We start from the raw sequence: 46,756 nt of genomic DNA on the forward strand, positions 1-46,756 counted from the left end.
AGGCATGAGGCAGAGAGCAGAAGACACTATTCATTCTGCCCTCTGCCTTTTTCGATAACTGTCAAACTTGATGAGATTATAAACAAAACAAATCCGATTTTTTCGGAAAATATTGATTAGCTTATTTTAAAATATATAACTCTTTAGTAAAAATAAAAACTCACGATTCGGGTAATAGATAGCTTTACCAAAGAGAGAGGTTAGGAGTGAGGTTAAGGCTCGCTAGATTAGGAAAGGCTATATGAAATTTAAAACATTATTTTTTAGTAAGCAAACTAGTAAATTAAACATATATCTAAAGAAAGAGATTAATTAATAATTAACTAAACAAATACTGTCTAGAACATCACAAATTAATTTAATACCAGACCATACTTTAGGCAGAAGGTTAAGAAAATAAATTCAGCTAACTTAGTTAATTAAATAACAACTTATCGGCTCAATACTTTTGATTTAGATCCTTGCTTGGAGTTGAGAAATAGAAAAACTTATTCTATATTTCAACAAATTACTTAGTAACAGTAGCATAAGAACCATTTAACTTCAAACTCAGGCTCAGGAGATACCAATGAACTTAAACCACAGTAAAAATTTGCTCAAAATGCTTGCTAGCCTCGTGGGAGTTGCTAGTACTGGTGCTTTAATAAGTCTTCCAGTATACGCTCTGCCCCAACCCATTTCTAGAAATTTGGAGACTAGTCAAGCCCCCATAGGTAATAGATTGTACTCTCAAGCAGGGCAATCTACAGGAGGTGATTCTACCACTGGAACGCAGCAGTATCCAAATAATGGCACTAGTGGTAGTGGAACTGGTACTAGTGGGACACAGCAGTATCCAAATAATGGCACTAGTGGAATAAATAATGGTACTGGAACACAGCAGTATCCAAATAATGGCACTAGTGGAATAAATAATGGTACTGGAACACAGCAGTACCCAAATAATGGCACTGGAACGCAGCAGTATCCAAATAATGGCACCAGTGGAACAAATAATGGTACTACCGGAACGCAGCAGTATCCAAATAATGGCACTAGTGGAACAAATAATGGTACTACCGGAACCCAGCAGTATCCGAATAATGGCACTAGTGGAACAAATAATGGTACTACCGGAACGCAGCAGTATCCGAATAATGGCACTAGTGGAACGCAGAACAATACAGGAGGTAACAACACTACAGGTGGACAAAACACTGGTGGAGGTGTCAGAGCGCTCTGGTAATTTCTTAGCCTTATACAATACAGGCTAGAGAGCTTGTTAAGCTTGCTTCCTCTACTTAGATGATTTCAAATCATGACTGTTATCAACAGTAAATGCAGTAGAAAAGATGAAATGCCCTGTCAATTGATTCGATTTCTACTGCAACTACTTTTGACAATTTTGTTTTCCCTTCCTCACAAAATTACATATCTAATGCTAGACTATTCTGTTCATCAGAATGATTTCTCAAATAACTACAGAGTATAACAATCTCAAAAATTAAACAATTGATAATTAATTTGGTACTAAAATTTTGATAGACAGAATTTAAAATTTGAAAATGCTCAAGCAATTAGATAAATTAGTTATTTTTATTTGTGCATCTGGATTAAATTTTAATCCGGCTATGTCGTTAGCTTCTGAACTAAGAGTTCCTTCTCATACTTCAACCAACAATTTAGTCTCTCAAACGGCTAATATTAATAATAATTTAATTATTCAACCTCTTCACCTAGAGATCAGCCTTCGCAACCGTCGAGTAACCCTTTATCGAGGAAAAAACCGAATTAAAAGTTATCCCATAGCAGTAGGTCGCCAAGACTGGGAAACCCCAATTGGTAATTTCCGAGTGCGTACAATGTTAGAAAACCCTACTTGGATAAACCCTTTTACAGGTAAAGCCATCCCAGGAGGAGATCCTGAAAACCCACTTGGCAAATACTGGATTGGATTTTGGACAAACGGTAAAAACTGGGTTGGCTTTCACGGTACCCCTAATCCTGATTCGGTAGGTAAGGCTGCCTCACACGGTTGTATTCGGATGTACAACAACGATGTTAGAGAATTATTCTATCAGGTTAATATGGGAACACCAGTTACTGTGGTGCGATAGCTGATATAGAGTTATGACGAAAGTCTTAGTCGAGGGTAGGTAGTTATTAACCCAAGTTGCGGCTTTTCATTTTAATCCAAAATCTAAAATCTAAAATTGTTCGGTCATTACAAATTACGGATTAGTATTACTTCTGGCAAGACAAACTTGTTCATAACTTTTACCAGCAATATCCCAAGTGAATTCTGTTTCTACCATTTGTCTGCCGTTACGAGACAATTCTGAACGCAGATGTGGACGATCGAATAGTTGACTAATAGCGGTGATGTACTCTGCTGGTTTATTAGCTCGTAATGCCCGTAATGGATGACTAGCAGCATCTACAGCTAATCCCTCTAAGCCGCGATCGCTGGCTACTACAGGTATACCAGCTGCCATTGCTTCTAAAGTTTTATTTTTAATACCAAACCCAGTCCGCATCGGTACAACGCAGATGGTGGCTTGATGTAAATATTCTGCCATCGAAGGTACACGCCCCAGCACATTAATTCCTGGTTTTTTATCAAGTGCCAAAACTTCTGCCACTGGGTGAGAACCGACAATATCGAAAGTAGTATCGGGATACAATTTTTGGATTTCTGGCAAAACTTCATTGCTGAAAAAGCAGACAGCATCAATATTTGCTAAATTATCCATTGCACCAATAAAAATTAGGCGATGTCCTCCGGGATCGGTGGTACGCTTGGGGAAAGAAACTAAATCTACGCCATTGGGAATAACTGTAATTTCACTATTGGGGTTAAATTCTTGTAGTTGAATTTTATCTTCTTGTGTTGTCGCCACAATTGCCGAAAATTTAGCGCAGTAGTTTTGCTCATAACGCCGCAAAAGTGGCAGATTGATTTTGTCTCTGAGTGAATTTTCCGAAATACCTGTTGCTAATTGGTTCTGACAGGTAGCGTAAACGGAACTATGAACATTAACAATGGTTTTTAGCTGTTTTTGAAAATGTGGCTGCACATAAATTTCATTAACGCTATGTTCGCAAGTAATTACATCACATTTTCCCGCTTCCACCCAGTTATTAATCCATGTTTGCATCTCAAGTGAGTAGCGGTTAAGTACGCTTGGCGGTGTTCCCTGCTGCAAAAATCTGCCAAATCGCTGTATTTTCTGTAATATTCCGGTGGTTTGAGAATCTGGCGGGCGTTCAAAAATAGCTAGACGATCCACACAATCGCGTAATCCTGCTACTTCTGCGTCTGTAACATCACTTTCGCGTTGAGTCACGAGGGTGACAGTATGACGTTGACTCAAGTACTTGAGTAAATTAAATGTCCTAACTTGGGTTCCTCCACGCGTTGCTGGGTAAGGAAAGGTGGAAGATAGCATTAAAATGTTCATATAAGCGTCTTCAAAAGTTTTTGGTTTAGCCAAAATAGGAAGGTGCAGCCAAAGTCAATTCTAAAGGGTGCGATCGCATCGGAATTTTAATCATAAACTCTGTTCCCTGACCAGGTGCTGAAATACAGGTTATCTGACCACCATGCTTAGAGACAATAATTTCCTGGCTAATCGACAAGCCTAAACCCGTGCCTCTACCTACGGGTTTTGTCGTAAAGAAGGGGTCAAATAAGCGATCGCGTACTTCCTCTGTCATACCGGGGCCAGTATCGCCAATCCTAATAGTCACAAAATTATCGTCAGTTACTTCGGTGCGAATCCGAATTGTGCTGCGGCAAAAGTAAATTTCCTGGGGCGATCGCTCTTTATCATACTCCTCCAAAGCATCAATTGCATTCGCCAATAGATTCATAAACACTTGGTTGAGTTGTCCTGCATAACACTCCACAAGGGGTAGGTCGCCATACTCTTTAACAAGTTGAATCCCTAGTTGGTTAGAGCTGCCTTTAAAGCGATTGTGCAAAATCAGCAGTGTGCTATCTAGCCCAGCATGAATATCCACTGACTTCATTTGGGCTTCATCGACGCGAGAAAAAATCCGTAAGGACTGAATAATTTCGCGGATGCGGTCAGCCCCAACCTTCATCGAACTCAGCAATTTAGGCAGGTCTTCACTCAGAAATTCTAAATCTATCGCTTCAGCCAGTTGTTGAATTTCAGGTAGCGGTGAGGGAGTGTACTTAGCATAGAGGTTCAAGAGGTCGAGCAAGCCTTGGGTATATTCATAGGCGTGAGTCAGATTTCCATAGATGAAGTTGACGGGATTGTTAATTTCATGGGCGACACCCGCCACCAATTGTCCCAGACTGGACATTTTTTCACTATGAACCAGTTGGCTTTGAGTTTCTTGAAGTTGGCGAAAGGCAAGTTCTAGTCGATTGGCTTGTTCTCGATAGCGTGCTTCTGATTCTTGCAATGCTTGTTCTGTACAAATTCGCTCTTGGATTTCCTGTTGCAGCAGCTGATTAGATTCAAAAAGTGCAGCCGTCCTTTCTTTCACGCGTTCTTCTAACTCAGATGTCAGTTTTAAGAGGGCGTTCTCTGCCTTAGTTCGTTCTTGAATCTCTTGTGCCAGATGCACATTTTGTTCTTGCAATTTCTTAGTCAGGTTTCGGATGCTTAAATGGATTTTGACACGGGCTAAAACCTCTTCATGCTGAAGTGGCTTAGTGATATAATCAACCGCACCAAGGTTCAACCCTCTGACCTTATCCACCGTCTCAGAAAGCGCCGTCATAAAAATTACGGGGATGTCTTTAGTTGATTCTTGAGCTTTCAAATGCTGGCAAGTTTCAAACCCATCCATACCAGGCATGAGTACGTCTAACAAAATTAGATCGGGGAGAGCATATTCGACCTGTTGAATTGCATCCTCGCCATCCTGCGCTACTAAAACTTGGAAGCCAGAATCGGCCAAAAAATCAAATAACACTCCTAAATTTGTCGGGTTGTCATCAACGATTAAGATAATGCCATTTTCGATGTTGGAAAGACTCATTAATTTACTCCTATATTTTTTAAAACTTCACGGATTTTTTTAACTTGAAAACCTTTAGCTAATTGACGCAATTCTAAAGAAAAAGGTGCATATTTAACATCCAATTCTTCCAATCGATCGACTTGTTGTACAATACCTTTGAGATCGCCTTTCATTGCTAAATTCAACAGAATTGCAATTTCGTCTGCGGAGGGAGCTACCAATGATTGCTGAAAATTTTCTTGTTTATTCTCTGTAGATACTTTTTCACCATCTTCATAAATCCATTCCAGTTTTAAGTGATACTGTAACTTTTCTAAAAGCTCTGTTATGCGGATGGGCTTAGGTAGAAAATCATTGCAACCCGCCTCCTTACTTTTGTTGAGATCGAAATCAAAAACGCTGGCAGAAGTGCCAATCACGATCGCATTTTTTAGTTCAGGCGATCGCCGAATGCGACGGGTAGTTTCAAAGCCATTCATTTGAGGCATCAGCAAATCCATTAAGATACAATCTGGATTCAATTCAAATGCCTTATTGAGACAATCATGACCATCTGCCGCTTCCACAATTTCAAATCCTAAAGGCGATAGCATCTTAACCAAGATTGCACGATTTTCTGCTCTGTCATCTGCTACAATAACTTTCCGCTTATAGCCTTTAAAACTTTGGATATTTCGTTGCTCTTTCTTGACAACATCAGCGTATTGAGAAACTTCAAGCAAATCTAAATCAAAGAAGAAAACGCTCCCTTTTCCTAAAGTACTCTTCACTTGGATTTCGCCACCCATCATCTGAACTAATTGGCGGGTAATTGCCAGTCCCAATCCCGTTCCTTCTGCTTTGCGATCGCCATCTCCTACCTGCTGGAATGGCAAAAATATCTCTTCTAATTGCTCTGGTGCCATACCAATTCCTGTATCTTCGACCTGAAACCGAATTTTACCTTCCTGATAGCCGACTTTGAAAGCCACGCCTCCAGTTTCAGTAAACTTAACGGCATTACCCAGTAAGTTAATCAAAGCTTGCCGCAACCGTTTTTCATCAGCCTTAACACCTATAGGAAGTTGAGTAATCTGTTCAAAAATTAAGCAAATACCTTTTTGTTCGGCACGGATACGGCAGATTTCGGCAATGCCTTCGAGAAATTCTGGAAAATGAAAATCCGTTAGATGGAGTTCCATTTTTCTAGCTTCAATTTTAGAGAGGTCTAAAATGTCATTGATCAGGTTCAAGAGGTGGTCGCCACACTGATGAATAATATTTACACCATCTTTTTGTGAGTTAGTTAAACTTTTTTCACGCTTAAGAATTTGGGCATAACCCAAAATGCCATTAAGCGGTGTTCTCAGTTCATGGCTCATGTTGGCAAGAAAATCACTTTTAGCACGGTTGGCTGATTGGGCGATTTCTTCTGCTTTTTGCAGATGCACATTTTTTTCCTGTAATTCTAAAGTTCGCTCTTGTACTTTGGCTTCTAAGTTAGTGTTGGCTAATTTTAAGTCTTTATAAAGACGAGCATTTTCAATGGAAATCGCCGCTTGAGAAGATAACAGTTGTAATACTTCTAAGCGATCTGATGTAAATGCGCCAATGGTGAGATTATTTTCTAAATAAAGAATGCCACTGAGTTTGCCTTGATGGATGAGCGGTGTACATAAAACGGATTTAGGTTTATGGTTGACGATGTACGTATCTGTGGTAAATGTTCCTTCACGAGTTGCATTATTGAGGACAATATTTTCTTTAGTTCGGGCTACATAGTTAATCAGTGAAATTGGTAGTTGCTGACTGGTTGATATTGGGATTCCTTGTAGCACAGTTACATCGTTTTTGTCTACTGCTCCTGATGCTTCTATTAGCAAGTCTCCTGATTTTTCTAAAATTAAGTAGCCTGTTTGAGCGCCAGCATTCTCTAGCACAATTGTCATTAATTTTGTTAGTAAATTGCCTAAAACTATTTCTCCAGAAAGAGCTTGAGATGCTTTCATAACTGTGGCTAAATCCAGGGAGTCTGAAGCATTTTCACCCGTAGAGTTAATTATCTGAGTCACATTCGTACTGACGCTTTCTCGCTTTGATATGCGAAATAGTTGAGGATATCTTTTCTCCAAGTCTTTGACTTTTGCCTTCGCTCCCCAGCAACCATATCCATAGTAGGCATCGTTGAGATAGGTATTAGCAACTTTCTCTCTACCACACGCAAAATAGAATTCTGCTGCTAGTTCCGAGGCTAGGGCTTCTTCTTGAATATATCCATGTTCTCTAGCTCCAGTTATGGCTCGGTCGTAAAACGCGATCGCTTTGGCATCTTGCTTCAATACTCGCGCTTTTTCTGCTTCTACTAAATCGTACTTATGCTGATAGTTCGCAGGAGAATGCAACGCCCATTGCTTCATTTTTTTCTGCTGCGCTATCACTTGGCTGAAATATTGTTGGCGAGCGCTTTGTGATGCACTGGGATACAAAGCTAGGAGAGTCAGAGAAGAGTAAAACTTGTGTTCGGCTTTGTACATCAATCCTTGTCCACCTTGTTCGTATTTTTCTGCCAGCAAGGCATTCTCAGCAGCGCGATCGTAATTTTTAAATAAATAACCCAGAAGCAGTTTAGAAACATAGATAGGATAAATAGCCATATAATTATTGCTATTTATCAGAATTGGCAACATTTTATTTTCATCAAAACTTTCGCCAATTAATCGATATGGTTCCGATGTTTTTTTAATTAAATTAAAACCAGTTTGTCGGACTATCTGAGCATAAATAATTTGAAACTCTTGTTTGGTTCTTTGCATTAAAGCAATATAATGCGCTTGTTTTTGGAGAGCAACTTCTAGATTTTCACCGATAAAAAACAAGTGCGTACAATAAAAACAAGCCGAATAAGAAGCATATTCTAAATCTCCTGTTTCTAGCCCTCTTTGGACACCCTCAATTAACGGTTCTATAGTATTAATACCTGGTTCTTTCCAATGCCTGATAAAATAATTAAATGTTTCATAGATTTTCGCCGTCATTTCCTTAGCATTGAATTGATTTAACAGCTTTAAGCCTAGCTGACCGAATTGATAACCAGAATCCATGTCTTCAAAAGCGCCACATAAGAACATTCCATAAAGTACATACGCATAAGCTGACAGAGGAGAGTTTCCATCTTTGAGGCAGAGATTGGTCATTTTAAAAACGACCTGTGGATAAAGTTCGGGAGCTACAATATAAACCGGAGGAATCAAATTTATCAAAATTCGCAATGCAGCTAATTTATAAACATCAGTCATTTCTGGTAATTCTATTAAATCTTCAATGCGTTTCCCTCCTAAATTCAATCTAGTCAGTCTTGTTGGGGATTTAGCTGCTAAAGGTAAACCTAGCATTTTCAGCACTTGCAGTCCGGTATTTAATGCGGCTTGCATTTGGTTTTTAGCAATATAAAACTGCATTTTTGTCTCATACACCTGGACTCGATCGAGCAGGGTTTTTGCCTGTGCCAAAACTACATTGGAAAGTATTTCTGCTCGCTCGAAATTAGTGTTGAGGAATTCTACTGCTGCTGTTTCTACATAGAGGTTGAGTGTCATGTCATACTGACACTGCCAACTATCTGCTGCAAGTAATTCCAAACCTACATTTAAATATTTAACAGATGATTCATACGCTGTTGCTGCTTTTGCTTTCTGTCCAGCTATAAGATTGAGTTGAGCCAGTCTATCTTTTTGAGGCTGTTGGGCGATGAATTCAGCACCAACATTCAGTTGGTTGACAATTTCAAAAATGTTTTCTTCAATGTCCCTTTCCGAGGTATGTATTAGTAGCAATTCACCAATTTTTAGGTGAGTCTGTTTTTTCTGATCATCTGGAATAAGAGAATAAGACGCTTGCTGTACCCGGTCGTGTAAGAACTTATAGGTAATGGGTGATGAGGGCTGGTTAATGTGCGATCGCCTATTCTCAGTCTCCATTTGTTCTGAGTCAAAAACAAGCGGTGTTTTGTAGGAATTATTGAGGGGTAGAACCAAACCTGATTGCAGAGCTTCCCACAAATCTGCTGCTGTTTTTGACTGAGATGTTTTATTAATAATCGCCAATATATCTAAAGTAAACTTGTCTCCAATGCAGGCGGCAAACTTTAACACATTCTGTGTTTTTTCAGATAGCTTTTGAATTTGGCTAACCATCAATTCAACGACATTATCAGTTATATTAACTCCCTGAATAAACTCAATATTCCATTGCCAAAAACCGCGTTCAAAGTCAAAGTATAATAAGTTGTCCTGATAAAGAGATTTGAGTAACTGAGTTAAGAAAAAGGGGTTGCCTTGGGTTTTTGTAAAAACTAACTCAGCTAACGGCTTTACTTTTAAAAGTTCGCTACGAAGAGTATCGGCTACTAACTGATTGACGTGAGCGATATCCAAAAGCTGGAGGATAATGTTATTTACGATCGCACCAGTCTGTTGAATCTCCCCCAAGGTCTGAATTAAGGGATGAGTGGCATTTACTTCGTTATCTCGATATGCACCAATTAGCAATAGATATTGGCTATCTGGGTCGGTCATAATTAACTGGATAAGCTTAAGGGAAGCTGAATCCGCCCACTGTAAGTCATCCAGAAACAAAACTAGTGGGTGTTCGGGTTGACTAAATACATGAATGAATTGTTGAAACACCCGATTAAATCGATTTTGTGATTCTGACGATCCTAATTGAGGAACTGCTAGCTGCGGCCCAATAATCCGTTCTAATTCGGGAATAACGTCTATAATTACTTGAGCGTTGGAGCCGAGTGCATTTATTAATTTTGATTTCCAAACAGCGATTTGCTCATCGGTTTCTGTTAGCAATTGCCGCATCAAATCTTGGAATGCTTGAATTAGAGAAGCAAAAGGAATATTCCGCTTGAACTGGTCAAATTTACCGGAGATAAAATAACCGCGCTGGCGCACAATCGGTTTGTGAACTTCGGCAACTAAGCACGATTTACCGATGCCTGAGTAACCAGAAACTAGCATCATTTCCGTAGTACCTGAACTGACGCGATCGAATGCTTCTAACAAAGTAGCAACTTCTATTTCCCGTCCGTAGAGTTTTTGCGGGATGGAAAATTGGCTGTATGAATCTAGTTGACCGACAATAAAGTGGGAAATCTTGCCATCCGTCTGCAACTGAGTCAGACAGGTTTCTAAATCGGCTTTTAGTCCGAGAGAGCTTTGATATCTATCTTCAGCAGTTTTAGCTAACAATTTCATGACAATGTCAGAAACCGCTGAGGGAATTTTGGGATTGAACTCTTGAGGTGCTATTGGTGTTTTGGCAATATGGCAATGAACAAATTCCAAAGAGTCAGCTGCATTAAAAGGCAGCGAACCTGTCAGCATTTCATAAAAAGTAACGCCTAAAGAATAGAAGTCGGTACGGTAATCAATTGACCGATTCATTCGTCCGGTTTGCTCCGGTGACATATAGGCGAGAGTGCCTTCTAATAAATTGGGATTGCTGATGCTTTGATTTTCTTTTTCTAAGCGCGATGCAATACTGAAGTCGATAATTTTAACTTGTCCGGTTTTTGGGTTAATAACGATATTGTCAGGTTTAATATCTTTATGAATAATCTTGGCTTGATGCAGTTGAGTGAGAGTGGATGCTAACTGAATGGCTATTTTTAGAAATTCGGTTAATGATAACTGGCGATCGCTAATATACTTTTTCAGAGATTCTGCACCAAAGTCTCCCAAAATTAGGGCTAAACCGTTATGATGATTTTCTAAAGCTAGGGACTTGACAATTCCTTCTATATCTACTAATACCTGCGATATTTTATATTCATGTCTGAGTCGGGTTAGTTCTTCGAGGCTGGGATACTCGGCTTTCAGGGCTTTAACGATCGCAAGACTTCGATCTGACTGCTTGGAAGCGCGATAAATAACGGTATTCACACCTTCATGCAGAGCTTCAATAAAGTTGTAACCGGGAAGGACAGGTATCATTTTTCTAAGCCTAAGTAGTACGATGAACTGGGCATGATGCTAATGAACTTTATCCACAACTGTCAAATAAAAGGACAATCAAGTGCTTTCTTTAGCATTCCCAGCCAGCCCAAAATTTCTCTAAGGCTAAATAAAGCTCAACATTTGGAAATATAAGCTTGGGTTAAAGGTTATTGGTGTAGATAATTGGTTTTAAAAGACGCGATGCTGCGCGTCTCTACATCTGGGTTTTGTTGCTCATTCTGAAGTGTATAGACGCTGCGCTATCTGCTTTTGGGTCAGAATACCTAACTGAATTCTGACTTCTGAATTCTGTATTAGACCTCTTGCACAAATGCAAAATTTGCCCACCCTACGGGATCTTGCTACATCCCCCAACCCCTTCTCCCAATATTGGGAGAAGGGGAGCCAATTTCAAAGTCCCTCTCCCAAGTTTGGGAGAGGGATTTAGGGTGAGGGCTTTTTATTCATACAAGAAGTCTATCGATCGCGATCTCATATTAATGACTAAAGATCAAAGCATAATCAAACCCAGTCGTACACCCACAGCAACAGCCTCAGTGCGGCTGGAGACACTGAGCTTTTGAAAAATGGATGAGAGATGAAATTTGACGGTATGCTCAGAAATATGCAAACGTTTTGCGATCGCTTTATTTCCCAACCCCGATCCAAGCATTCCTAAAACCTCTATCTCCCGTGGTGTCAAGGTTTGTACGGGATTTGTTACTACTTTTTCGCGGATAGACAGTAATTCTACAGCATTTGGGTGCAGCACCAGCAAACCAAAAGCGATCGCTTCTACAGCCGCGACAATTTCTGATTCTGTACTAGTATTAGGCAATATTCCCCGGATACCAGAACGTAACGCCGTCTCTAAGTCGATGCTGTCGAGTTCTTCAACAATGACGATCGTTGCAAATGGATATTGCTGTTCTTGAATAACTAGCAATTTTTCCCACACCGCTTGTTGAAAATTCCCGCTCAAATCTACCAGCACTACATCCGGCTGTAATTGCCCAACTTCAATCGCCAAGACATCCAAATCGGATGCACTCCCCACAACCGTCAACCGAGGATTGGTAGTTACCACAGCTGATAACCCTGCCCGCACCACAGGGGAAGTAGCAACCACCATCACTCGGATCATGTCGCCTCCACAGCAGTTTTATCGGACTGCACGGCAACATAAATCACGAATTGCTGTCTACCGCGTAGGAGTTGTAGCGGCACAGATCCTTTACTTTCATGGAGATATTTGGTTAAGTCATTTATGCTAGTGAATAATCGCCCCGAAACTCCAATTAAAACATCGCCGATTTGTATACCAGCATTTTCTGCCGCACTGTCAGGTAGAATTGACAGCACCAATAAACCCAAGCTACGCCTACCTAAAAGCACAGGTTGCAGTGTAACTCCCAGTTGCGGACGACTATTTCCCTGTAAAAAACGCTCAACGGTGTTGCTGGGAACTGCCACAGCCAAACCATTAACAATCATCGTATTAATTCCCACAACTCGACCGAGACAATCGGCAAGTGGCCCCCCAGAATTACCAGGATACAGCCGCAAATCGGCCATAACTGCTCGTGGATTATTTGCATGGATAATTCCAGTTGTCACAGCGCCACTGTCAGCAAAGGGATTACCCACTGCCAAAACTAATTCACCCACTCGTAGCGCTTCAGAATTGCCGATAGTTGCAGCAGTTAAATCAGTGGCAACAATTTTCAGGGCGGCTAAATCCTGCTGTGGATCGAATTGGGTACGCACTGCATCAAATACCCTTCCATCTGCCAATTCCACAGTTGCGCGGTTGCTGGTTGCCACATGGGCATTAGTAATAATTAGTCCGTCAGGTTGCCAAATTACACCAGAACCGACTCCTAGAGAGCCACTTTTTACTTTAACAGTGCAATCGCGTAATTTAGCAGCTACCTCTGTCAGTTCAGCAGCGATGTTAATTAATGTTGTGTTTGCCATGTTATACAGTTTTTGAGCGTGTCAAAGTAAAATCAGTCAAACGTTCGAGCAAAAAGGTCGGAGTTTCCAGTTCAGAAGCTCAACGTTCGAGCAAAAAGGTCAAAGTTCCGAGTTCAAAGCTTGAACGTTTGAGCAAAAAAGTCAAAATTCCGTGTTCAAAGCTTGAATGTTCGAGCAAAAAGGCCAAAGTTTCGTGTTCAAAAGCTCAACATTTGAGCAAAAAGGTCAAAGTTCCGCGTTCAGAGGTCAAAGTTTCGAGTTCAGAAGCTCAAATGAATAGAAAATTTAGATAAATCTTCACAAAGCTAGTTAAACCCATCCCAAATTGGGATTATTCCTCCTTAGTAGGTCGTTCGCCAACTGCGATCGCTAACTCAATTAACACTCCACCCCGGACAACTTGGACGTTGACAGCTTTACCAATGCGATCGCTACTATTGAGTAGCGCCAACACATCACCTGTATCGCCCACAGTTACGCCATCGAATGTTACCAAAACATCGCCAAGCAGCACACCTGCATTGTCAGCAGGCCCCGCAGCCTCAACATTGACAACAATTACCCCAGTTGCCGAACTTAAATTGAGAGCAGTTTTCAGGTTCTTAGGTAAACGTACAGGTTGCATTCCTACACCCAAGTATCCTTTAGAAATGCGTCCTTTTGCTACTAATTGGTCAACCACGCGATCGACTGTAGCAGTAGGAATAGTCAGAGCAGTACCACGTCGCCCCGATGTATTCATGCCTACCACAAAACCCGCCGCATCTACGAGCGGCCCACCCGCAAAGCCAGAGTAAAGGGTGATATCTGGGCGGATGAATTGGTCAATATTCCCGCCATTCATACTCCGCCAAGCACCGCTAACCACACTCACTGCACCCATCGCCGCCCTTAAATCACCTTCGCCACCTCTTGCCAGTCCTAACACGAGATGACCAACTTTGAGCGTTTTAGCATCGCCAACTTTGGCCACAGGTATTTCTGCATTTTCTAGTTTAAAAACAGCTATATCGGTGCTAGAGTCATGACCGACGAGTGTTACTGGTGCAGTACTACCATTTGATAAGGTAATAGTGATATCGTCATAGCGCTGGAGGCACTCATCAGAGGTAACAATGATGCCATTACGCCAATGAATGCCGCTTGGGGAAACACGTGTACCCCCATTCACCGCAACCACAGCACTCCCAGCTTGTTCTACGGTATCAGCTAAACTGTTGGACAAAGCCAGTAATGAAGACATAAGATTTTTGTGCAAACGTTTTTAGATGTTCATATCGTGCCGTTTTATCAACACAGATGACATCGGAAAAATGGGGAGAATTTATCCTAGAAAAATGGCTAGGATTTATATAAGCTTTTGGCGTTGCTGAATCAAAATATAAATAATTGACTTTATCGGCTCTTTTATTGAACGTAATACTAAAAACTTGTTGCTTGACAGCTTTAGAAGCTTACAGTCAAAGCCTTTAATGACATGATTATCAAATAATGCCAGTGGCTCTATCAACCATAAAATAGGCAGGAGAACCCAACTCATTCCTAGAAATGAATTATGGAGATTACTACTGAACAGTTGCTCAGAAGATATGTTGCTGGAGAAAGAAACTTTGCTGGTATTGACTTGAAGCCTGCTACTGATACGGCAGGGATAGAGTTGCTTAAAGATGCTAATTTGAGAGGAATCAACCTGAGAGGGGCTAATCTGCACTCTGCTGATCTTAAGGGGGTGGATTTGAGTAGAGCTAATCTTACTGGCACTAATTTGTGTAGTGCCAACTTGCGAGGTGCTAATTTGAGCGAGGCTATTCTGGTTGGTACTAACTTGAGAGGTGCTAGTCTTGGGAGTGCTAATCTTACTTGTGCTTGCTTGGAGAGCGCTAATCTCACTAGGGCAAGTTTGAGAGGTGCTAATTTGCTCAATGCTGATTTTAGTTGGGCAATTCTAATTGAGACAAACTTTGGTAGTGCCAGTAACTTGAAAATTAACTCCACTATGTTCTACGTCTTTTTCTGGAAAACCATTTTGCCTGATGGAACTATAGAAGTCGGCCCCAGATACAGTGAGCAGTGAGCAAGGTATTCAATTCTGGTTCAGCTATCACAAAATATCTTAGTATATCGAACTTTCCTCACAGTTATTGTTCACAAAAAAGTTCTTACTTCTCAACGCTAGTAAGGGAGGGGTTGGGGATTAGGTTTCTATTGGACTCAACTGAAAACCGCTATAAATTGAGAAACGCCTATTCTAAAGTGGAATAGGAATGAAATGGCAAATAAACAAATGCACGCTCAATCAAGAGAAATCAACTTGCTCACTCCATCTAGAGAATTACCTCTATATGGCAAGAGAATTTTAGTAACAGCACCGAGAAATTATGCTTATAGGTTATCCGAACAAATCATTAAAAAAGGTGGTTTACCTGTTTTCATGCCTACTATCGAAACCTGCTATTTATCAAACTACAATCAGTTAGATGCCGTTTTAGCCGATATAAACGAATTTGATTGGATTGTCTTTACAAGTCGAAACGGAATCACAGCATTTTTTCAGCGGATAAATGATTTGAATATTCCTATATCTGTAGTACAAAAATGTCACTTATGTGCATTAGGAAAAGATGTAGAAAGCTTATTGTCTTTTTGTGGCAAGGTAGATTTAGTCCCAACAGAATCTAGCCCAGCCGGAATTGTGGCTGAATTAGCGAAACTTCCACAAATTCACGAGAAAAAAGTGCTGATCCCGGCTCCAGAAGTTGTGGGTTTGCCTGAACCTGATGTTGTACCCAATTTGATTACGGATTTGCAACAATTGGGCATAGAAGTAACTCGCGTACCCACATATATTACGCAGGGTTTAGATAAAACTATCTACGGTATGGAATTAAACCTGATACGTCAAGGAATGATTGATGTAATTGCCTTTAGTAGCACGGCGGAAGTAGAAAGCTTTTTGACAATGGTCAAGTTACAAAGCGATTATGAACATTGTGTTATTGCATGTTTCGGCCCTTACACCACTGCTAACGCCCAAAAGTTGGGTATGAATGTCTCTATTGTGTCTAGAGATTATAGTTCATTTGAGGGATTTGCTGAAGCGATCGCAGCATTTTTCCTTGTGTGATTTTCCTGTCAAGTTTCTGGTACATGTAAACTCGCTCCACTAAGCGTTTGAGAATCTAGAACAGTCAACTACAATCAACTCTAGACTAGCAGCACATAAACTCGTAGTATCGAATATGGAGTTTATTAGAACTAGGGATTGTTACATGGCAACTTATAAAGTCACATTAAAGACCCCAGAAGGCGATAAAACAATTAATGTTGAAGATGATGTGTACATCTTAGATGCCGCTGTCGATGACGAAGGCATAGACATACCCTACTCTTGTAGGGCTGGTTCTTGCTCTAGCTGCACCGGCAAATTGATTTCAGGTACGATTAACCAAGACGATCAGAACTTTTTAGATGACGACCAAGTTAACGATGGATTTGTCCTCACCTGTGTTGCCTATGCTACTTCTGACTGTACAATCTTAACCCATCAAGAAGATGAGCTTTAGAGATCGCTAACGAGGAATACGATCTGGACTTGCCTTCTTCCTGTAGCGCTGGTTCTTGCTCTACCTGCACCGGGAAGCTGTCAGGTACAGTGAACCAAGACGATCGGAACTTCTTAGATGACGAGCAAATTGACGCAGGATTCGTCCTCACCTGCGTGGCCTATGCTACTTCTGACTGTGTAATTGAAACCTATCAAGAGGAAGTGCTTAACGGTTAAGAGTGGGTGAGGATTGAGGGCATTGGTGTCAACTTAAGCCCAAACCCTTTTCAAATCTCGTTTCTCTGAGTGAAAATGCTGCTTATTGGGCTGCTGCCTCCGTTACTGGTGGTAGCAGCCCCCATTGTATTCGTCACCCTAAAAAATGTATGGCAATTAAGCTGCGATCGCAAGTGGTTATAAAATGTGCAGCAACATTTTGATAATTTGCATTCTCTCAAAGATGAGCTAAAACTTACAACCGCTTCCCCTCTCCCTCTGGGAGAGGGGTTAGGGGTGAGGGCGGAAATTTAGACTTCTAGGGGAGAGGTTTTCCAATCTTTTGATTTAGCGCAGAGACTTTAAGCTTTCAGTCTTTTGCACTAAGAAATCAGTGAAGATACTCATAATGGTGCGCTGACGTAATTTCACATTAGCATTAATGGACATCCCTGATTGCAAAGGAATTTGACGCTGATTAATCAGTAACTTCTGCCCATGTAAGCGGACTTTTGCGGAAAAACGCCAGAAATTATAAACTTGGTCTGGAGGTAAGGCATCAGAGCCAATCTCAACTAGTTCGCCTTTGATATCACCATACTCTTGGAAGGGAAAGGAATCAATTCTCACATCGACTTGTTGCCCTTCTTGGACAAAGCCGATGTCGCGATTGGTGATGTAGACGTTAGCAACCAAGTTACCACTAGGAACAAGTTTCAGAAGCGGTTCGCTGGAATTAACTACAAATCCTGCTGTTTTAGCTTTAAGTTCAAAGACAGTACCATCTACAGGTGCGGTAATTTTCTGATATTTCAGAGTTTGTTCTGCCTGAATTAACTTACTATTAATTTCTCCAATCTGACTATTAATTTCATAGAGGCGTTTCTGATTATCTACAATTACCTTGGTTAATTGGCTGTCAATTCCGGCAATGTTTTTGTCATTATCTGTAATTTTGGCTAGTAAATCTTCTTGAGACACAGCCGCAGTATTGCGAAGTTTTTGATTTGACTGTGCGATCGCTAATTGTAATCGCTGCTGTTCCCGATTCAGTCGAATCACTTCTGCTTGTTTGCTGCTGACATCCTGCTGTTGTTTCAAATATTGCACCTGCGAAATCGCCCCCTGCTGCGCTAGAGGTTCAAACTTGTGGAGAATTTGTTGATTAATTGTCAGCAACTCTTTAGCGCTAGTTAATTCCGCTTGAGTTTGGAAAAATTGCTGTTGCGTCTGTCCCGTTTCTAAATTAGCTGTGGCTAAACGCGATTCCAATTCTATTTGGCGATTTCGCAAGCGTAACTGTTGCTCTGTTGTGAGACTATTTCCAGCAGTCGCACCATTTAATTGTGTCCGGTACAACTGGTTTTCGGCAATAATCGCGGCTCGGCTTTTGGTCAAGAAGGCCAGTTCTGGTTTAATTTTCAACAGAGCAGTTTGCTGTGCTACTTCCTGTAGTGATATGTTCCCTTGCATCTGGCGGCGATAGAAGTCATTTTCTTGCTCTAGCGCCTGTTTCGCCAGCAATTGAGCCGCCCGACTTTGTTTTAATGAAGTTAACTCCGCCTCCGAAGTAGTTTTTTCTAGGGTAACGAGTGTTTCACCTTTTTTGACTCGCTGACCATCTTTGACTAAAATCTGATTGACAACACCATGAACCGGAGCCTGAATTTCTTTGACTGCACCCTGTGGTTCTAGCTTGCCAGTAGCATGAATTGATTCATCAATTTTGAACACCGAAGCCCAGATTACTGCAAAGGTACTAACTCCAACAATAGTCCAGGCGATCGCTCTTGACCAAGTAGGAGTTTGTTGTAAAAGTACTGGTTGATCGAATTTATATTGAATATTCATTGGGGAATGGGGAATGGGGGATTGGGCATTGGGGAGTGCTGAGAGACGCGATTCATCGCGTCTGTACAAGAGTTAGAAGTGCTAAGGTTAAAATTCCGAGTTTAGAAGCTCAACGTTCAAGTAAAAAGGTGCAACTTTCGAGTTCAAAGGCTTAACGTTCAAGCAAAAAGGTGCAACTTTCGAGTTCAAAGGCTCAACGTTCCAGCAAAAAGGTGCAACTTCCGAGTTCAAAGGCTCAACGTTCCAGCAAAAAGGTGCAACTTCCGAGTTCAAAGGCTCAACGTTCAAGTAAAAAAGCGCAACTTCCGAGTTCAAAGGCTCAACGTTCCAGTAAAAAGGTGCAACTTCCAAGTTCAAAGGCTGAAGTATCGAATTTTAAGCTTGAAATTTCATTATCTAAAGTTGAAGCGATAGTATTTACTGCTGACAAATGACAAATGACAAATGACTAATGACTAATGACTACACTTTCGCTTCCTGTTGCTGATACAGACAGTAGTAATAACCTTTGAGCGCCATCAATTCTTCATGAGTTCCCTGTTCTACCACAGCACCTCCATCCATCATGAGAATGACATCGGCATTGCGAATTGTGCTGAGGCGGTGAGTAATGAAAAACACTGTTTTTTCTCGGAAAGCTGACGCTAAGTTACGGCAAACTTGGGCTTCGGCATTGTAATCTAAGGCACTGGTAGCTTCATCAAGAATCAGTAATTGCGGGTTTTGCAGGACAGTACGAGCGATCGCTACTCGTTGGCGTTGTCCCCCAGACAGTCCCGAACCTCGCTCACCCACACGGGTGTTATAGCCACTGGGCAAAGACATAATAAAGTCGTGGGCATAAGCTATTTTGGCAGCAGTAATAATTTCTTCATCGCTAGCATCAGGATATCCCAAGGCAATGTTTTCGCGGATGGTGCCATCGAATAGTAAGGTATCTTGTAACACCATACCAATCTGACGGCGTAAAGAATAAAGTTCTACTTTGCTGATATCATAGCCATCAATCAAGATTTTGCCGGACTTGGGTTCGTAAAGTCTGGGTAATAATTTTAGCAGTGTACTTTTACCGGAACCGCTTTGACCAACAATTCCCACAAAGGAGCCAGCCGGAAAATCTAAGTTAATATTGCACAGTTGCAATGGCCCGTGTTCCGAGAAACTGAAGCTGAGATTTTCAAAGCGGACGCTACCTTGAACGCTGGGCATAAGAATATTTTGACAGTTACCGATTTCTACTTCTTGGGGAGTATCTAAAATATCAGCAAGGCGTTGCAGAGATAAAGCGGTTTCTTGGAAGTTCTGCCAAAGTTGCATTAGGCGTAACAACGGACTAGTAACATAACCAGCCAAGATGCGAAAAGCGATGAGTTGTCCCAAGGTTAGATGCTGATTGAGAACTAGAAAAGCTCCCACCCACAGCACTAACATACTGGAAAACTTGTTGAGAAAACTGCTAACAGAACCGGCAGTAGTTTGGGTGGAAACTGTTTTGAAACCTGCGCTGATGTAACGAGCATAGCGTTCTTGCCATTGCCAACGCGATCGCATTTCTAAATTTTGCGCCTTGACTGTCTGCATTCCCCCCATCACTTCCACTAAATAAGATTGCGTCTCGGCATTGCATTCTGCTTTTTCTTGCAATTGTCGCCGCATCACAGGTGATACCATCAAGTTGAGTAAGCCAAACAACGGTACTGTTGCCAAAGCTACCAAGGTCAACACCGGGCTGTAAATCGCCATTACTACAATGTAGACCACTGAAAATACCGCATCCATCACCACAGTTAAAGCTGTACCAGTTAAGAAAGAGCGAATATTTTCCAACTCGTGAATTCGCGTTGCCAATTCTCCCACGGGACGGCGTTCAAAGTAAGATAATGGCAGACGCAACAGATGATTAATCACCTCAGAACCAAGGGCGAGGTCAATTCGGTTAGTAGTATCTGTAAATAAATGAGTGCGGATACTGGTAAGTATTGCTTCGATGACTGCTACTACTAGCAAAAAGATGCCAAAAACTTCCAGGGTATCAGGACTATTGCCAACCAATACTTTATCAATAATCACCTGTGTGGCGAGGGGATTTACCAGCCCAAACAGTTGAATAACAATGGAAGCGATTAGCACTTCAATTAATACTTTGCGATAGCGCCGCAGCGAAGGTACAAACCAACTTAAACTAAACCGCGCCTTGGGAGTATTTTTGGTAGTTTGTAGCAGCAGGACTTCTCCTTCAGCCCCCCAGTTTTCTGCAAAGTCTCGTAATTTGTAGCGCAGTAGTCCCATCTCTGGAACGGCAATGAGTAACTCTTGATCGCTATTTTTGTAAATAATTGCAAAACTATCTTGCCAAGAAATCATCACTGGTAGTTGCAAGCGTCCGACTGCGGTAGCGGGAACTTTTACCATCTGTGTTGTCAACCCCATCAACTCAGCAGCAGCAGCGCAAAATTGCAGAGATATAACGCCTTTTTGTTCGTGCTGCTTTGTCAACACCCGTTGCAATGTATCTCTGCGCCAGGAGATGTTAAAGTATTGGCTCAACATTTGGAAGCAAGCTAGTGTTGCATCCAGGGGCCCTCTACCTTTGATATAAGGAAACTTCTTTTGTTTACCCTTAGCTGCTGGTGCTTCTGTGACAGTAATTTCTGAGGCGTAGGGAATCTCGGCGGGTAAGAGTGTTTTTGGTGTAGGAAAAGCGAGATTTTCTCTAAATATTGATTTGGGCAATCCCACCAGACGCATATTTGTATTAAATTTCAGCTTGGGGTTGAGTTCATCTAACTCTAAGCGACTCCCCACAGGGAACTCAGCATCAAAATTACTGCTGACTAACCACAAAAATTCTGAATCTAACTGCTGCTGAAAGACTTTGCGTGCAGGAATTGTTTGGATAATCGCAACTTCAGTTGCAGCTTGGGCAAATTTAACTAAATTTCTGCTACCATCTGCGCGACGGCTGAGTTCTTCGGTAAGCAGTTCATGCACTTCTAAAAGAGTAATCTCATTTTGCAAGGCGTGGACAAAAGCCTCTTCCTGCTTGAGTAAAGTTAGAAAACCAGCAATAGGTAGATTAATCGCGATAACTTCAGTAGAAGCGATCGCAGTTTCACAAGCAATACCCCGCATATAACTTACCCAACCCAAAACCTCTCCTTGAGAGAGTAACTTCAGTGTCGCCGGATTTTGTCCTTGGGAATTGCAGGTTAATAAACGCGCTTGCCCTTGGTAGATAATGCTAATCCAATTGGGCATAGCTTCTCTGGTTACTATTACCTGCCCGATGCGATAACGACAAAATTGCACCTTGTCGAGCAAATTTTCTAAAACATTTGGTGACAGATAATTGAAAGGAAATAGTTCAGCAATATATTCTTGAATATCAACGGTTGTATTTGTCATCATCTCTTGCACGCGATTTTAATAATTTTTAAGCAGCTTTCGCTTCTTGAGGCTGTGCTGGTTTGCTGTTGATTCCCATCCAGGCTTTTTCTTCTGGTGATAGTTGACTTAGTTGCTGTTGAAACCAAGCTTCAAAATTCTCTTGCAGCAATCGTTGGCGCATAAAATCGTCCAACTGGGCACTGATAAACTTTTCCACACGGATAATTATCCATGAGTCTCCAAAGGGTACGGGTGCTTGAACTATACCTACTTGACTTGTGCAAAGTAACTGAGCAAAATTGGGAGTTATAGTACCAAGTTCTACTGGGCCGATGATGCCATTTGTATCAGCTTCTGTCCCTTGAGAATATTCACGCGCCAACTCAGAAAATGATTGTTCTCCTTCTGTAATTCGGAAGAATAGCTCGTTAGCAGTTCCTCTACTATTAGTCCGAATTAAAGAATAAATGACTTTATCAAAATGTCTTTTGTATTTGAGAAAATAAGATTCTAGTTGATGTCCCCAAGTTATTTGCTTAAACTTTTCGACTCTCAGCTTCCGGGTGGCGAAAAGTTCTAATTGTTCTTGAGTTAAACCATAACGCAAACACCAATTTTGGATTTTTTCTTCGCTGTTTAAATCCCAAAGCTGATAAAATTGCTCTAGAGCGTGAGATATTTCGGTTTGTGTGCAGATGATTGGTGCGATCGCTAATTCAATAATGCTCTGAGATAACAATTGCGGAATTAGATTGTAACTTGCTAAAAAGGGAATAATTTCTGGCGGTAAGATAGCGCTGCCGCTACGCCCATCGTAGACATCGCCTAGTTGTAATGTTTTATTCATAATATTTATGCAAATATTTAAGCCGTGCAAAGATATATTTAGAAATGCATGCAAGCGGTATTCAGGTATGGATTTGTACCGCTTGCATCATTTGCATACTCTTGAAAGCATTGCTGTACAAAACTTTCAAGTACTACTCACCACTGCCAATGCCTAAACTTAAGCTTCGGGGGTAGTGAAGTGATCGAACGTCACAGTGTAAGCACTACTGTTAGAGAATTGATTGACTTGCAAGAAGTAGTCACCAGATTGTCTAATATTAGAAATTAACTCTGCCTGACCTAAACCTCCAGTAGAACGCGCAACTTCCTCACCAACGTCAACGATGCGATCGCCGTCCAAGTCTCGAATTAGTCGGATGTCAACATCGGCATTGGCGCTGATTCCACTCAAGCGAATGTTGACACCTTCAAACAATCCCAAAGAGAAGTTGTAAACATCTGCGGTATTATTGTTACTGACGTTACCAAAACGGGTGACATCACCTGACAGATTACCAAGTACAAATTCCTTCGGCAGAAGATTGCTGAAACCGCCTGTAGAATTGGATGTAGTCGCAGACAAGTCTAAATCGTAACTGACACCGCCCGAACTACCTGAAGCAAAGCGAGATACTTCGGCAAAATAAGTACCTGCGTTGGCTCTAACGTTAATCGCGTCATCAACGTTGCCTAACTTAGTGGAACTTTCAATAAATCCATTTATTCTGTCAGTAGCGTCTAATATACCGTTAGCATTAACATCACGAAACAGTCTCAGGTCGGCATCATCACCAGTGCTAATGTTGTTAAGAGACAAGTTGATGTTTTTAGTACTGTCGATTGAGAACCTAAAGACATCTGTGGGTTCAACTGCATTTAAGAAGCCATTCAAAGGACGAGGGGTGCTAGCTAATGAACCAAGGTTTACAGTACTCATTTTTTCTCCTTAAGATTATTGATTGTGTGTTAGTCAAATTCAGATTAAGTTGTGGTTTGCACAAATGTAAATTCCGATTTAAATCGACATTTACTAGATTTTATAAGCTTAGATTTTGATGAAAATAAAGAACATTTATTATTTTCAAGAGAGCCTTAGCTGTTTGGTTTTGTGCTTGCCGCGTTCAGAACCTGTTGTTTAACCATGAGTCTAAATTAAACTGTTTATTGAATAAACACAGCATGAAAAAGACTTCTATAGTTAGGTGTTTTTTAAAGTAGATTCCAAATGCTTTGTATGATTTAGTCAGAAAAAGTCATATAATTCGCCGTTGCCGTAATTGAGAATGAGTTTGCTCGAATAAGGGATATGTAAAGAAGTAGGCGAAAGCTTGCCTCAGGCGATCGCTTTGGCAAACCTTGGTAACACTAAAAAATTGTTGTATAAAATTGATCCAAAAAAACCTCTGAGTTACCAGAGGTTTCTTATGATTAAATCTTTAGCGTCAATTTTGTTGAAATATTTGATGAGTGCAGCTATAATTTATGCAATGAAGCGGTATTCAGGTATAACTCTCTGCCGTTTGCATCATTTGCATACCTTTGAAAGCATTGCCGTACAATACTTTCAAGTACTATTCACCACTTTCGATGCTTAAACTTAAGCTTCGGAGGTGGTGAAATGGTCAAAACTCAAAGTGTAATTAGTGCTACCTTTGAATTGATCGACCTGTAGAAAGTAATCACCAGCATCCTTAATATTGGAAATAATATCTGAGGTAATACCGCTGTTAATAGAACGGGCAATTTCCTCTCCTACCTCAACTCTGCCATTGCGATTAAAGTCTCGAATTAGTCGGATATCAGCATCATTGCTTAGTCCGCTCAATGTGATATTGACACCCTCAAAGCTTCCTAGAGAAAAATGGTAAACATCAGCGGTATTGTTGTCACTGATAAAACCAGTACGCGCGATATCACCTGATAAGTCACCAAGTTCAAATTCCTTGGGCAAAAGATTGTTGAAATCGAGTGTTGAATTGGGTATCGTTGCAGACCAGTCTAAATCGTAAGTCACAGCGCCGGAACCAGAAAAGCGAGAGACTTCAGCAAAATAAGTACCTGCATTTGCTCTGACATTAATTGATTCATCAAAGTTGCTGCCATTGCGTGAACTTGCAACCAATCCATTCGCTCGGTCGGCCGCGTCTAATATGCCGTTACTGTTAACGTCTCGAAAAAGTCTCAGATCGGAATCATCACCAGCACTAATCTCGTTAAGAGACAAGTTAACGTTTCTGGTACTGCTGATTTGGAACTGATAGACATCAGTAGGGTCTGGTGTTTCAAAAGAAAAGTGAGAAGGGGTGCTAGACAGAGTACCAAGATTGAAATTAGTCATTTTTTTGTTTTTTTGGTGTAAATAGTTATTTGGTTAAAGCAAGATTAGTTTTAGTTAAGCCTGATGTAATTTTTTTGTCTAGAGTGTGGAGTAAAAGCGGCAAAGTTCAGGTATGATTCTCTGCCGCTTGCATCATTTGCATACTCTTGAAAGCATTGCCGTACAAAGCTTTCAATTACTATTCACCACTGCCAATGCCTAAACTTAAGCAGGGACAGAGAATTGGCTAAAAGACACATTATAGTTAGTGTTGCCAGTGAATTCAGTTACCTGCAAGAAGTAGTCGCCAGGAGTGTTAATGTTGGAAATCAGTTCTGAAGTAATACCTCCATTATTAGAAGTGGCAATTACCTCACCTGCATCGACGATGCGATTGTTGTTAGAGTCTCGAATCACCCGGATATCAGCATCGCTGCTTAATCCTTCCAATCTGATGTCGACTTTCTCACGAAATCCCAAAGAGAAGCTATAAACATCAGTAGTGTTCTGGTTATTGACGTTACCTGTACGAGTGGTATTACCTGACAAGTGACCAAGTACAAATTCTTTGGGAAGAAGGTTGCTAGAACTAGCTGAAATCGGAAAAGTTCCAGCAGGTTCAGTTGCAGACAAGGCTAAATCGTAACTGACATTTCCTGAACTACCTGGAGCAAAGCGAGATACTTCCGCAAAAAAAGTACCTGAGCTAGTTTTAAAGTTAATCGCCTCATCTTGGTTGCTTCCGCGATTGGAAACAATTCCAACTTTTCGGTCGAAGTCGTCTAGTACGCCGTTATTGTTCGCATCTCGAAACAGCCTGATGTCGGCATCATCACCCGCGCTAATGTCTGTCAGAGAAAGGTTGATATTTTTGCCACTGGTAATTTTGAACTGAAAGACATCTGTGGGATCGGATGTAGTTAAATCAAAGTTATTCTTAACAACAGGAGTGCTACCGAGTGTACCAAGATTGAAAAGTGCCATTTTTTTTGTCCTTTAGATGTTGATTGTAATGCGGTCAAGTTCGTTCAGATTAAGTTATGGTTTGCACAGATGTAAATCTTCGATTTAAATCGATATTTACTGGAATTTAGTGGCTTAGAGTTTGATGAAAATAAAGACTATTTATTATTTTCAATAGAGTCTTAGCTGTTTGGTTTTGTGCTTGCTGTGTTCAGAACTTGTTGTTTAACCATGAATCTAAATTAAACTGTTTTTTCAATAAGCACAGCATGAAAAAGACTTCTATAGTTAGGTGTTTGTGAAAGTAAATTCTAAGTGCTTTGTATTGTTTAGTCATAAAAAGTCTTATGACTCACCATTGGCGTAATCGAGAATGAGTTTGATGAAATAACAGATGTGTGAAGAATTAGGCAAAAGCTTGTATCAAGGCGATGGTATACTAGACAATGCATTCCTGTACGCCACGAGGTTATTAGGAACATTCTTAGTACGCCATATGAACAGAAGTTCATTAGTGCTTCGAGTCGGCTACCGATTCACCTTCATCCCGACGACGAGATTGCTCAACGCCTTTATAGTGAGCCGAACCGCAAAACCGAAGCATGGCATATTTTGTGGGCAGCACCGAATGCCAGCATTTTAGCAGGTGTAAAAATTGGTGTAGTTCTTGCTGGAGGAAAACTCCCCTCTTGGTAGTCGTACCCTTCGGGGGAAGCAAGCTACGCATAGCGTCCCGTAGGGAAGGGAGTCGAAACACTGTTTCCTGCCGTGACCAAACGGAACAGGGGTTTAGGACAAGAACACCAAATTTTCTTGTTTTGTGGCTCTTATTAAGGAAGGGTGCTACTCCGATCTTAATAAAACTTCCAGCATAGCTGCCTCCCGCCTACTTAAACTTCATCATCGGCGTGGTGGCAGACAAAAATGCTCTCTATTTAGCAATATTCAACGAATGGTTCCGTTATTCTCTTATATAACCTGATTTTAAGTATTTATCTTTTGTTTGCTAATGCTTATTGACTAATAAATGATTTTAAAAAATTTACTTAAACAATTGATATAAATAAAATGTTCATAACAACCACTTTCTCGTGTGGCAGATTTATGATAGTTATTAGGCACCTAAATATAATGCTTTTTTTTAGATAACCTGGCAAAGATTGGTAATGTATATGCCATAATGTCACGAGCTAGGGGTATATAAACTTATTGTTATACTTCATCACGTAAGTGGGGAAGGTATCAGTATTGGCTACGAAAAAACATAATGCTACTAGCTCGAACCGATTGATGAACGATCGGGTCAAAACTCTTGCTATATCTGGAAACCCAATATTTGGGTCTGGATTTAGTCTATAGCAAGGGTTGATTGAGTTATGGATAGGGAGGAAATTTGATGAAGTTGTTAGATTTAGAGAATCCTGAGGTTAAATTGACCTCTAAAACAGATAGTAATTTTGTGGACTTAACAGCAGCACACCCACGACCATTGTTAAAGCGATCGCGCTGGCAAACTTTAAATGGGCTGTGGAAATTCGCATTTGATGACCAAGGAAAATGTGTTGAACCCAGCGATTTTAGCGAATGGTGTCATCATATAGAAGTTCCTTATGCGCCCGAATCTACCAAAAGTGGGATTAACGATCGCGGTTTTCATCCAAACTGCTGGTACGAGCGAGAATTTGAAACACCATCAGGGGACGGCAGATTACTGTTACACTTTGGTGCTGTGGACTATCGCGCTCGTGTGTGGATAAACGATAAATATATAGCCGAGCATGAAGGCGGACACACCTCTTTCACTCTCGATATAACCCATGCTTTAAATGACACTGGTACAACCAAGGTAACAGTGTGGGCGCAAGACGATCCGCACGACCTCGCCAAACCTCGTGGTAAACAAGATTGGCAGTTGAAACCCCATAGTATTTGGTATCCTCGCACAAGCGGTATTTGGCAGACAGTCTGGCTGGAACGCGTAGGTGAGGCTTATATCGGTAATCTTCGTTGGATTCCCGACTGCGAACGCTGGGAAATTGGGTTTGAACTTGGACTGGCTGGCAATTTACCTACTTCAAATGTACAAATCAAAATTAAACTCAGCGCTGGCGATCGCCTGTTAGCAAGCGATACCTATGAAGTATTCAATGGGGAAATTAGCCGCCGCATTGTTCTGAGCGATCCGGGTATTGACGACTGTCGCAATGAATTACTGTGGAGTCCAGAAAAGCCGACGCTGATCGATGCCCAAATTCAGCTATGGGATAAAGATCGTCTGTTAGATGAAGTGCAATCTTATACAGCGATGCGGACTGTCAGCGTCCAGCGCGATCGCTTTATGCTCAACGGTCGCCCCTACTATCTGAGGTTAGTTCTCGACCAAGGTTATTGGCCTGAGACATTAATGACTCCACCTAATGACGAAGCATTACGACGTGATGTAGAACTCGTAAAAGCTATGGGTTTTAACGGAGTACGCAAACACCAAAAAATTGAAGACCCCCGCTTTTTATATTGGGCAGACGTTTTAGGGTTGTTAGTATGGGAGGAGATGCCCAGCGCTTACCGCTTCACACCGAAAGCTGTGGAACGGATGACCCGTGAATGGACGGAAATTATCAAGCGAGATGTTAGCCATCCTTGTATTGTGGCGTGGGTGCCGTTTAATGAATCTTGGGGAGTGCCAAATTTGACTGAAACGGCGGCTCATCGTAACTACGTATTGGCAATGTATCATCTGACTAAGACTCTCGATCCGACTCGCCCAGTAATTGGTAACGATGGTTGGGAAAGTACCGATACCGACATCCTCGCTATTCACGACTATGAACGCCACCCTGAACGATTAGCCCATCGCTACAGACCGGATATTCAAGTATCGGATCTATTTGAGCGTAGCCGTCCTGGGGGACGTATTCTCACCTTGGATAACTATCCCCATCAAGGACAACCAGTGATGTTAACTGAGTTTGGTGGTATCGCCTATGCCCCTCTTGACGAACCTAATGCCGATCAAGCTTGGGGATATGAAAACTGCTCGAATATCTCCGAATTAGAAATGAAATATGCTGCTCTCTTGGAAACCGTTAATAACATTGAGCTATTTAGCGGATTCTGTTACACACAATTAACTGATACCTTCCAAGAAGCTAACGGTTTATTGTACGGCGATCGCACGCCGAAATTTCCCATTGAGGCAATCCGCGCAGCAACCCTCTCAGGACAAGGTTTATGTACTCCCACAAGCTGTTAAAGCCCGACGGACGCAAACTCAAATTATACAGTCGCTACCCAATTACTAGTCAGTTAGAAGCCCCTAGCCCTAGTAATGAGCCAGTGCAAGCTAATCCCCACTTGCGCTGGCACCCCTTGCGGGGCGAATGGGTAGCTTATGCTAGTCACCGTCAAGGGCGGACATTCATGCCGCCTCCAGAATACAATCCCCTCGCACCTACCACTAACCCTGAGTTCCCAACGGAACTACCACAAGGTAAGTATGATGTGGCAGTGTTTGATAACCGCTTTCCCTCAATGAGTCCGACAGCCAACAATCCACCCGATACGATCGTGGAAACGTTACCAGCTAATGGAGCCTGTGAGGTAGTGGTTTTTACTCAAGATGCCCGCGCCTCTCTCAGTTCCTTACAGTTGGATCATCTAGATTTGCTGTTGTCAGTGTGGGGCGATCGCACCCGCGAACTCGGACTAAATCCCCAAATCCAATACGTGCTGCCCTTTGAAAATAAAGGTGTAGAGGTGGGTGTAACATTGCACCATCCCCACGGGCAAATTTACGCCTATCCTTTTATACCGCCTGTTCCAGCGCGAATGCTGGCGATGCAGCAGGAGTATTATGAACAACATCAGCGTGGTTTACTGCAAGACTTGATTCAGAAGGAAATTGCAGACGATCGACGGATTATTTATCAAGATGAGTATGCGATCGCATTTGTCCCAGTTTGCGCTCGTTACCCCTATGAAGTCTGGATTGCACCAAAAGAACCAGTTGGCACTTTTATGGATCTTACCCCACAGCAACGTTGGGGACTTGCCAAAGCCTTAAAAACTGTCACTCTCAAGTATGACGGTTTGTGGAATCGCCCGTTTCCTTACTTGATGGCTTGGTTCCAAGCACCAACTGACGGTTTAGCTCATCCCGAAGCGCATTTACACGCCGAGTTTTTTCCACCATACCGGACAAGCGAAAGGCTGAAATATCTCGCGGGAACTGAACTCGCAGCGGGGATGTTTGCCAATGATGCCTTACCGGAAGAGAAAGCGAAGGAACTACAAGCCGTGGTGGTAAACATTGAAGAACCGATTTCGGTGTGACAGGGTTTGGAACTGTAACTTAATTTCTGAACAAACCAACGCATAAATTGGAAGTTTGTCCACCTCTTGAATTAGTTCATCAACAAACTGTCTTAACCGTTCCTTCTAATCGGGGACGGTTTTTAACTTTTCTGTAATCCCGTTTCACGTTAATAATATAAAAAACAGATTGAACTAAAAATTGAGATATATTTCTTCGCTCCATTTCTGTCTGTGCATGACGAGAAATTTTATACTTCATTTTTATTCTGTTTTCTTCTCAAGCATGGTTTTATTTAAGCAGAAGATAAATACTAATTGCTTTTTATTTAGTGGATAGTGTAGAGACCCGAAGTTTCGCATCTCTATAGGCCTATCTATGGTTCTCCAAAAAATTCTTAACCGAACTGTATTTGTTGATAATTTCTCAATTTAATCCGAAAGAAACTCTGCCTTTCTACTGCTTCTTATAAATTACAACTACATATTTAAGGTATGTCTATGCTAACTAAAAAATATTTAGTCAGCAAAGCAAGTTTTGTTTTGTAAATGGATTTAAATAGCTATTTAGCTATTTAACTATTAAAAATAAGTATTGCAAAAATTTTACAAATATGTGAGCTAATACTTTTATAAAAAGTCAACAATTACGAAGAAATATTTCGTTTTTTATATCGATTTGTGTCAGATAGAGGATAAAATGCCTACTGGGCAAGCGTTTTCTGATAAAAAACAGATATTGCCTAAAAAATCGCAAGTTACCTGTGGCTGCTAATGCCGCTAGGAACTTCCTTCAGAGAACACGCATCAAAGGAGCCGAAGAAGCATGTTCACACACGTCAAGTCCACCATTAGACACATTGCGCCTGATAACTTACGCGGACGTAGTTTAATCAAGGTGGTCTATGTCGTGCTTGAGTCCCAGTACCAAAGCGCATTGTCGCAAGCGGTTCGCACGATTAACGCGAACAATCCTAACTTGGCGATTGAAATCAGCGGGTACTTGATTGAGGAACTCCGCGACCCAGAGAACTATGAGGAGTTCAAACGAGAAATCGAGAGTGCGAATATCTTCATCGCTTCCCTCATTTTCATCGAAGACTTAGCACAGAAAGTAGTAGCAGCAGTAGAACCACACCGCGATCGCTTGGATGTTTCCGTTGTCTTTCCCTCGATGCCAGAAGTAATGCGCCTGAGTAAAATGGGTAGCTTTTCTTTGGCACAGTTGGGTCAGTCAAAAAGTGCGATCGCCCAATTCATGCGGAAACGCAAAGAAAAATCAGGTGCGGGATTCCAAGATGGAATGTTAAAGCTTTTGCGTACCCTGCCGCAAGTGCTGAAATTTTTACCAATGGACAAGGCACAGGATGCCCGAAATTTCATGCTCAGTTTTCAGTATTGGCTAGGTGGTTCTCCAGAAAATCTGGAAAACTTCTTGCTGATGCTAGCTGATAAATATGTATTTAAAGGTTTAGAAAAACAGAATTTTGCACCTTCTACATACGAACAGCCGGTGGTTTATCCCGATCTAGGGATTTGGCATCCTTTGGCTCCCAATATGTTTGAAGATGTCAGAGAGTACCTCAATTGGTATACAGCTCGTAAGGATATTTCTAGCGATCTCAAAGATCCCCTAGCTCCTTGTGTCGGGTTAGTATTGCAACGCACCCACCTAGTTACAGGGGATGATGCCCATTATGTGGCAATGGTGCAGGAGTTGGAAGCATTAGGCGCGCGGGTATTACCTGTGTTTGCTGGTGGTTTGGACTTCTCCAAGCCTGTGGATGCTTTCTTCTACGAACCGACTACTAACATACAGTTGGTAGATGCAGTGATATCGCTGACTGGTTTTGCTTTAGTGGGTGGCCCAGCCAGACAAGACCATCCCAAGGCAATTGAGTCACTCAAACGCTTAAACCGTCCTTATATGGTGGCGCTACCCTTAGTATTCCAAACCACAGAAGAGTGGATGGATAGCGATTTAGGGTTACATCCAATTCAAGTAGCTTTGCAAATTGCAATTCCTGAATTGGATGGAGCAATTGAGCCGATAATTTTATCAGGTAGAGATGGAACTACAGGGAAAGCGATCGCACTGCGCGATCGGGTTGAAGCTGTAGCCGAACGCGCCTTAAAATGGGCTAACCTCCGCCGCAAACCAAAGCTTGATAAAAAAGTCGCCATCACCGTTTTCAGCTTCCCACCAGATAAAGGCAACGTTGGAACCGCCGCTTACTTGGATGTATTCGGCTCAATCTACGAGGTGATGAAAGCCCTCAAGAATAACGGCTACGACTTACCAGAGTTGCCAGAATCAGCCGAAGCGTTGATGCAAGAAGTCATCCATGACGCTCAAGCGCAGTACAACAGCCCAGAACTGAACGTTGCTTATAAAATGTCGGTTCCTGAGTATGAGGCGCTGACACCCTACTCTCAACGCTTAGAGGAAAACTGGGGTCCACCTCCTGGACATCTCAACAGCGACGGGCAAAATCTGCTAATTTATGGTAAGCAATTCGGTAACGTCTTCATCGGTGTCCAACCCACATTTGGTTACGAAGGCGACCCGATGCGGCTGTTGTTCTCCCGTTCAGCTAGTCCTCACCACGGTTTCGCTGCCTACTATACTTACCTAGAGCAAGTTTGGAAAGCTGATGCTGTACTGCACTTTGGTACACACGGTTCCTTGGAATTCATGCCAGGTAAACAGATGGGGATGTCTGGTGATTGTTATCCAGATAACTTGATTGGCTCAATTCCCAACCTGTATTACTACGCAGCCAATAATCCGAGTGAGGCGACAATTGCCAAACGTCGGAGTTATGCTGAAACAATTTCCTACTTGACACCTCCGGCAGAAAATGCTGGTTTATATAAAGGTTTGAAGGAACTCAGCGAATTAATTGCTTCCTACCAAACCTTGAAAGATAGTGGACGCGGTGTTTCCATTGTCAACAGCATCATGGATAAATGTCGGATCGTAAATCTGGATAAGGATATTGACCTGCCAGAAACCGATGCCAGAGACATGAGTATCGACGATCGCGATAATATTGTTGGCAACGTCTACCGCAAGTTGATGGAAATCGAGTCACGGTTGTTGCCTTGTGGGTTGCACGTCATTGGTAAACCACCAAGTGCAGAAGAAGCGATCGCAACTTTGGTCAATATTGCCAGTCTAGATCGTCAAGAAGAAGAACTTCAAGGCTTGCCCGGAATTATCGCTAACAGCATTGGGCGTAACATTGACGATATTTATCAAAATAGCGATCGAGGTATTTTAGAAGATGTCCAGTTATTGCAAGATATCACTTTGGCAACCCGTGCAGCAGTAACTGCCCTTGTGCAAGAGCAAATCGACGCTGAAGGACGAGTTTCTCTAGTTTCCCGGTTGAATTTCTTCAACATGGGCAAAAAAGAACCTTGGGTAGAAGCATTGCATAAAGCAGGTTATCCCAAAGTCGATGGCGCAGCCCTAAAACCCCTGTTTGAGTACTTAGAATTCTGCCTCCAGCAAGTTTGTGCCGATAACGAACTGGGAGCATTACTCAAAGGCTTAGAAGGTGAGTATGTTTTACCCGGCCCTGGTGGCGATCCCATCCGCAACCCAGATGTATTACCCACGGGTAAGAATATCCATGCACTCGATCCGCAATCCATCCCCACAACCGCAGCAGTCCAATCAGCCAAAATCGTTGTAGACAGGCTTTTGGCACGTAACAAAGCCGAAAACGAAGGAAAATGGCCAGAAACCATCGCCTGCGTCCTTTGGGGAACCGATAACATCAAAACTTACGGTGAATCCCTAGCGCAAATTATGTGGATGGTGGGCGTGCGTCCAGTTCCCGATGCTTTGGGACGGGTGAACAAGTTGGAATTGATATCTTTAGAAGAATTGGGACGCCCCAGAATAGATGTAGTAATCAACTGTTCTGGTGTATTCCGCGACTTGTTCATCAACCAAATGAACCTGCTAGACCAAGGGGTGAAAATGGCAGCTGAGGCGGATGAACCTTTAGAAATGAACTTTGTTCGCAAACACGCTTTGCAACAAGCTGAGGATATGGGGATTAATCTGCGTCAAGCTGCGACGCGCGTTTTCTCCAACGCTTCTGGTTCCTATTCGTCAAATATCAACTTGGCAGTAGAAAACAGCACTTGGGATAGCGAAGCCGAGTTGCAGGAAATGTATCTCAACCGGAAATCCTTCTCCTTCAATTCCGATAACCCCGGAATCATGGACGAATCCCGGCAGATTTTTGAGAGTACATTGAAAACTGCTGATGCAACTTTCCAAAATTTGGATTCTTCCGAGATTAGTTTAACGGACGTTTCTCATTACTTTGATTCAGATCCCACTAAGCTTGTGGAAAGTCTGCGCGGTGATGGTAAAAAACCAGCATCTTATATTGCAGATACAACCACAGCTAACGCCCAAGTGCGGACATTATCAGAAACCGTGCGCTTAGATGCGCGTACCAAATTATTAAATCCCAAATGGTACGAAGGGATGCTGTCTCATGGTTACGAAGGTGTGCGCGAACTCTCCAAGCGGTTGGTGAATACAACAGGTTGGAGTGCGACAGCCGGCGCTGTGGATAACTGGATTTACGAAGATACTAACGAAACCTTCATCAAAGATGAAGAAATGCAGAAACGGTTGCTGAACCTTAATCCCCATTCTTTCCGCAAGATTGTATCAACTTTGTTGGAAGTGAATGGACGCGGTTATTGGGAGACTAGCGAGGAGAATTTAGATCGTCTGCGCGAGTTGTACCAAGAAGTTGAAGACCGAATTGAAGGGATAGACTAGGCTATAACCGTGTAAATATGCCGAATGTAGAGACACAAAATCTCGTGTCTCTACATTTGCTTTGTTTAAAGGACGAAGTGAATCATTAGATTCAGTTAACCAACTATAAATACTTAAAAACTGGGAGACGGTTAAACGTATCCCTATTTTATTAAAACTTTACATAGTGTTTGTACAAACAAAATAAAAAATTTGTACTAAAAAGCAAAATTTTGTGCAAAAATCATTTTAGTTTGCAAATACAAGCGGTTTGTTTGCACAAACAAAAATGAATAATAAGGAGAAAAGTAGGTGCAGCAAGACTTTTTCATTTTAACGCTTAAGGCACTTGATCATCCTCAAGGGTTAGAGGTGATCAATGCAGTACGTCAGTTTCGCCAAGAGGTTCAAGCTTCAAAACAGGCAGATCCTTTGTTGAAGGTTAAAGCCTATGAGATAGCAAAAATGCGAGGCATTCGCACCCCTCAGCATATTAACAATATGACTAACTTTGAGCTTCAAGCATGGATTGAGCAACAGTCAGGTTAAAAATAATTGACTTTTCAGTGACATTATATTTTGCAAGGTTAATGTCACTGATATGCATTTAGCCTTAATACTAACTAGATCCAAATATTAGTTTTTGCAAAAAAAGCTACCAAATATTTATTCACACTCAACTTACTAAGAGGTTATCAATGTCTTCTGTTTCAGTAATTCCTTGTATACAAGGAAAAATGGGTAACACGGACTTCTACCAAGCAACTATGACTGCTAGTGATTTAGTACATAGGGTACGCGCCGCTAGCGAGCTAGATGAATGGACAACAATGAGCATTGAGGATCGATTACAACGTGACCCAGACATAAAAAGAATTAAGGAACAGATTGCTCCATATATTGCTGGATCGCAAGATCGCTTTTTCGGTGCAGTGATTGTTCTAATTTACAAAGGAGAAGTTATTTTTGAGAGTATCAAAGCTTTAAAAGCTAATATTCCTGCTGGCTATCAGTTAATAGCCGATAAGATGGGTTTCCTTACAATTGCTGGCTGTGCTTTAATTATGCTTGATGGTCAGCACCGCCTTCTTGCTCTAGAGATGGTAATCAAACCAAACCACGACAATCGTGTAGATGGAGTATGCCGTGAGGAAGTGCCAAACGATGATATTTGCGTCATTTTCATCCATCATGAAAGCAATGAAAAAACACGACGCATCTTCAACAAAGTTAACCGTTATGCTAAATCCACAAGTCGTAGTGACAACATTATTACTAGTGAAGATGATGGCAACGCAATCATTGCACGTAATTTACTCAATGAAGGAGCACCACTTGGCTGGAAGGTAAAAGGGACAAAAAACGAAAAAGAAGATATTGTAGAATGGAAAAATAACACTATTACTGCCCGAAGCGCAAAACTGACAACTATTAGTGTCGTCTACGAAACTGTGAAGCTCATTCTTAATGATAAAAACGTGTCACTTGGAGAAACGTCTCGCCCTTCTGAAGAGGATCTTGAGCAATATTATGAATGGGTTGAACAGTTTTGGAATATTGTTTTAGAAGGGCTTCAACCTTATCAAGATGCACTTCATAATACTAGTAAAATTCCACAAATGCGTAAGGATGACCAGCCTTACTCGCTGCTATTTAAGTCACTTCCACAAATTGCTTTATTCAAAGGTTTGATTGCTGCAACACGCAATGATCGTTTGAGTCTTCGTGAAGCCGTAAAACGAGCTAATACAATTGATTGGTCAATGTCTTCAAAAAATTGGACTAATGTGCTTGTAACTCCTAGTGGAACTATGGCTAGGGCGCAACAGGCTCATAATTTAGGAGGAAAGCTGATTGCCTACCTTATTGGTGCCGATAAAATGACAGAACAAGAAATAGCACAAATTCAACGAGAATATAGCAGCGCATATGGAGTCAATATTAATGACCCTAATATTAAATTGATGCCTTTACCTAAGCCTGTTGTAGAGCCAGTATCTGAAGCTGTAAAAGCTTCAGTCTAACTAGTTCTTTAATTGCTATCTTCACAACTCTAGCTTCATTTCCAAGGAACTACCAAAACTGTAGTTCTGTGGAAAATTAACTCAGAGTACAATCGCACTCACGCTTTTACAACAGGCGATCCCATTATTTTTGAGGTTTTCTACAAGGCGATAGCTTACTCTTCCACAATAAGTGATCGCTTTGTTTTTGAGGTTTTCTGCAAAGCGATCGCACTAACTTTTCCAGAACAGGCGATCGCTTTATTTTTGAGGTTTTCTGCAAGGCGACACCAAATAGCCCGTCGTAGACATCGCTCCTCATCAACTATCGAAGCACAGAAATAAAAGTAATTAATAAAACAACATGAGTATTATACTTAAAGATATAAGTATAATTTGTGATAACTTTAAAAACAAAAAGACCAGCCTCCCACAGCTGGTCTAAAAAATGTTTTTGCGTTGTCTTCTCAAGAGAGTTAAAACCCAATTGCGCGTTCCCAAAATGCAACGGGCAACTTTTCTTAACAATATTGTAACAGCCAACACAGATTTTTCCAGAATATTCATCAAAAAAAGATATAGGCAAAGCTTAAAAGCCTCTATCTATCAGGAGAATTTAGCAGATTGTAAGGTATAGATGGGAGAGATAAAGGGAGATAAGGGAGAAAATTTTACTTTGTCTCCCTTGTTCCTCTAATCCCAGCATCAGTCTTAACCGATCGATTTCAACTTGACAGACTACTGATGCTGGGAGCGATTTCTGCATCTGTTGAGGTTTCGCCCACACGAAGGATTTTAGCCCCCAATTGCTGCAATTTCATATCAAGTCGATCGTAGCCGCGATCGAGGTGTTGTAAACCCTGAATTGTGGTTTGTCCTTCTGCCGCTAGTCCGGCGATGACTAACGCTGCCGATGCTCGTAAGTCTGTACCTAATACTGGTGCGCCAGATAATTTTGGTACTCCTCGAACGAAAGCAGCATTGCCTTTGACACGAATATCTGCCCCCAAACGATTCAACTCTGAGGCATGACGCAAGCGATTTTCAAAGACGGATTCGTTAATTACGCTGTCGCCTTCTGCCACTGCTAGCAAAGCCATGAATGGTGCTTGCATATCTGTGGGGAAACCTGGATGGTATTGAGTTTCAATATCCGTTGCCTTAAGGGTTTCCGCTGGCAGAATGTGTAATTGGTTAGGCTTTTCATCAATTATTGTCACTCCAATATCCCGCAACTTGGCAATTACTGGGATGAGATGTTCTGGAGCCACTGGCGAGAGAAGAAGTTCTGAGCGGGTAATTGCTGCTGCTAGCAAAAACGTCCCAGCCTCAATGCGATCGGGAATAATGCTGTAGTCAACAGAATGCAACTTCGGGACTCCTTCGATAATAATTCTGCTAGTCCCCGCGCCCTTAATCTTCGCTCCCATCGCGTTACAGAAGTTAGCTAGATCGACTACTTCCGGTTCTCTGGCAGCATTTTCGATGATCGTTTCACCCTCTGCTAGGGTAGCCGCCATCATCAAATTTTCCGTAGCTCCAACGCTGGCAATGTCTAAGTAAATGTTCGCACCTTTTAATCTCCGGCTGCTGCCAGGGACGTAGGCATTACAAATGCCATGCTCAATTTGTACTTCTGCTCCCATTGCTTGCAGTCCTCGAACATGCAAGTCAACTGGTCTTGCCCCAATCGCACAACCGCCTGGTAACGGCATCTGTGCTACTCCCAGTCTTGCCAGAATGGCTCCAATGGCGAAAAAACTCGCTCTCAACTGGGTAACTAATTCGTAGGGAGCTTTTGATGTTTTAATGTCGCTGGCATTGATGTCTAAAATGTCACCTTGCCGGGTTAATTGCACACCCAAAGCCGATAACACCTGACCCATCCGCTCTACGTCCGCTAACAAAGGGACATTACGGATACGACAATCGCCCGGACACAGCAAGGCTCCAGCCATGATTACCAGTGCTGAATTTTTTGCCCCGCTAATTTTTACATGACCCCGCAAAGGATGCCCACCCCAAATTTGCAAGACTGAGGAGTCTGCTTCTGGAGTAATTTTGGCATCTGGTAAGATGGTAGAAGGATTAATAAGCTTACCTCCAAAAGTAATACGTATTTTATATGTTTGAAGTTGGTTTTGATTCTACAGTAAAGATTCAAAATGTCCACGTTTTAAAGCACTGTTTGGTATAAAAAAAATTTTTTTTTGGTGAAAATGCAGGCTGTAAACAAGCAATAGCAGGCTTTTTGAGATTTTTAAAAAATTTAAAAAAATAATCAATCAGCAGTAGTTTTAAGCAAAATTAAATACTCAGTAAAATAACTTAAGTATTCTCTAAAAATCAATGCTGTACTGTCGAGTTAATATTTTGATTCGACCTTGTACCTGAAAAACACGTTTCCAGTTAGAAACTTTTAAGTAGGCATTATGCTTTTACTTGACAAATGTAAAACATAACGCAATAATAAGAAATTGTCGATAAGCACAAATGCCAGCGGAACTGGCGGAATGGCAGACGCGCTAGATTCAGGTTCTAGTGCCGCAAGGCTTCCGGGTTCAAGTCCCGGGTTCCGCATACTATCTAAGTTAGGAGTTATAAGTTAAGAGTTATAAGTTGAAAAACAACTAAATTAACTTCTAACTATTAATTTCTAACTCTTAACTTTTTGATGTTGACCAGTTTACAGAATTCCCTAGTCAAACAAATTCGCAAGCTGCACTCCACCAAGGAGAGGCATAAGCAACGGTTATTTTTACTAGAAGGGACGCACTTGTTAGAAGAAGCTTGCGCGGTCAATTACCTGCTAGAAACAGTGTGTTGTACCCCAGATTGGCAAGTCGCCCATCCTTCGCTGTGGGAAGAAGCTTGTAGCCGATGCGATCGCGCCGAAATTGTCAGTAGAGAAGTTTTGGATGCGATCGCTACCACAGTCCAACCGGATGGTGTGGTGGCAACGGCAAAACGAAGCCAACGCCAAACTCAACTACCATTGACTGGTTTAGTGCTAGCTTTAGAGACGATACAAGATCCCGGCAACCTGGGTACGATGATTCGCACCGCCGCCGCCGCGGGAGCATCAGGGTTGTGGGTCAGTGGAGATAGTGTAGATTTAGATAGTCCTAAAGTTCTACGTGCTTCCGCAGGGCAATGGTTTCGCCTCGCAACAGCCGTAACCGAAGATTTAAAAGCGACAGTCCAACAAAGTCAGCAGGCAGGAATGCAGGTAGTGGCAACCTTACCCAATGCGACTTTAACTTATTGGGAAGTGGACTGGCGAAAACCCAGTATGATTTTACTGGGAAATGAAGGTGCTGGATTGTCAGCAGATTTAGCAGCGATCGCAGACCACCAAGTCAGAATTCCTTTGAGTCCTGGAGTGGAATCCTTGAATGTGGCGATCGCAGCCGCTTTAATGTTGTACGAAGCTCAACGGCAACTAATTTGTCAGTAATAAATTTTAACTTTTTACCCCAATTGGGTTTTTGTTATTTCTTCAAGATATTGTTCAATATCAGCAACTGCGTCCTCAAGAGCGGCTAAATCAATATCTATCAAGTCTTCATCGAGTTCGACTTCAGTGAAAGTACTACTATGCAGTTGGGGGATTTCTTCTTCCTCAGTCGAACTTTCTTGTAAGATATCCTCCAACTGTTCGAGGGACTGTTGAAATACTTGATCGGCAGCACGGCGCTGTTCTGGCTGATTTTGCTCCATAATATTAACTTGAAAATCCTAATTTACTGACTTAATTTTGATTCTAGTTCCTACAGATTTAAATTTTGCACTTATAACATCATAGTTGTGTGCTGTATCAACTTTAGCAATGGTTATCCAGAATATCGATAGCTGTCTCCAATTGCTAAGACGGGAGATTTATTGCCATGCTACGGGTACACTAAATCAAGTTTGGCTAATGTTTAGGCAAGTTTTATAAAACAGGTCTAATACTTAATTTGATAGACTATCCTAAATTTGAAATTATAAAAACTGGTAGCTCAGGGCTGATAACTAATTATGAGTGAAGCCTTATTCTGTATCGAAAATCTGCAAGTTGCCTATCCTGGGCGAAGTGGAGAAAAAACAAGCTGGGCGGTTGATGATGTATCTTTCACCTTGAAACCAGGTGAAAGAATGGGATTGGTGGGAGAGTCAGGTTGTGGTAAATCAACTATCGGACGGGCAGTAATGCGTTTACTACCATCCTCTAGCCGGATTGAGGGACGGGTGACATTTCAAGGACAGTCCGTGTTTGACTTGACACCTAATCAGTTACGGAAATTTCGGGGAGAAGCGATCGCCTTAATTTTTCAAGATCCCATGACACGCCTCGATCCGTTGATGACCATTGGTAAGCATTGTATCGAAACTCTCCAAGCGCACTCACCAGAATTATCAACGCGGGAAGCTAAAGAAAAAGCACTTGCTACCTTGGCAAAAGTGAATATTCCAGTCAGTCGCTGGAATCAGTATCCTCATGAGTTTAGCGGTGGAATGCGACAAAGGGTAGCGATCGCTTTAGCTTTACTTCTCAAACCCAAGTTTATTGTTGCCGATGAACCCACTACCAGTTTAGATGTCACTGTTTCCGCGCAGATATTGCAAGAATTAACTCGCCTGTGCGGTGAAGAAAATATGGGATTGCTGCTGATTTCTCACGATTTAGCAATGGTGGCTGAGTATTGCGATCGCATTGGCGTGATGTACAACGGCAAAATGGTCGAAATGGGTTCTACAGAAACCGTATTTAGGCAACCTCAACATGAATATACGCGATTGCTTTTAAAAGCAGCATTACATATTCAAGCAGTAACTGATAGTGGAGAATTGATAATTGCCAATGATGAAGAAAAGCAATTACCGATTATTAATCAGCAATCTCCAATTTTGAGTGTTACAGAACTCAAGCAACACTACACTATAGAACCTAATTTTATCGAACGACTGCTTAACACACAAGCACAGACAATTAAAGCAGTAGATGGAATCAACTTGGATCTTTATTCAGGAGAAATTCTCGGTTTAGTCGGGGAATCAGGTTGTGGTAAAAGCACACTATCACGAACAATATTGCAACTAATTCGTCCCACTAGTGGCAAAGTTGAGTTTTTAGGACAGGATTTAACTAAACTATCGCGTCAAGAAATTCGTTCCTCGCGGCGACAAATACAAATGGTTTTTCAAGACCCTCATGCTTGTCTCAATCCAGCAATGACAGTGGGACAAAGTATTGCAGATCCTTTATTTATCCACAATTTAGCCAATCCTGCCAAAGCAAAAGAACAGGTTTTGTGGATGCTAAATAAAGTTGGCTTAACACCGCCAGAAGTGTATTATGAGCGTTATCCATCGGATTTGTCTGGTGGGCAACAACAACGAGTAGCGATCGCTCGTGCTTTGATTACTCACCCGAAACTCTTAATCTGCGATGAACCAGTGAGTATGTTAGACGCCAGCGTTCAGTCGCAGGTGCTAGATTTGATGTTGCAATTAAAGGAAGAGTTTGAGTTAACTTATCTATTCATCACTCACGATCTTTGGTTAGCTCGATTTTTGTGCGATCGGATTGCCGTAATGAATGGTGGTAAAATTGTCGAACTTGGTTTGACAAAAAAGATTTTTGCCAATCCTCAGCACCCTTATACCAAAACTTTACTAGCTGCTGCTCCCTTACTAGCACGCGCTTAACTAAAAAACTTTCAGTAAAAAAACACCCCATCATAGTAAGGGCGTAAAGCTTTGCGCCCTTACAAACCTAGAAATAATTTTAAATAATTTATTTTTTGCAAGTCCCTAAATAAAATCAGAAATTAGAAGTTTTAAACTCCTAATTCCTCACTCCTAACTCCTAACTATCTTCCCTTTCCTCAACTAATCTAGTTGGTTCTCCACTCGAACTATAAAGTTCAACGAATCTTTTAAATAGCAATGCAGTCTCGTGATTTGAAGTTTTACTTAAGTTGAATAAACGCCCTATATTTTTTTCAGCTAAAGCTCTTAAATATGGCAAATCTTCAAATAGAGTCAAGCAAGAAGCAAAATGCAATATTATTTGTAATAATGGCTTTGGCCAGTCTAAGTCACTATAAATATCTATAAAAAATTGATGTTCTGAGTCATTTAACGGGAAAGCATGAAATATAACAATTATTCTTTTGTTATTGTAAACTGGGATACTTAGTTCAACAGTGTAAGGGGTGTGTAATATTAAATCCACCTCTACAATAGGTTGTCGCCAAATTCTCAAAGGATTAGCTGGTGAGTCTAATATTGTTTGAAATTTAATTATCCCACCAGTATTTGTGGGCTGAAAGTGGCTAATTTGAAAAATTTTTAGGTTGTTAAGGCTAAATTTATGAACTGTTTCCAAATGCTTTAAGCTCAATAGATGATATATTTGGCAAATATAAGGAAACGGTAAAATATACTCCTGGCTTATCATGTGGAGCTTTTTTATTTGAAGCTTATTAGCTTGAGTGCGATCCAGATATTCTTGATACTGGCTGGGGTCTAAATCATTACTATTGAAGCTTTCTTCCGGCTTTAGATATAACCAACTCACAAAAAAGAAAGAGGCTGTAAATAGCTGAAATATTTCTATAGGAGATAAATAACCATCGGCAAATGCGGCTATACTCCTATCAGTTATTCCAAAAAGCCAAGATGGAATCCCAAAAACCCAAATACTACTTTTTATTTGATCTATAAAAAGCGCTATTTCAACAACTTTTGAAATATTAGTATTTTGATTAATACTAAATTTGTTATTAATATTCAAACAATTAATAGACATAGTAATTTTGCTTAACTTTAATTAATTATTTTATATTAATTCTAAATAATAATATATGAGATCAACCTCTATCTTTAGCTATATATAACTTGTATTTATTAAATAGAATTGAAACCCAGCTTTTATTAGGATAACGACAAGTGTAATTTTTTGTTATGTAAAATCCTAAAAAATCTATGTGTTCACTCAGGATAGAATTATTTGTAATCTATCCTGCTAAAGGAATTGAGATATTATTTTCTGATAGAAAGCTTGGAGTAGAAAGGAGTATATAAATCTTCAGATAAAAATTTTATTTGTTCTGGGATGATAAATTTATCTATTTCTCTAGCATGAGTACTGAATCATGCTAGAGAAAGAAAAAGTTATAACTTAAAAAGTTTCTCTGTTAAATAAAATACATTAAGTAGGGTGTTGTAATTTTGCTCTAGTTATAACAGCAGTGGTGGCTTTTATAGTGGCGCATTGCATACTTGGTATTAAGGTTAGACATTATCTTATCTAAGGTAGACTATCCCTATCTGACAAAGTATCTGTGACAATTACGATAGAAACCGTAGAATTGCTATTATTAACACTGTATTATTCTTAAATATTTTCTGAAGATTTTTTCTGAGACGGTAGCAATGACCATTCGCCATGCGACTGAAACTGACTTGCCTGCAATTGTGGCAATTTACAACACTGCAATTCCTAGCCGCATGGCAACCGCTGACTTAGAACCAGTATCTGTGGAAAGTCGCCTTGCTTGGTTTAAAGGGCGATCGCCTTCACAACGCCCACTTTGGGTAATCGAAGTAGAAGGAGTAATAGCTGGATGGCTTAGTTTCCAATCCTTTTATGGGCGACCTGCTTATAGTAAGACTGCCGAAATTAGTATTTATATCACCCCTAGCTTTCATCGGTGTGGTTTGGGACGACAACTCTTAGCACAAGCAATTAGCGAAAGTCCTAGTTTGGGTATAAAGAGCCTAGTATGCTTCATTTTTGCCCACAATCAGCCCAGTTTAAAACTCTTTGAGACATTTGGTTTTCAACGCTGGGGACATTTGCCTAAAATTGCCGAACTTGATAGCGTTGAACGGGACTTAGTAATCATGGGGCTGCAAATTAGTAAACCTGTTGTTTAAAGCGATCGCTATTTTCTGAGACTTGTAAATTAAGTTTGGTAACAAATGATCTGAATTTATTGCCCGTAACCATTGCCATGATTCTCAGGTAATTCTTAGATAATTAGTAAGCGATCGCTTTTTTCTCATTTTTTCTAATTTCAGATTGTAGTCTAACCAAAATCCACTATTTTCAACTGTGTCTACAAACTAGTTGATTGAACTCGCTATCACATTACAAGAAAGATATTGTGTTAGGCTTTGAGCCTCCAAAAATGCCAGGACTTAAGCAATTGGCACAGTGCGATCGCTAGCCAGTAGTACATAGGACTTGCTGAAAAAGTAACAAAAAGCCTTGTGCTTTTAAATCTCCTGATTCATTGAGGAGCTTCATAGAGAAATAAAGCAACTAACTGGCATTGAATCATCTCAATGCTGTCAAGCCCGTCTTCAAAGAAATCATATTGCTTGAGTTATCTTAGTTTGGCTAAGACTGAAAAGTTTAGCTTATCAAACAGGTAAAACTATTTACAAGCTCAAGTACAATTTGCTTTCTAATTATTTAATTGAGCAACTAAAACGTCCAGATATTGCGATGTCTTCTGTGTAGTTTTTGGGTGCTCGGTGCGCTTCGCACACCATTGCTTGTGCCAGTTGCATAAGTCCTGAATGCGACATTACAATGACTTTGCAGTAGGATGATTTGCCTCTTTCTATTTAAAGTACAATCCTCATACTTAAATCTAACCACTTCGATTGAGTAATCGGCGCGCTGCTAGAAATATAGTCAACACCAGTTTCCGCCACAGCGCGAATCGTTTCCAAAGTCACATTCCCCGAAGCTTCAATTTTTACCTGGCTCTCTTGTTGGTGAATCAACTCTACCGCCTGGCACATTAGATCCAAAGGCATATTGTCTAGCATAATAATGTCAACCTTGTGCTGCAAAGCTTCTTTCACTTGCTCTAAACTTTCAGTCTCTACCTCTATAGTCAAGGGATAAGGAATCTGAGAACGAATACGGGTAACAGCTTCTCCAATTCCGCCAGCCGCAGCAATGTGATTATCCTTAATCATCACCGCATCATCCAACCCCATGCGGTGATTAATCGCCCCACCCAAAGCAGTCGCGTACTTTTCTAACAGTCTTAGCCCTGGCGTAGTTTTACGCGTATCCACCAACTGAGCAGGTAAATCAGCAATTTTCTCTACATATATATTAGTCAGCGTAGCAATTCCACTTAACCGCATAGCCAAATTGAGTGCGACTCGTTCCCCCATCAGCAGCGCATCCAGCGAACCATGAATTTCAGCTACCACCTGTCCCGGCTCACACCATGTACCTTCAGCTGCAACCGCCACAAAGCTAACTTTTTCATTCAAAATCTGAAACACCCTAGCTGCAACTGGTAAGCCAGCAATTATCCCTGAAGCTTTAGCCATCCATTTAGCAGAGCCTAGGGTCACATCTTCTACTAGTAGAGTATTTGTAGTGCGATCGCCCCTACCAATATCCTCCAATAACCAGCTACGCAAAAGAGGATCTAAAACCAGCCAGGGAGGCAAAACAGCAGAATTGCTCACAAATTTATTGTTTTCTTAGAGACTTCCAGCAATACTATAGCCTAAAACTCTTGCCATCCAAGGCTTTGATAGTGATGCAGAAGCAATCCAAAATATTTTGGGAAAAATAGTTGA

At 41.3% G+C, this 46,756-nt stretch carries 33 protein-coding genes, 1 tRNA gene and 2 pseudogenes; 18 read left to right on the forward strand and 18 right to left on the reverse strand.

Annotated features, from left to right (window positions below):
* Positions 1 to 568: 568 nt before the first annotated feature.
* Positions 569 to 1,225: a hypothetical protein gene (locus RM049_RS16220; protein ID WP_322704909.1), complete on the forward strand. Its 657-nt coding sequence runs from the start codon at positions 569 to 571 to the stop codon at positions 1,223 to 1,225.
* Between the two features lie 319 nt (positions 1,226 to 1,544).
* Entirely contained in the window at positions 1,545 to 2,096 is a 552-nt protein-coding gene (locus RM049_RS16225; protein ID WP_322701202.1) for a L,D-transpeptidase, read from the forward strand.
* A gap of 114 nt (positions 2,097 to 2,210) precedes the next feature.
* Here the strand turns inward: RM049_RS16225 and RM049_RS16230 are convergent, their stop codons facing one another.
* From RM049_RS16230 to RM049_RS16255, 6 genes are all read right to left on the reverse strand, one after another.
* Positions 2,211 to 3,440 carry a glycosyltransferase family 4 protein gene (locus RM049_RS16230; protein WP_322704910.1) on the reverse strand — a complete coding sequence of 410 codons (1,230 nt, stop codon included), beginning with the start codon at positions 3,438 to 3,440 and terminating at the stop codon, positions 2,211 to 2,213.
* A gap of 25 nt (positions 3,441 to 3,465) precedes the next feature.
* The gene (locus tag RM049_RS16235) at positions 3,466 to 4,998 is read right to left on the reverse strand and encodes a response regulator (RefSeq protein ID WP_322704911.1); all 1,533 of its coding nucleotides are present in this window, start codon (positions 4,996 to 4,998) and stop codon (positions 3,466 to 3,468) included.
* Positions 4,998 to 10,961, reverse strand: coding sequence for an AAA family ATPase (locus RM049_RS16240; protein ID WP_322704912.1), 5,964 nt, complete (start codon positions 10,959 to 10,961; stop codon positions 4,998 to 5,000). The genes RM049_RS16235 and RM049_RS16240 overlap by 1 nt, the downstream gene beginning before the upstream one ends.
* Positions 10,962 to 11,475: 514 nt before the next feature.
* Positions 11,476 to 12,108, reverse strand: a complete 633-nt coding sequence (locus RM049_RS16245) for a response regulator transcription factor (RefSeq protein ID WP_322704913.1) — start codon at positions 12,106 to 12,108, stop codon at positions 11,476 to 11,478.
* Complete coding sequence (locus tag RM049_RS16250) at positions 12,105 to 12,941, reverse strand: S1C family serine protease (protein ID WP_322704914.1); 837 nt, start codon at positions 12,939 to 12,941, stop codon at positions 12,105 to 12,107. Before RM049_RS16250 ends, RM049_RS16245 begins: the two co-directional genes overlap by 4 nt.
* Positions 12,942 to 13,272: 331 nt before the next feature.
* Positions 13,273 to 14,184 (reverse strand): S1C family serine protease, encoded by a 912-nt coding sequence (locus RM049_RS16255; RefSeq protein ID WP_322704915.1) that lies wholly within the window; start codon positions 14,182 to 14,184, stop codon positions 13,273 to 13,275.
* Positions 14,185 to 14,496: 312 nt separating this feature from the next.
* Between RM049_RS16255 and RM049_RS16260 the strand changes: the two genes are divergently transcribed.
* The 4 genes and pseudogenes from RM049_RS16260 to RM049_RS16275 form a co-directional block, all read left to right on the forward strand.
* Complete coding sequence (locus RM049_RS16260; protein ID WP_322704916.1) at positions 14,497 to 15,015, forward strand: pentapeptide repeat-containing protein; 519 nt, start codon at positions 14,497 to 14,499, stop codon at positions 15,013 to 15,015.
* Positions 15,016 to 15,210: 195 nt separating this feature from the next.
* Positions 15,211 to 16,065 carry a uroporphyrinogen-III synthase gene (locus RM049_RS16265; RefSeq protein WP_322704917.1) on the forward strand — a complete coding sequence of 285 codons (855 nt, stop codon included), beginning with the start codon at positions 15,211 to 15,213 and terminating at the stop codon, positions 16,063 to 16,065.
* Positions 16,066 to 16,210: 145 nt separating this feature from the next.
* On the forward strand, positions 16,211 to 16,504 hold the full coding sequence (locus RM049_RS16270) for a 2Fe-2S iron-sulfur cluster-binding protein (RefSeq protein WP_322673686.1): 294 nt from the start codon (positions 16,211 to 16,213) through the stop codon (positions 16,502 to 16,504).
* Between the two features lie 5 nt (positions 16,505 to 16,509).
* Positions 16,510 to 16,722 (forward strand): annotated as a pseudogene (locus RM049_RS16275) (2Fe-2S iron-sulfur cluster-binding protein); the annotation flags it as partial.
* 327 nt (positions 16,723 to 17,049) lie between these two features.
* Here the strand turns inward: RM049_RS16275 and RM049_RS16280 are convergent.
* On the reverse strand, positions 17,050 to 18,621 hold the full coding sequence (locus RM049_RS16280; protein WP_322704918.1) for an HlyD family efflux transporter periplasmic adaptor subunit: 1,572 nt from the start codon (positions 18,619 to 18,621) through the stop codon (positions 17,050 to 17,052).
* Positions 18,622 to 18,722: 101 nt separating this feature from the next.
* Here RM049_RS16280 and RM049_RS16285 point away from each other — a divergent pair, with 101 nt between their 5' ends.
* Entirely contained in the window at positions 18,723 to 18,986 is a 264-nt protein-coding gene (locus RM049_RS16285; RefSeq protein WP_322704919.1) for a hypothetical protein, read from the forward strand.
* A gap of 28 nt (positions 18,987 to 19,014) precedes the next feature.
* Here RM049_RS16285 and RM049_RS16290 read toward each other — a convergent pair whose 3' ends face one another.
* The 3 genes from RM049_RS16290 to RM049_RS16300 form a co-directional block, all read right to left on the reverse strand.
* Positions 19,015 to 21,960, reverse strand: coding sequence for a peptidase domain-containing ABC transporter (locus RM049_RS16290; RefSeq protein ID WP_416212641.1), 2,946 nt, complete (start codon positions 21,958 to 21,960; stop codon positions 19,015 to 19,017).
* 25 nt (positions 21,961 to 21,985) lie between these two features.
* Complete coding sequence (locus RM049_RS16295) at positions 21,986 to 22,786, reverse strand: peptidylprolyl isomerase (protein ID WP_322704920.1); 801 nt, start codon at positions 22,784 to 22,786, stop codon at positions 21,986 to 21,988.
* 159 nt (positions 22,787 to 22,945) lie between these two features.
* Positions 22,946 to 23,704 (reverse strand): pre-peptidase C-terminal domain-containing protein, encoded by a 759-nt coding sequence (locus RM049_RS16300; protein ID WP_322704921.1) that lies wholly within the window; start codon positions 23,702 to 23,704, stop codon positions 22,946 to 22,948.
* 487 nt (positions 23,705 to 24,191) lie between these two features.
* Here RM049_RS16300 and RM049_RS16305 point away from each other — a divergent pair, with 487 nt between their 5' ends.
* Complete coding sequence (locus tag RM049_RS16305) at positions 24,192 to 24,362, forward strand: hypothetical protein (RefSeq protein WP_322704922.1); 171 nt, start codon at positions 24,192 to 24,194, stop codon at positions 24,360 to 24,362.
* Between the two features lie 2 nt (positions 24,363 to 24,364).
* On the opposite strand, the gene RM049_RS16310 is transcribed toward RM049_RS16305, so the two are convergent.
* From RM049_RS16310 to RM049_RS16320, 3 genes are all read right to left on the reverse strand, one after another.
* On the reverse strand, positions 24,365 to 25,105 hold the full coding sequence (locus tag RM049_RS16310; protein ID WP_322704923.1) for a PPC domain-containing protein: 741 nt from the start codon (positions 25,103 to 25,105) through the stop codon (positions 24,365 to 24,367).
* 204 nt (positions 25,106 to 25,309) lie between these two features.
* Complete coding sequence (locus RM049_RS16315; protein ID WP_322704924.1) at positions 25,310 to 26,068, reverse strand: PPC domain-containing protein; 759 nt, start codon at positions 26,066 to 26,068, stop codon at positions 25,310 to 25,312.
* A gap of 490 nt (positions 26,069 to 26,558) precedes the next feature.
* Positions 26,559 to 26,804 (reverse strand): hypothetical protein, encoded by a 246-nt coding sequence (locus tag RM049_RS16320; RefSeq protein WP_322704925.1) that lies wholly within the window; start codon positions 26,802 to 26,804, stop codon positions 26,559 to 26,561.
* 639 nt (positions 26,805 to 27,443) lie between these two features.
* Here RM049_RS16320 and RM049_RS16325 point away from each other — a divergent pair.
* The 5 genes from RM049_RS16325 to RM049_RS16345 all read left to right on the forward strand — a co-directional run bounded on the left by RM049_RS16325 (position 27,444) and on the right by RM049_RS16345 (position 37,174).
* The gene (locus RM049_RS16325) at positions 27,444 to 29,300 is read left to right on the forward strand and encodes a glycoside hydrolase family 2 protein (RefSeq protein WP_322704926.1); all 1,857 of its coding nucleotides are present in this window, start codon (positions 27,444 to 27,446) and stop codon (positions 29,298 to 29,300) included.
* Positions 29,279 to 30,379, forward strand: coding sequence for a galactose-1-phosphate uridylyltransferase (gene galT, locus RM049_RS16330; protein ID WP_322704927.1), 1,101 nt, complete (start codon positions 29,279 to 29,281; stop codon positions 30,377 to 30,379). Before RM049_RS16325 ends, galT begins: the two co-directional genes overlap by 22 nt.
* A gap of 805 nt (positions 30,380 to 31,184) precedes the next feature.
* Positions 31,185 to 35,171, forward strand: a complete 3,987-nt coding sequence (locus RM049_RS16335; RefSeq protein ID WP_322704928.1) for a magnesium chelatase subunit H — start codon at positions 31,185 to 31,187, stop codon at positions 35,169 to 35,171.
* A gap of 291 nt (positions 35,172 to 35,462) precedes the next feature.
* On the forward strand, positions 35,463 to 35,699 hold the full coding sequence (locus tag RM049_RS16340; protein ID WP_322704929.1) for a hypothetical protein: 237 nt from the start codon (positions 35,463 to 35,465) through the stop codon (positions 35,697 to 35,699).
* 149 nt (positions 35,700 to 35,848) lie between these two features.
* Positions 35,849 to 37,174 carry a DNA sulfur modification protein DndB gene (locus tag RM049_RS16345; RefSeq protein WP_322704930.1) on the forward strand — a complete coding sequence of 442 codons (1,326 nt, stop codon included), beginning with the start codon at positions 35,849 to 35,851 and terminating at the stop codon, positions 37,172 to 37,174.
* Positions 37,175 to 37,298: 124 nt separating this feature from the next.
* Here RM049_RS16345 and RM049_RS16350 read toward each other — a convergent pair whose 3' ends face one another.
* On the reverse strand, positions 37,299 to 37,475 hold the full coding sequence (locus RM049_RS16350) for a hypothetical protein (RefSeq protein ID WP_322704931.1): 177 nt from the start codon (positions 37,473 to 37,475) through the stop codon (positions 37,299 to 37,301).
* A 403-nt stretch (positions 37,476 to 37,878) separates the two neighbouring features.
* Complete coding sequence (gene murA / locus RM049_RS16355) at positions 37,879 to 39,246, reverse strand: UDP-N-acetylglucosamine 1-carboxyvinyltransferase (RefSeq protein WP_322704938.1); 1,368 nt, start codon at positions 39,244 to 39,246, stop codon at positions 37,879 to 37,881.
* Between the two features lie 406 nt (positions 39,247 to 39,652).
* On the opposite strand from murA, the gene RM049_RS16360 reads away from it, so the two are divergent.
* A tRNA-Leu gene (locus tag RM049_RS16360) sits at positions 39,653 to 39,733 on the forward strand.
* 94 nt (positions 39,734 to 39,827) lie between these two features.
* Positions 39,828 to 40,610, forward strand: a complete 783-nt coding sequence (locus RM049_RS16365) for an RNA methyltransferase (RefSeq protein WP_322704932.1) — start codon at positions 39,828 to 39,830, stop codon at positions 40,608 to 40,610.
* A gap of 14 nt (positions 40,611 to 40,624) precedes the next feature.
* Here RM049_RS16365 and RM049_RS16370 read toward each other — a convergent pair whose 3' ends face one another.
* Positions 40,625 to 40,873, reverse strand: coding sequence for a hypothetical protein (locus RM049_RS16370; RefSeq protein ID WP_322662724.1), 249 nt, complete (start codon positions 40,871 to 40,873; stop codon positions 40,625 to 40,627).
* A gap of 300 nt (positions 40,874 to 41,173) precedes the next feature.
* Here RM049_RS16370 and RM049_RS16375 point away from each other — a divergent pair, with 300 nt between their 5' ends.
* On the forward strand, positions 41,174 to 42,844 hold the full coding sequence (locus RM049_RS16375) for an ABC transporter ATP-binding protein (RefSeq protein WP_322704933.1): 1,671 nt from the start codon (positions 41,174 to 41,176) through the stop codon (positions 42,842 to 42,844).
* Between the two features lie 160 nt (positions 42,845 to 43,004).
* Here the strand turns inward: RM049_RS16375 and RM049_RS16380 are convergent, their stop codons facing one another.
* Positions 43,005 to 43,949, reverse strand: coding sequence for a hypothetical protein (locus RM049_RS16380; protein WP_322704934.1), 945 nt, complete (start codon positions 43,947 to 43,949; stop codon positions 43,005 to 43,007).
* 626 nt (positions 43,950 to 44,575) lie between these two features.
* On the opposite strand from RM049_RS16380, the gene RM049_RS16385 reads away from it, so the two are divergent.
* Both RM049_RS16385 and RM049_RS16390 read left to right on the forward strand, forming a co-directional pair.
* Positions 44,576 to 45,079, forward strand: a complete 504-nt coding sequence (locus RM049_RS16385; protein ID WP_322704935.1) for an N-acetyltransferase family protein — start codon at positions 44,576 to 44,578, stop codon at positions 45,077 to 45,079.
* 358 nt (positions 45,080 to 45,437) lie between these two features.
* A pseudogene (locus RM049_RS16390) lies at positions 45,438 to 45,668 on the forward strand (transposase); the annotation flags it as partial.
* Between the two features lie 107 nt (positions 45,669 to 45,775).
* On the opposite strand, the gene nadC reads toward RM049_RS16390, so the two are convergent.
* Positions 45,776 to 46,642, reverse strand: coding sequence for a carboxylating nicotinate-nucleotide diphosphorylase (nadC, locus tag RM049_RS16395; RefSeq protein ID WP_322704936.1), 867 nt, complete (start codon positions 46,640 to 46,642; stop codon positions 45,776 to 45,778).
* Positions 46,643 to 46,756: the final 114 nt, after the last annotated feature.

It is taken from the genome of Nostoc sp. DedQUE04 (assembly GCF_034530995.1).
Classification (GTDB): Bacteria; Cyanobacteriota; Cyanobacteriia; order Cyanobacteriales; family Nostocaceae; genus Nostoc.

What these genes read in the sequence shown, in the direction of transcription:
- RM049_RS16225 (WP_322701202.1), top strand. Translation starts at nt 1,545, where the DNA reads ATGCTCAAGCAATTAGATAAATTAGTTATTTTTATTTGTGCATCTGGA.
- RM049_RS16270 (WP_322673686.1), top strand. Translation starts at nt 16,211, where the DNA reads ATGGCAACTTATAAAGTCACATTAAAGACCCCAGAAGGCGATAAAACA.
- RM049_RS16350 (WP_322704931.1), bottom strand. Translation starts at nt 37,475, where the DNA reads ATGAGGAGCGATGTCTACGACGGGCTATTTGGTGTCGCCTTGCAGAAA.
- RM049_RS16325 (WP_322704926.1), top strand. Translation starts at nt 27,444, where the DNA reads ATGAAGTTGTTAGATTTAGAGAATCCTGAGGTTAAATTGACCTCTAAA.
- RM049_RS16365 (WP_322704932.1), top strand. Translation starts at nt 39,828, where the DNA reads ATGTTGACCAGTTTACAGAATTCCCTAGTCAAACAAATTCGCAAGCTG.
- RM049_RS16380 (WP_322704934.1), bottom strand. Translation starts at nt 43,949, where the DNA reads ATGTCTATTAATTGTTTGAATATTAATAACAAATTTAGTATTAATCAA.
- RM049_RS16370 (WP_322662724.1), bottom strand. Translation starts at nt 40,873, where the DNA reads ATGGAGCAAAATCAGCCAGAACAGCGCCGTGCTGCCGATCAAGTATTT.
- galT (WP_322704927.1), top strand. Translation starts at nt 29,279, where the DNA reads ATGTACTCCCACAAGCTGTTAAAGCCCGACGGACGCAAACTCAAATTA.
- RM049_RS16295 (WP_322704920.1), bottom strand. Translation starts at nt 22,786, where the DNA reads ATGAATAAAACATTACAACTAGGCGATGTCTACGATGGGCGTAGCGGC.
- RM049_RS16385 (WP_322704935.1), top strand. Translation starts at nt 44,576, where the DNA reads ATGACCATTCGCCATGCGACTGAAACTGACTTGCCTGCAATTGTGGCA.
- RM049_RS16290 (WP_416212641.1), bottom strand. Translation starts at nt 21,960, where the DNA reads ATGATGACAAATACAACCGTTGATATTCAAGAATATATTGCTGAACTA.
- RM049_RS16310 (WP_322704923.1), bottom strand. Translation starts at nt 25,105, where the DNA reads ATGACTAATTTCAATCTTGGTACTCTGTCTAGCACCCCTTCTCACTTT.
- RM049_RS16375 (WP_322704933.1), top strand. Translation starts at nt 41,174, where the DNA reads ATGAGTGAAGCCTTATTCTGTATCGAAAATCTGCAAGTTGCCTATCCT.
- RM049_RS16230 (WP_322704910.1), bottom strand. Translation starts at nt 3,440, where the DNA reads ATGAACATTTTAATGCTATCTTCCACCTTTCCTTACCCAGCAACGCGT.
- RM049_RS16345 (WP_322704930.1), top strand. Translation starts at nt 35,849, where the DNA reads ATGTCTTCTGTTTCAGTAATTCCTTGTATACAAGGAAAAATGGGTAAC.
- RM049_RS16260 (WP_322704916.1), top strand. Translation starts at nt 14,497, where the DNA reads ATGGAGATTACTACTGAACAGTTGCTCAGAAGATATGTTGCTGGAGAA.
- RM049_RS16305 (WP_322704922.1), top strand. Translation starts at nt 24,192, where the DNA reads ATGATTAAATCTTTAGCGTCAATTTTGTTGAAATATTTGATGAGTGCA.
- RM049_RS16235 (WP_322704911.1), bottom strand. Translation starts at nt 4,998, where the DNA reads ATGAGTCTTTCCAACATCGAAAATGGCATTATCTTAATCGTTGATGAC.
- RM049_RS16300 (WP_322704921.1), bottom strand. Translation starts at nt 23,704, where the DNA reads ATGAGTACTGTAAACCTTGGTTCATTAGCTAGCACCCCTCGTCCTTTG.
- RM049_RS16255 (WP_322704915.1), bottom strand. Translation starts at nt 14,184, where the DNA reads ATGTCTTCATTACTGGCTTTGTCCAACAGTTTAGCTGATACCGTAGAA.
- RM049_RS16315 (WP_322704924.1), bottom strand. Translation starts at nt 26,068, where the DNA reads ATGGCACTTTTCAATCTTGGTACACTCGGTAGCACTCCTGTTGTTAAG.
- RM049_RS16335 (WP_322704928.1), top strand. Translation starts at nt 31,185, where the DNA reads ATGTTCACACACGTCAAGTCCACCATTAGACACATTGCGCCTGATAAC.
- RM049_RS16265 (WP_322704917.1), top strand. Translation starts at nt 15,211, where the DNA reads ATGGCAAATAAACAAATGCACGCTCAATCAAGAGAAATCAACTTGCTC.
- RM049_RS16250 (WP_322704914.1), bottom strand. Translation starts at nt 12,941, where the DNA reads ATGGCAAACACAACATTAATTAACATCGCTGCTGAACTGACAGAGGTA.
- RM049_RS16245 (WP_322704913.1), bottom strand. Translation starts at nt 12,108, where the DNA reads ATGATCCGAGTGATGGTGGTTGCTACTTCCCCTGTGGTGCGGGCAGGG.
- RM049_RS16240 (WP_322704912.1), bottom strand. Translation starts at nt 10,961, where the DNA reads ATGATACCTGTCCTTCCCGGTTACAACTTTATTGAAGCTCTGCATGAA.
- RM049_RS16220 (WP_322704909.1), top strand. Translation starts at nt 569, where the DNA reads ATGAACTTAAACCACAGTAAAAATTTGCTCAAAATGCTTGCTAGCCTC.